The sequence below is a fragment of the Citrobacter sp. Cpo109 genome, assembly GCF_030332565.1.
In the GTDB taxonomy this organism is placed as follows: Bacteria; Pseudomonadota; Gammaproteobacteria; order Enterobacterales; family Enterobacteriaceae; genus Citrobacter; species Citrobacter portucalensis.
Genome location: NZ_JAOWHQ010000071.1, coordinates 230,685 through 287,658 on the forward strand (window position 1 = coordinate 230,685; position 56,974 = coordinate 287,658).

57 protein-coding genes, 3 tRNA genes and 1 other annotated feature (2 of these 61 only partly in view) are annotated in these 56,974 nt (G+C 52.8%); of the genes, 26 read left to right on the forward strand and 34 right to left on the reverse strand.

The window, feature by feature from the left end:
* The 4 genes from thrA to yjjY form a co-directional block, all read right to left on the reverse strand.
* On the reverse strand, positions 1–1,655 hold the 5' portion of the coding sequence (gene thrA, locus OGY71_RS21705) for a bifunctional aspartate kinase/homoserine dehydrogenase I (RefSeq protein WP_003829761.1). Its footprint begins 808 nt before the window's first position; 1,655 of the gene's 2,463 nt are visible here — the first part of the coding sequence; its start codon is at positions 1,653–1,655; its stop codon lies off the left edge, out of view.
* 23 nt (positions 1,656–1,678) lie between these two features.
* Positions 1,679–1,805 (reverse strand) — a sequence feature (Thr leader region).
* A complete protein-coding gene (thrL, locus tag OGY71_RS21710) occupies positions 1,735–1,800 on the reverse strand; it encodes a thr operon leader peptide (RefSeq protein WP_032337689.1) in 66 nt (21 codons plus the stop codon). (Overlaps the previous feature by 66 nt.)
* A 206-nt stretch (positions 1,806–2,011) precedes the next feature.
* Complete coding sequence (locus OGY71_RS21715) at positions 2,012–2,698, reverse strand: tRNA/rRNA methyltransferase (protein WP_003829762.1); 687 nt, start codon at positions 2,696–2,698, stop codon at positions 2,012–2,014.
* A gap of 399 nt (positions 2,699–3,097) precedes the next feature.
* Positions 3,098–3,238 carry a YjjY family protein gene (yjjY, locus tag OGY71_RS21720; protein WP_042998021.1) on the reverse strand — a complete coding sequence of 47 codons (141 nt, stop codon included), beginning with the start codon at positions 3,236–3,238 and terminating at the stop codon, positions 3,098–3,100.
* A 95-nt stretch (positions 3,239–3,333) separates the two neighbouring features.
* Between yjjY and arcA the strand changes: the two genes are divergently transcribed.
* Positions 3,334–4,050, forward strand: coding sequence for a two-component system response regulator ArcA (gene arcA / locus OGY71_RS21725; RefSeq protein ID WP_001194359.1), 717 nt, complete (start codon positions 3,334–3,336; stop codon positions 4,048–4,050).
* A 60-nt stretch (positions 4,051–4,110) separates the two neighbouring features.
* Here arcA and creD read toward each other — a convergent pair whose 3' ends face one another.
* Genes creD through creA form a run of 4 tightly spaced genes read right to left on the reverse strand, consistent with a single transcriptional unit; the run spans position 4,111 to position 8,129 of the window.
* Positions 4,111–5,472 (reverse strand): cell envelope integrity protein CreD, encoded by a 1,362-nt coding sequence (creD, locus tag OGY71_RS21730; RefSeq protein WP_286613714.1) that lies wholly within the window; start codon positions 5,470–5,472, stop codon positions 4,111–4,113.
* A gap of 57 nt (positions 5,473–5,529) precedes the next feature.
* Positions 5,530–6,954 (reverse strand): two-component system sensor histidine kinase CreC, encoded by a 1,425-nt coding sequence (creC, locus tag OGY71_RS21735; RefSeq protein WP_003829926.1) that lies wholly within the window; start codon positions 6,952–6,954, stop codon positions 5,530–5,532.
* The gene (gene creB, locus OGY71_RS21740; protein WP_003829928.1) at positions 6,954–7,643 is read right to left on the reverse strand and encodes a two-component system response regulator CreB; all 690 of its coding nucleotides are present in this window, start codon (positions 7,641–7,643) and stop codon (positions 6,954–6,956) included. The genes creC and creB overlap by 1 nt, the downstream gene beginning before the upstream one ends.
* 12 nt (positions 7,644–7,655) lie before the next feature.
* Positions 7,656–8,129 (reverse strand): protein CreA, encoded by a 474-nt coding sequence (gene creA / locus OGY71_RS21745; protein ID WP_003018998.1) that lies wholly within the window; start codon positions 8,127–8,129, stop codon positions 7,656–7,658.
* Positions 8,130–8,340: 211 nt separating this feature from the next.
* On the opposite strand from creA, the gene robA reads away from it, so the two are divergent.
* The gene (gene robA / locus OGY71_RS21750; protein WP_003829933.1) at positions 8,341–9,210 is read left to right on the forward strand and encodes an MDR efflux pump AcrAB transcriptional activator RobA; all 870 of its coding nucleotides are present in this window, start codon (positions 8,341–8,343) and stop codon (positions 9,208–9,210) included.
* Here the strand turns inward: robA and gpmB are convergent.
* Entirely contained in the window at positions 9,207–9,854 is a 648-nt protein-coding gene (gpmB, locus tag OGY71_RS21755) for a 2,3-diphosphoglycerate-dependent phosphoglycerate mutase GpmB (protein WP_003019006.1), read from the reverse strand. The two genes, robA and gpmB, sit on opposite strands and share 4 nt — an antisense overlap.
* Before the next feature lie 52 nt (positions 9,855–9,906).
* On the opposite strand from gpmB, the gene yjjX reads away from it, so the two are divergent.
* Entirely contained in the window at positions 9,907–10,422 is a 516-nt protein-coding gene (gene yjjX, locus OGY71_RS21760) for an inosine/xanthosine triphosphatase (protein ID WP_063941076.1), read from the forward strand.
* Between the two features lie 55 nt (positions 10,423–10,477).
* Here the strand turns inward: yjjX and trpR are convergent, their stop codons facing one another.
* Both trpR and sltY read right to left on the reverse strand, forming a co-directional pair.
* Positions 10,478–10,804 carry a trp operon repressor gene (trpR, locus tag OGY71_RS21765; protein ID WP_003837292.1) on the reverse strand — a complete coding sequence of 109 codons (327 nt, stop codon included), beginning with the start codon at positions 10,802–10,804 and terminating at the stop codon, positions 10,478–10,480.
* 89 nt (positions 10,805–10,893) lie between these two features.
* Complete coding sequence (gene sltY, locus OGY71_RS21770; protein ID WP_286613717.1) at positions 10,894–12,831, reverse strand: murein transglycosylase; 1,938 nt, start codon at positions 12,829–12,831, stop codon at positions 10,894–10,896.
* Between the two features lie 211 nt (positions 12,832–13,042).
* Here sltY and ettA point away from each other — a divergent pair, with 211 nt between their 5' ends.
* Positions 13,043–14,710: an energy-dependent translational throttle protein EttA gene (gene ettA / locus OGY71_RS21775; RefSeq protein WP_286613719.1), complete on the forward strand. Its 1,668-nt coding sequence runs from the start codon at positions 13,043–13,045 to the stop codon at positions 14,708–14,710.
* 212 nt (positions 14,711–14,922) lie between these two features.
* Here ettA and nadR read toward each other — a convergent pair whose 3' ends face one another.
* From nadR to serB, 3 genes are all read right to left on the reverse strand, one after another.
* Positions 14,923–16,152, reverse strand: a complete 1,230-nt coding sequence (gene nadR, locus OGY71_RS21780) for a multifunctional transcriptional regulator/nicotinamide-nucleotide adenylyltransferase/ribosylnicotinamide kinase NadR (protein WP_003829942.1) — start codon at positions 16,150–16,152, stop codon at positions 14,923–14,925.
* Positions 16,153–16,240: 88 nt separating this feature from the next.
* On the reverse strand, positions 16,241–17,623 hold the full coding sequence (gene radA, locus OGY71_RS21785; RefSeq protein ID WP_003829944.1) for a DNA repair protein RadA: 1,383 nt from the start codon (positions 17,621–17,623) through the stop codon (positions 16,241–16,243).
* An 83-nt stretch (positions 17,624–17,706) separates the two neighbouring features.
* Positions 17,707–18,675 carry a phosphoserine phosphatase gene (serB, locus tag OGY71_RS21790; protein ID WP_240389384.1) on the reverse strand — a complete coding sequence of 323 codons (969 nt, stop codon included), beginning with the start codon at positions 18,673–18,675 and terminating at the stop codon, positions 17,707–17,709.
* A 115-nt stretch (positions 18,676–18,790) separates the two neighbouring features.
* Here serB and OGY71_RS21795 point away from each other — a divergent pair, with 115 nt between their 5' ends.
* Both OGY71_RS21795 and lplA read left to right on the forward strand, forming a co-directional pair.
* Complete coding sequence (locus OGY71_RS21795; RefSeq protein WP_003829948.1) at positions 18,791–19,432, forward strand: YtjB family periplasmic protein; 642 nt, start codon at positions 18,791–18,793, stop codon at positions 19,430–19,432.
* A gap of 37 nt (positions 19,433–19,469) precedes the next feature.
* Complete coding sequence (lplA, locus tag OGY71_RS21800; protein ID WP_003829951.1) at positions 19,470–20,486, forward strand: lipoate--protein ligase; 1,017 nt, start codon at positions 19,470–19,472, stop codon at positions 20,484–20,486.
* A 150-nt stretch (positions 20,487–20,636) separates the two neighbouring features.
* Here lplA and deoD read toward each other — a convergent pair whose 3' ends face one another.
* From deoD to deoC, 4 genes are all read right to left on the reverse strand, one after another.
* A complete protein-coding gene (deoD, locus tag OGY71_RS21805) occupies positions 20,637–21,356 on the reverse strand; it encodes a purine-nucleoside phosphorylase (protein WP_000224864.1) in 720 nt (239 codons plus the stop codon).
* Positions 21,357–21,560: 204 nt separating this feature from the next.
* Entirely contained in the window at positions 21,561–22,784 is a 1,224-nt protein-coding gene (gene deoB, locus OGY71_RS21810) for a phosphopentomutase (RefSeq protein WP_003019037.1), read from the reverse strand.
* A 51-nt stretch (positions 22,785–22,835) separates the two neighbouring features.
* A complete protein-coding gene (gene deoA / locus OGY71_RS21815) occupies positions 22,836–24,158 on the reverse strand; it encodes a thymidine phosphorylase (RefSeq protein ID WP_016151609.1) in 1,323 nt (440 codons plus the stop codon).
* Between the two features lie 135 nt (positions 24,159–24,293).
* Positions 24,294–25,073, reverse strand: a complete 780-nt coding sequence (gene deoC / locus OGY71_RS21820) for a deoxyribose-phosphate aldolase (RefSeq protein ID WP_003019042.1) — start codon at positions 25,071–25,073, stop codon at positions 24,294–24,296.
* Positions 25,074–25,334: 261 nt separating this feature from the next.
* On the opposite strand from deoC, the gene OGY71_RS21825 reads away from it, so the two are divergent.
* The gene (locus tag OGY71_RS21825) at positions 25,335–26,885 is read left to right on the forward strand and encodes a YjjI family glycine radical enzyme (RefSeq protein ID WP_003829973.1); all 1,551 of its coding nucleotides are present in this window, start codon (positions 25,335–25,337) and stop codon (positions 26,883–26,885) included.
* On the forward strand, positions 26,857–27,720 hold the full coding sequence (locus OGY71_RS21830; protein ID WP_063941072.1) for a YjjW family glycine radical enzyme activase: 864 nt from the start codon (positions 26,857–26,859) through the stop codon (positions 27,718–27,720). The genes OGY71_RS21825 and OGY71_RS21830 overlap by 29 nt, the downstream gene beginning before the upstream one ends.
* A 130-nt stretch (positions 27,721–27,850) precedes the next feature.
* Here the strand turns inward: OGY71_RS21830 and OGY71_RS21835 are convergent, their stop codons facing one another.
* From OGY71_RS21835 to holD, 8 genes are all read right to left on the reverse strand, one after another.
* The gene (locus tag OGY71_RS21835) at positions 27,851–28,627 is read right to left on the reverse strand and encodes a metal-dependent hydrolase (protein WP_126319342.1); all 777 of its coding nucleotides are present in this window, start codon (positions 28,625–28,627) and stop codon (positions 27,851–27,853) included.
* The gene (locus OGY71_RS21840) at positions 28,624–29,697 is read right to left on the reverse strand and encodes a patatin-like phospholipase family protein (RefSeq protein WP_286613720.1); all 1,074 of its coding nucleotides are present in this window, start codon (positions 29,695–29,697) and stop codon (positions 28,624–28,626) included. Before OGY71_RS21840 ends, OGY71_RS21835 begins: the two co-directional genes overlap by 4 nt.
* A gap of 121 nt (positions 29,698–29,818) precedes the next feature.
* Positions 29,819–29,980: a DUF1328 domain-containing protein gene (locus OGY71_RS21845; RefSeq protein WP_003019081.1), complete on the reverse strand. Its 162-nt coding sequence runs from the start codon at positions 29,978–29,980 to the stop codon at positions 29,819–29,821.
* Between the two features lie 127 nt (positions 29,981–30,107).
* A complete protein-coding gene (gene osmY / locus OGY71_RS21850; protein ID WP_003829980.1) occupies positions 30,108–30,725 on the reverse strand; it encodes a molecular chaperone OsmY in 618 nt (205 codons plus the stop codon).
* A 308-nt stretch (positions 30,726–31,033) separates the two neighbouring features.
* Positions 31,034–32,623: a peptide chain release factor 3 gene (gene prfC, locus OGY71_RS21855; RefSeq protein WP_003829982.1), complete on the reverse strand. Its 1,590-nt coding sequence runs from the start codon at positions 32,621–32,623 to the stop codon at positions 31,034–31,036.
* A 92-nt stretch (positions 32,624–32,715) separates the two neighbouring features.
* Positions 32,716–33,396: a pyrimidine 5'-nucleotidase gene (gene yjjG / locus OGY71_RS21860; protein ID WP_008786125.1), complete on the reverse strand. Its 681-nt coding sequence runs from the start codon at positions 33,394–33,396 to the stop codon at positions 32,716–32,718.
* 14 nt (positions 33,397–33,410) lie between these two features.
* Entirely contained in the window at positions 33,411–33,857 is a 447-nt protein-coding gene (gene rimI, locus OGY71_RS21865; protein ID WP_003829985.1) for a ribosomal protein S18-alanine N-acetyltransferase, read from the reverse strand.
* The gene (holD, locus tag OGY71_RS21870) at positions 33,826–34,239 is read right to left on the reverse strand and encodes a DNA polymerase III subunit psi (RefSeq protein WP_003829988.1); all 414 of its coding nucleotides are present in this window, start codon (positions 34,237–34,239) and stop codon (positions 33,826–33,828) included. The genes rimI and holD overlap by 32 nt, the downstream gene beginning before the upstream one ends.
* A 103-nt stretch (positions 34,240–34,342) precedes the next feature.
* Here holD and rsmC point away from each other — a divergent pair, with 103 nt between their 5' ends.
* From rsmC to OGY71_RS21890, 4 genes are all read left to right on the forward strand, one after another.
* On the forward strand, positions 34,343–35,374 hold the full coding sequence (gene rsmC / locus OGY71_RS21875; RefSeq protein WP_003829990.1) for a 16S rRNA (guanine(1207)-N(2))-methyltransferase RsmC: 1,032 nt from the start codon (positions 34,343–34,345) through the stop codon (positions 35,372–35,374).
* A 221-nt stretch (positions 35,375–35,595) separates the two neighbouring features.
* Positions 35,596–35,682: transfer RNA gene (locus OGY71_RS21880), tRNA-Leu, on the forward strand.
* A 28-nt stretch (positions 35,683–35,710) separates the two neighbouring features.
* Positions 35,711–35,796: transfer RNA gene (locus OGY71_RS21885), tRNA-Leu, on the forward strand.
* A gap of 32 nt (positions 35,797–35,828) precedes the next feature.
* A tRNA-Leu gene (locus OGY71_RS21890) sits at positions 35,829–35,914 on the forward strand.
* Positions 35,915–35,953: 39 nt separating this feature from the next.
* On the opposite strand, the gene OGY71_RS21895 is transcribed toward OGY71_RS21890, so the two are convergent.
* Entirely contained in the window at positions 35,954–36,190 is a 237-nt protein-coding gene (locus tag OGY71_RS21895) for a DUF1435 domain-containing protein (RefSeq protein ID WP_003019100.1), read from the reverse strand.
* A gap of 255 nt (positions 36,191–36,445) precedes the next feature.
* On the opposite strand from OGY71_RS21895, the gene OGY71_RS21900 reads away from it, so the two are divergent.
* The gene (locus tag OGY71_RS21900) at positions 36,446–37,522 is read left to right on the forward strand and encodes a GGDEF domain-containing protein (RefSeq protein WP_003829994.1); all 1,077 of its coding nucleotides are present in this window, start codon (positions 36,446–36,448) and stop codon (positions 37,520–37,522) included.
* A gap of 108 nt (positions 37,523–37,630) precedes the next feature.
* A complete protein-coding gene (gene fhuF, locus OGY71_RS21905) occupies positions 37,631–38,419 on the forward strand; it encodes a siderophore-iron reductase FhuF (RefSeq protein ID WP_257662275.1) in 789 nt (262 codons plus the stop codon).
* Positions 38,420–38,448: 29 nt separating this feature from the next.
* On the opposite strand, the gene OGY71_RS21910 is transcribed toward fhuF, so the two are convergent.
* The gene (locus tag OGY71_RS21910) at positions 38,449–39,792 is read right to left on the reverse strand and encodes a PTS sugar transporter subunit IIC (RefSeq protein WP_063941069.1); all 1,344 of its coding nucleotides are present in this window, start codon (positions 39,790–39,792) and stop codon (positions 38,449–38,451) included.
* A complete protein-coding gene (locus OGY71_RS21915; RefSeq protein WP_003829999.1) occupies positions 39,782–39,925 on the reverse strand; it encodes a hypothetical protein in 144 nt (47 codons plus the stop codon). The genes OGY71_RS21910 and OGY71_RS21915 overlap by 11 nt, the downstream gene beginning before the upstream one ends.
* A gap of 235 nt (positions 39,926–40,160) precedes the next feature.
* Between OGY71_RS21915 and OGY71_RS21920 the strand changes: the two genes are divergently transcribed.
* A complete protein-coding gene (locus tag OGY71_RS21920; protein WP_003830001.1) occupies positions 40,161–40,619 on the forward strand; it encodes a YbaK/EbsC family protein in 459 nt (152 codons plus the stop codon).
* Positions 40,620–40,676: 57 nt separating this feature from the next.
* Here OGY71_RS21920 and bglJ read toward each other — a convergent pair whose 3' ends face one another.
* Together bglJ and OGY71_RS21930 are read right to left on the reverse strand one after the other, a co-directional pair.
* A complete protein-coding gene (gene bglJ, locus OGY71_RS21925) occupies positions 40,677–41,354 on the reverse strand; it encodes a DNA-binding transcriptional activator BglJ (protein ID WP_003830003.1) in 678 nt (225 codons plus the stop codon).
* The gene (locus OGY71_RS21930; protein WP_003830004.1) at positions 41,315–42,040 is read right to left on the reverse strand and encodes a helix-turn-helix transcriptional regulator; all 726 of its coding nucleotides are present in this window, start codon (positions 42,038–42,040) and stop codon (positions 41,315–41,317) included. Before OGY71_RS21930 ends, bglJ begins: the two co-directional genes overlap by 40 nt.
* 457 nt (positions 42,041–42,497) lie before the next feature.
* On the opposite strand from OGY71_RS21930, the gene OGY71_RS21935 reads away from it, so the two are divergent.
* The 6 genes from OGY71_RS21935 to opgB all read left to right on the forward strand — a co-directional run bounded on the left by OGY71_RS21935 (position 42,498) and on the right by opgB (position 48,227).
* Complete coding sequence (locus tag OGY71_RS21935; RefSeq protein ID WP_003830006.1) at positions 42,498–43,274, forward strand: threonine/serine exporter family protein; 777 nt, start codon at positions 42,498–42,500, stop codon at positions 43,272–43,274.
* A complete protein-coding gene (locus tag OGY71_RS21940; protein WP_003830008.1) occupies positions 43,265–43,738 on the forward strand; it encodes a threonine/serine exporter in 474 nt (157 codons plus the stop codon). The genes OGY71_RS21935 and OGY71_RS21940 overlap by 10 nt, the downstream gene beginning before the upstream one ends.
* A 125-nt stretch (positions 43,739–43,863) precedes the next feature.
* On the forward strand, positions 43,864–44,403 hold the full coding sequence (gene dnaT / locus OGY71_RS21945; RefSeq protein ID WP_003830011.1) for a primosomal protein DnaT: 540 nt from the start codon (positions 43,864–43,866) through the stop codon (positions 44,401–44,403).
* A gap of 2 nt (positions 44,404–44,405) precedes the next feature.
* On the forward strand, positions 44,406–45,143 hold the full coding sequence (dnaC, locus tag OGY71_RS21950) for a replicative helicase loader DnaC (protein WP_003019133.1): 738 nt from the start codon (positions 44,406–44,408) through the stop codon (positions 45,141–45,143).
* Between the two features lie 70 nt (positions 45,144–45,213).
* On the forward strand, positions 45,214–45,705 hold the full coding sequence (locus tag OGY71_RS21955) for a YjjA family protein (RefSeq protein ID WP_003830016.1): 492 nt from the start codon (positions 45,214–45,216) through the stop codon (positions 45,703–45,705).
* Positions 45,706–45,935: 230 nt separating this feature from the next.
* On the forward strand, positions 45,936–48,227 hold the full coding sequence (gene opgB, locus OGY71_RS21960; protein ID WP_286613721.1) for a phosphatidylglycerol--membrane-oligosaccharide glycerophosphotransferase: 2,292 nt from the start codon (positions 45,936–45,938) through the stop codon (positions 48,225–48,227).
* A gap of 105 nt (positions 48,228–48,332) precedes the next feature.
* Here opgB and OGY71_RS21965 read toward each other — a convergent pair whose 3' ends face one another.
* Both OGY71_RS21965 and OGY71_RS21970 read right to left on the reverse strand, forming a co-directional pair.
* On the reverse strand, positions 48,333–49,778 hold the full coding sequence (locus OGY71_RS21965; RefSeq protein WP_286613723.1) for a tagaturonate reductase: 1,446 nt from the start codon (positions 49,776–49,778) through the stop codon (positions 48,333–48,335).
* 13 nt (positions 49,779–49,791) lie between these two features.
* Entirely contained in the window at positions 49,792–50,814 is a 1,023-nt protein-coding gene (locus tag OGY71_RS21970; protein ID WP_032942306.1) for a zinc-binding alcohol dehydrogenase family protein, read from the reverse strand.
* A gap of 137 nt (positions 50,815–50,951) precedes the next feature.
* Here OGY71_RS21970 and OGY71_RS21975 point away from each other — a divergent pair, with 137 nt between their 5' ends.
* From OGY71_RS21975 to OGY71_RS21985, 3 genes are all read left to right on the forward strand, one after another.
* A complete protein-coding gene (locus OGY71_RS21975; protein WP_003830023.1) occupies positions 50,952–51,866 on the forward strand; it encodes a GntR family transcriptional regulator in 915 nt (304 codons plus the stop codon).
* Between the two features lie 213 nt (positions 51,867–52,079).
* Positions 52,080–53,441 (forward strand): MFS transporter, encoded by a 1,362-nt coding sequence (locus OGY71_RS21980; protein ID WP_003830025.1) that lies wholly within the window; start codon positions 52,080–52,082, stop codon positions 53,439–53,441.
* Between the two features lie 52 nt (positions 53,442–53,493).
* Positions 53,494–54,009 (forward strand): GNAT family N-acetyltransferase, encoded by a 516-nt coding sequence (locus tag OGY71_RS21985; protein ID WP_126319357.1) that lies wholly within the window; start codon positions 53,494–53,496, stop codon positions 54,007–54,009.
* 231 nt (positions 54,010–54,240) lie between these two features.
* On the opposite strand, the gene tsr is transcribed toward OGY71_RS21985, so the two are convergent.
* A complete protein-coding gene (tsr, locus tag OGY71_RS21990) occupies positions 54,241–55,902 on the reverse strand; it encodes a methyl-accepting chemotaxis protein (RefSeq protein WP_063941063.1) in 1,662 nt (553 codons plus the stop codon).
* A 191-nt stretch (positions 55,903–56,093) separates the two neighbouring features.
* Between tsr and OGY71_RS21995 the strand changes: the two genes are divergently transcribed.
* Both OGY71_RS21995 and btsT read left to right on the forward strand, forming a co-directional pair.
* Positions 56,094–56,636 (forward strand): hypothetical protein, encoded by a 543-nt coding sequence (locus OGY71_RS21995; RefSeq protein ID WP_003830032.1) that lies wholly within the window; start codon positions 56,094–56,096, stop codon positions 56,634–56,636.
* Between the two features lie 288 nt (positions 56,637–56,924).
* On the forward strand, positions 56,925–56,974 hold the 5' portion of the coding sequence (gene btsT / locus OGY71_RS22000; RefSeq protein WP_003830033.1) for a pyruvate/proton symporter BtsT. 2,101 nt of this gene lie beyond the right edge of the window; the window shows 50 of its 2,151 coding nt (coding positions 1–50); the start codon lies at positions 56,925–56,927; its stop codon lies off the right edge, out of view.

Here is a 56,974-nt window from a genome sequence, read left to right on the forward strand (position 1 = left end):
ACAATCACCGGATTGAGCAGATGGTATTCTTTCACCAGACGAATTAAGCGCCCAAGGTTGAAAGGCTCTTTCGCACTCTCCAGCTCCGACTGCCAGTTTTCCAGATTCAGACCGTGGACGTTGGTCAGCAGGGCCTTCGAGTTCGCCACGCCGCACACGCGCAGATCGATGTGTTTCTTTTTGAGCCAGGTTTGCTGACGTTTAAGCTGCTCCAGCAGCGCACCGCCCACGCCGCCTACGCCAATCACAAACACTTCAATCACCTGGTCGGTGTTGAACAGCATCTGATGGGTAACGCGTACGCCGGTGGTCGCGTCATCGTTATTCACCACCACCGAAATAGAACGCTCAGACGAGCCCTGGGCGATCGCTACAATATTGATGTTCGCCCGAGCCAGCGCGGCAAAGAACTTCGCCGAGATGCCGCGCAGGGTGCGCATACCATCGCCAACGACCGAGATGATGGCCAGACGCTCAGTCACCGCCAGCGGCTCCAGCAGGCCTTCTTTCAGTTCGAGATAGAATTCATCCTGCATGGCGCGTTGCGCACGCGCGCAGTCGCCCTGCGGGACGCAGAAGCTGATGCTGTATTCAGAAGAGGATTGGGTGATCAGCACTACCGAGATGCCCGCACGCGACATTGCGGCAAAAACGCGCGCCGCCATGCCCACCATACCTTTCATTCCAGGGCCGGAAACGCTAAACATCGCCATGTTATTGAGGTTAGAAATACCTTTTACCGGCAAATCATCGTCATCACTGCTGGCACCGATCAGCGTGCCGGGCGCTTGCGGATTGCCGGTATTTTTAATCAGGCACGGGATCTGGAACTGGGCAATAGGGGTAATGGTGCGCGGGTGCAGCACTTTAGCGCCGAAGTAAGAAAGCTCCATCGCTTCCTGATAAGACATTGACTTCAGCAGTCGGGCGTCGGGTACCTGACGCGGATCGCAAGTATATACGCCGTCGACATCGGTCCAGATTTCACAACAATCGGCACGCAAACAGGCGGCCAGTACGGCGGCAGAGTAGTCAGAGCCGTTACGCCCCAACACCACTAACTCACCTTTTTCATTTCCGGCAGTAAACCCTGCCATCAGAATCATGTGGTCCGCAGGAATACGGCTGGCGGCGATGCGGCGCGTAGATTCGGCGATATCAACGGTAGATTCGAGGTAATGGCCGACAGCCAGCAATTTCTCCACCGGGTCGATGACCGTTACGTTATGCCCGCGTGCTTCCAGCAGGCCGGCCATGATAGCAATCGACATTTTTTCACCACGGCAGATAAGCGCGGCATTGATGCTGTCCGGGCACTGTCCCAGCAGGCTGATGCCGTGCAGGACGTGCTTAATCTGAGCAAATTCTTGTTCAACAAAGGCTTTGAGCTGCGCCAGCGGAAAACCTGGTTGCTCGGCGGCAAGACCCACCAGCAGCTCGGAGAAAATGCGTTCGGCATCGCTGATATTGGCTAAAGCATCCTGACCACCGATGGTCTTCTCAATCATTGCCACCAGATGGTTGGTAATTTTTGCGGGGGCAGAGAGAACGGTCGCGACCTGCCCCTGTCTGGCATTGCTTTCCAGAATATCGGCAACCCGCAGAAAGCGCTCTGCATTTGCCACTGATGTACCGCCGAACTTCAACACTCGCATGGTTTACCTCATTGCCTTTGGTCGAAAAAAAAGCCCGCACTGTTTAGGTGCGGGCTTTTTCTTGTGTTTCCTGTACGCGTCAGCCCGCACCGTTACCTGTGGTAATGGTGATGGTTGTAGTAATGGTGATGCTGATGCGTTTCATGATGTTGTGTGCTCTGTAATTATTTATTATCTGTCCTGTATTCTTTTAGGGTTAAAGTATCTGCTGACCTAAGTCAATAAATTTTTAAATTGATCACATTCCGAAACTTGTTCATGAGCGACTGCTTGCCCTTTTACTTTCAACCAATACAGCATGTCGATCCCACTTGAACCAAGATCAAAACACTACAAAACAAAAATTATTCAACATTTTATTTTGTGATGTTTTTTTCAATATCATGTAAAAAACGGTGCAACATTGCCGTGTCTCGCTGCCCCAACAGACCCATTCGCTGTTGCAACCAGTCCGTCAGCTTGATGTCGTCAGAAACGTTCAGCGTGGCTAATAAACGCAAAACGCGCGCGCGCAATGCCTGCAGCTGAAGCTCATCCGTCACCTCAACGTTTTTGGCCGGTTGTTGTATTAAACCTGCTAATTGATAGCAATACACCATCACCGCCTGCCCCAAATTGAGTGAAGGATAGTCAGCGACCATCGGTACACCAGTGAGTACATCTGCCAGCGCTAATTCTTCATTGGTCAGCCCCGAATCTTCACGACCAAACACCAGCGCAGCATGTTCCATCCACGTGGATTTCTCCTGTAACAGGGGAACCAGTTCGACCGGGGTGGCGTAATAATGGAACTTCGCCCGGCTACGCGCGGTGGTCGCAACGGTAAAATCAACGTCGTGAAGCGCATCGGCTAACGTTGGAAAAACGTTAATATTATCAATAATGTCACCCGATCCATGCGCGACCCATCGCGTGGCGGGTTCCAGATGCGCCTCGCTGTCAACGATACGTAATTGAGTGAATCCCATGGTCTTCATCGCACGGGCAGCCGCGCCAATATTTTCCGCTCTGGCAGGGGCAACCAGAATAATTGTTAAACGCATTTCGATACTCTTTTTGGTCAGTCTGCAAGTAATAATGTGACGCACATCAACATATTACGCAGCGCAAATTTACATTTTTTTAACAGAAGTCACTGAAAAAGGATTTCGCATCCGGTAAAAAATGCTAAACTATTTCCAAACTGTACTATTGCTTTTTATGTTAACAGAAGTTGTATATCCCTCTGTTTATCCATGATAATTTATTTTAAAATGGATCGCATTGGTTGGATTCATTACATTTATTAATTAGCTCGTGCAACTAGTTGTAATATTGCAATTTTGTGATGAAAGCAAACATTTGGATACGTTGATTTCATCAAACTGTTAACGTGCTACAATTGAACTTGATATATGTCAACGAAGCGTAGTTTTATTGGGTGTCCGGCATGTCTTAGCCTGTTATGTTGCTGTTAAAATGGTTAGGATGACAGCCGTTTTTGACACTGTCGGGTCCAGAGGGAAACTACCCACGACCAAGCTAATGATGTTGTTGACGTTGATGGAAAGTGCATCAAGAACGCAATTACGTACTTTAGTCATGTTACGCCGATCATGTTAATTTACGGCATGCATCAGGCAGGTCAGGGACTTTTGTACTTCCTGTTTCGATTTAGTTGGCAATTTAGGTAGCAAACATGCAGACCCCGCACATTCTTATCGTTGAAGACGAGTTAGTAACACGCAACACGTTGAAAAGCATTTTCGAAGCAGAAGGCTATGATGTATTCGAAGCGACAGATGGCGCGGAAATGCATCAGATTCTCTCTGAATATGACATCAACCTTGTGATTATGGATATCAATCTGCCTGGGAAAAATGGCCTCCTGTTAGCGCGCGAACTTCGCGAACAAGCTAACGTTGCGTTGATGTTCCTGACGGGCCGTGATAACGAAGTCGATAAAATTCTCGGCCTCGAAATCGGCGCAGACGATTACATCACCAAGCCGTTTAACCCGCGCGAACTGACTATCCGTGCTCGTAACCTGCTGTCCCGTACCATGAACCTGGGTACTGTCAGCGAAGAACGCCGTAGCGTCGAAAGCTACAAGTTCAACGGCTGGGAGCTGGACATCAACAGCCGCTCTCTGATTGGTCCTGACGGCGAGCAGTATAAACTGCCACGCAGCGAATTCCGTGCAATGCTTCACTTCTGTGAGAATCCGGGCAAAATCCAGTCTCGCGCAGAACTGCTGAAAAAAATGACCGGTCGCGAACTGAAGCCGCATGACCGTACTGTTGACGTGACTATCCGCCGCATTCGTAAACATTTCGAATCTACGCCGGATACGCCAGAAATCATCGCCACCATTCACGGTGAAGGCTACCGTTTCTGCGGCGACCTGCAGGATTAATTCAATCCTTACAGGTAAAAAAACGGCGCATTATGCGCCGTTTTTCATTTCACCACAGCCCTATTTCCATAAGCGAAACTCGTCACTCTGCGCAGGCTGAGGCTCCGGAATTTCTGTCGGCTTTGGTTTTGGCTGTGCCAGCGAGTGCCAGTCAAGATGACGCGTCAGGAACATCACGCCACACAACGCCACCAACAGCACGCCGGTTCCCAGCAGTAAAGAGCTGTCCTGTGAACGTAGCAGCACCCACATCACCCCATCCAGCCCCAGTAGCGCCACGGTGAACAAAATACTGTTCCGCCAACTCTGTAATATCGCCTGCAGATACACCCCGTTCATCAACGCCCCCACCAGGCTTGCCGTAATCCACGCCGCCGTAAAACCAATGTGCTCAGACAATGCCAGTAGCAGCAGATAAAACATCACCAGCGATAGCCCCACCAGCAGATACTGCATCGGGTGCAGACGCAGGCTGGTCATACTTTCAAGCACGAAGAAAGACATAAAGGTCAGTACAATCAGCAGGATGGCATACTTGGTAGCCCTGTCCGTTAACTGATACTGATCCGCTGGCGTGGCGACGGCAACGCTAAATGCAGGCATTCCCTTCCAGCCAATCTTTTCGCCATCAAAGCGTTCGCCGAGGTTATTCGCGAACCAGCTGCTCTGCCACTGGGACTTAAATCCTGATTCGCTGATTTCGCGCTTCGCCGGGAGGAAATCCCCCAGAAAGTTGGGATGCGGCCAGTTGCTGGTTAAAGTCATTTCACTGTTACGGCCAACCGGAACAACGGAGAAATCTCCTGTTCCGCTCAAATTCAACGACAGCGCCATGCTCAGGTTTTGCTCCGCCCAGCTCGCGTCAGGTAGCGGAATGTGGATCCCTTGAGCCCCTCCATCCAGCCCCGTCCCTGGCTCAACAGCCAGTGATTCCCCATTGATCTGCGGCGCTTGCACCACACCGATCCCGCGCGCATCCCCCACGCCAACCACGATAAACGGTTTGCCGACGCTGACGTTGGGATGGTTTAAATCACGCAAACGTTCAGCGTTAAACTCGGCCTTCACCGAGAGTTCATTGTGCCAGACCTGGCCCTCATAAATGCCGATTTTACGCGCTTCAACGTTCTGATTCCCCTCAACCACCAACGAATCCGGCAGCCAGAAATGGATATAGCTGCGCTTACGCTGGATCTCTTTGCCATCCTCCAGCGAGGTGTAAAGCTCTGTCACCGGAATGGCTATCAACGGCCCGACCATCTTTTGCGGCCCGCTGGTGCTCTGGCGGATAGCATCTTCGACTTCATCACGATAATCCGATCGCTCAACGATTATCTGCCTGACCATCGTCAGTGGTATTAACAGCAGTATTATGGCGCCGCCTAAGGTGACGATTTTCCAAAACAGGGGTGATTTAAACATAGCGTTCTCCTTTGCAATATCAGCAAGGTAGAACAGCTATGTGCGGAGAATTTGAAGTTATGTGAAGTGACGGTGAAGCGTAAACGAGGCCTGTGCGCCGCCCTCTGGTCGGTTAGATAATGTCACCGTACCTTCATGCAGTCGTGCAACTTCACTGACAAACGCCAGCCCCAAACCGCTGCTCTTGTGTCCATTCTCGCGGGGCAGCGAGTAGAAGCGCTCAAAAATACGCGGCAATGCAAAATCAGGGATGCCGCTACCGCTGTCGGTAACCTGCAATGTGACCCGCTCCTCCTGCTGATGCGCGCTCAGCGTAATCGTCCCGTCCTGTGGCGTGAAGTCGATAGCATTGTCGAGTAAATTCCCCAACGCCTGCTCCAGTAACGCAGGATCGGCAGCGACGCTAAGCGATGAAGGCAAAATGGTCAGCGTGATGTTTTTTGCCGCCAGCTGCACGCTACGCGCCTCTTTGAGCTGAGCAAATAGCGTATCTACCTCCACCGCCGTCAACGTAACGTCCTGTCGATTCTCCAGTCGCGCCTGGCGCAGCAAAGTTTCGACCAGCGCCTGCATACGCGCATTTTGCGTCAGAATATTATCGGTAAAACGCGCTACCACGTTTGGCGGCGGGCCTTCTCGCAATATCTCTGCCGCGCCACGAATGGCCGCCAGCGGACTTTTCAGCTCATGCGTTAACGCGTAGACATACTGCTCAATGTAGTTCTTGCCTTCGAGCTTCAGACGCATACTTTCCAGCGCCTGCGCCAGTTTGCGTAACTCGCTGCTGCCTAAATCAGGCAGTGGGACGGGGCGATTCTCGGTAACGGAGTCGGCATAACGCGCCAGCCGGGCAATAGATCGGTTTATCCACCATACCATCCCGAAGCCAATCACCAGGGCAATGCCCAGCAATACGGCGCTGGCCCACAGCATTCGCCGTTCACTGCGTTTAATCACCGGTGCCATCGCCGCATTTGGTTTGCCGACACTGAGCACGCCGATAATACGCCCACCGTCTACGATCGGCGCTGCAACGTACATCACCGAGCTTTCCGGATCGTTCGGGTTTTGCGGCGTACTGCGGGCGCCATACTCACCACGCAGCGTTAACCACACGTCGTTCCAGCGGGAATAGTCCTGACCGACGGCCTGGTTGGCGGAATCAAACAACACCTTGCCCTGCGCGTCGGTCATGTAGACATGGTATTCGTTACGCACTTTGTTAATGCCACTGATGTTGGCGTTAAATGGGCGGTTATGCAGCTGCGCAAATGCCTGCGCCAGCTTGCCGTTAGCCGGTGAGTCAGAGAGCACGTCATCACGCGCCAGTGCAGCCAGCAGCGTGGCGGTATCAATTAAAGTACCTTCGGTCGCCCGACGGACGCCTGGCTTAATTTCCTGCACAAAGATAGACAGAACAAACCAGGCGGCGACCGCGACAATCAGAAAATAGCCGAGCAGCAAACGCATGCCAATGCGCATCAGCAATTCCTCAGGCTGTATCCCATACCGCGATGTGTATTGATGGGGGAAAGCTCCGGATTGATAGCCCGCAGCTTGGCGCGCAGCGTTTTGATGTGAGTATCAACCGTTCTGTCAAAGGTATCCTGCGCGTCTGCCCAGACTAAATCCATCAGTTGCTGGCGAGAGTAAATACGTCCCGGCGACATCAGCAATGTTTTCAGCAGCAGGAATTCATAACGCGTCAGGTTCAACGGCATGCTGAACCAGGTAATCTGCGCGGCCAGCTCATTAAGTTCAAAATCCCCACAGCGTGTCATCGATGAAGGCGTGGAGAATTTTTGCACCCGCCGCAGCAGCGTACGCACACGAGCGCACACCTCGCGCGGCGAGAAAGGCTTGGCAACATAGTCATCTGCGCCAATTTCCAGCCCCAACAGGCGATCCACTTCATCGCTGCGCGCGGTCAGAAAAAGGATCGGCAGCGCCGGGTGGCGTTCCAGTAAACGTCGGCACAGTTCAAAACCGCTGATATCCGGTAGCCCGACATCCAGAATGATGGCATCAGGGCATTGCTGGCGAGATTTCTCCAGCACGGGAAATCCGCGCTCAAACGCCTCTACGCTAAACCCTTCCTGTTGCAGCATGTAGATAAGCGTATCAGCGATTCCCTGCTCATCCTCAACCAACCAGATCAACGGCTGTTGCATTGTGCTTCCTTGTTATTGCCGCCACGGCATGATGGGTACCGCACTGATGGCATTTTTGGGCGATCCATCGACAACTTTATCTGAATAGGCCAGATAGGCCAGCGCATTACGTTTCGCATCGTAAAAACGCACGACCTGTAAAGATTTAAACACCAGCGAGGTACGTTTCTTAAATACCACTTCGCCCTGAGCTTTACCGTTCTTGATTCTGTCGCTCAGTTCTACCGGCCCAACCTGCTGGCAAGAGATGGCGGCATCGGAAGTATCTTCCGCCAGCCCCAGTCCACCTTTGATGCCGCCGGTCTTCGCACGACTCACGTAACAGGTCACATTGGTAACATCCGGATCGTCAAACGCTTCGACCACAATTTTATGATCCGGCCCAAACATTTTGAACACTGTATCGACAGATCCAATCTGCTCCGCATGGGCGACCTGCGCCAACATCAGCAGAATTGAGGAAATGACTAAGCTCTTATATTTCATATTGTTACCATTCTTAAAAGTTGTTCTGCGTGATTATTAAACATTTTAAGATAAAATGTATACAGATCACAGGATTACAATAATCACGCTTTCGTATGTCCGAAAAAAGCACTTATGAGCAAAAAAAACACTGAATGCTAAAACAGCAAAAAATGCTATTATCCTCATACCTGACGTCAGGTACTCGTTGTTGAAAGGATGAGGATATTTTATGGATCAGGCTGGCATTATTCGCGACCTATTAATCTGGCTGGAAGGTCATCTGGATCAGCCTTTGTCGCTTGACAATGTGGCGGCAAAAGCGGGCTATTCCAAGTGGCACCTGCAGAGAATGTTTAAGGACGTGACGGGCCATGCTATTGGCGCCTATATCCGCGCCCGTCGTTTATCGAAGTCAGCAGTGGCGCTGCGCCTGACTGCGCGTCCAATTTTGGATATTGCGCTGCAATATCGCTTCGACTCTCAACAAACTTTTACTCGCGCATTCAAGAAACAATTTTCGCAGACACCAGCGCTGTATCGCCGCTCCCCGGAATGGAGCGCATTCGGTATTCGCCCACCAATGCGACTGGGTGAATTTACGATGCCTGCGCACGAGTTTGTCACCCTGGAAGATACGCAACTGCTCGGCACCACGCAAAGCTATTCCTGCTCGCTGGAACAGATTTCAGATTTCCGTCATGAAATGCGTATTCAGTTCTGGCGCGACTTCCTTGCTCAGGCTCCGGCGATCCCGCCAGTGCTGTACGGGCTTAACGAAACGCGTCCGAGCATTGAAAAAGATGACGAACAGGAAGTGTTTTACACCACAGCACTGACGCCGGAACAGGCCAATGGCTATGTGCCGTCGGCGCAGCCTATCCTGTTACAGGGTGGCGAGTACGTGATGTTTACCTACGAAGGGCTGGGAACCGGTGTGCAAGAGTTTATCCTGACGGTTTACGGCACATGCATGCCAATGCTGAACCTGACGCGCCGTAAAGGACAGGATATCGAGCGATACTACCCGGCAGAAGATGCCAAAGCGGGAGATCGCCCGATCAACCTGCGCTGCGAATTCCTGATTCCGATTCGCCGCTAGCGCTGCAGTTCATCCAACGCAGGGGCGTCCAGATGTGAGATGTCCCCTGCCGTTTCAACGACCCATCCCGGCGCCAGCCATAAGCTTTCCTGGTAATCAACTCGAGAAATAGAACAGTTGCGCAGACGCAAGCGACGTTCAGCCCATGCCGGTAATCCCAGAATTGTACTCACCAGGCAACCCAGCGCGATACCGTGACTGACCAGCAGCGGACGACTTCCCGGCGGCAATTCCAGACAGGATGCCAGCGCCGCGTTGACGCGATCGCTCAATTCCTGCATCGATTCCCCTTCCGGGATACGACCATCCACCGTGCCATTCACCAACTGGCGACGCCAGCCCTCTTCCTCTGGCGTCAGCGTATCGATGTGACGTTTTTCCAGCACTCCCATATTTAGCTCGCGCAGACGGGAGTCATAGGTGATATCACAGCCACAGGCCTGGGCGATGATTTCTGCGGTGCGTCGTGTACGACCAAGATCGCTACTGATGACATGCGTAATACCAAACGAGCGGGCGCGTTCACCCACCTGCATGGCTTGTTGTTCACCTTTAGCGGTTAGTGGGCTGTCTGACTGGCCTTGAATACGTCGCTCGGCGTTCCACTGCGTTTCGCCATGGCGAACAAGGTATACCTGTAACATGCTTTTTTTCCGTTATACTGCGATGCGATGAATTTTCAAACTGAGCTTAATTATGCACAAGGTTATCTCTGCGACCACCAATCCTGCCAAAATTCAGGCAATTCTGCGGGCATTTGAAGAGATTTTCGGGGAAGGATCCTGCCATATTGAACCCGTCGCCGTCGAGAGTGGCGTGCCGGAACAACCTTTCGGAAACCAGGAAACGCGCACTGGCGCACGAAATCGCGTTGTTAACGCTCGCCGCCTGCACCCGCAGGCTGATTTCTGGGTCGCCATTGAAGCTGGAATTGACGATGACGCCACCTTCAGTTGGGTGGTGATTGATAACGGCATTCAGCGCGGTGAAGCCCGTTCAGCCACGCTGCCATTGCCGACTGTCATTCTCGACAGAGTCCGCAAAGGTGAAGCACTCGGCCCGGTGATGTCGGACTATACGGGTATTGATGAAATTGGCCGTAAAGAAGGCGCAATCGGCGTTTTTACCGCGGGCAAGCTGACGCGCTCAAGCGTCTATCACCAGGCGGTGATTCTTGCGCTCAGCCCGTTTCATAACGCGGTGTATTTATAGCATTGTGCCGGATGTTCAATCGTAGGCCGGATAAGGCAAAGCCGCATCCGGCGGATCAATTTTTCCCGAGCAACACCTGTTCCAGCCACTGACGCAAATCCACCGGTGCGGATTTGAGGCTGTTCGACCCCCGCGTAATAGTGGCAATTCCCGCCCCGAGCTCGTTTTTAAGCTCACGCTGGCTCATCTCGCCGCGCAGCAGCTCTTCAATGATACGCACACGCGTGCCCAACGCTTCACGCTCATCCGGCGTTAACATCAAATTGAGCAGTGGCAGGTGTAAATCTTGTTCGTAGGCGTGTTTAAGCAGATCGACAAAACGTAACCACTCCTGGTGACGTTGTTCTGCCATCTCTGCTGAATAGGGTGATTGCTGAGTCATAAGATATCGCCATCGTTGCGGGGGAAGCGTGCTTGCTTCCCCCTTTTGTACTCTTTAACGAGTACGATAGCATAACACAATCGACACGATCAGTAACGACGTTGCCATTCTGCCTCGCTCATCAACTCCGGTTTATCGCCGAGGAAATAGCGATAGTACGCATCATAAGCCAGCACATTCTTCACGTAACCACGCGTCTCTGAGAATGGAATACTTTCGACAAACGCCACAGCATCAATGCGTCCAGCGCTATTGCCAAGCCAGGTGCGAACGCGCCCCGGACCGGCGTTATAGGCTGCCGACGCAAAGATGCGGTTATTGCCGAATTGCTGATATACGTACTGCAAATAGCTGGTACCAATGTTGATGTTGGTATCAGGATCCAGTAGCTGGCTCGGACTGCTGTAACCTGGAATCGAGAACATTTTCACCGTATGCGTCGCCGTGCCCGGCATAATCTGCATCAGCCCGCTGGCGCCGACCGGTGATTTCACTTTCGGGTTCCAGGCGCTTTCCTGACGCGCTATCGCCATCGCATAGCTTGGCTGAATATCCTTGCCGCTGGTGTAACGGGTAAACAGATCTTTATAGGCCAACGGGAAACGCTCTTCCAGATGATCCCACAGCTTACCGGCGATCGTCGCCTGAACGCTAAGATCCCACCAGTGATTGTTGAACGCGTAACGCGCCAACTGAGCCTGCTCGGACTTGGTACGGCTGGTGACCAAATTTGCCCATTCACTGCGCGCGGTATTATCCATGTTCCAGTACATTAGCTCGCGTACGCGTGCCATTTCTGGCCCCTGAGTCAGCGCAGAATCAACTTTCGCTGGCGCTTTATCCACTTTCAGCTCGTACTCTTCGCCCAGGCGCTGTGCCGCCACCATCGGATAGAAACCGCGTTGCTGCATGAGCTGGTGCAGGATCTCTTTGGCTTCCGCATCACGTCCGCGCTCCAGCAGCAGATCCGCCTGCCAGTAGCGCCACTCGTCTTTTTCTTTTGCTTCCATTGGCAGACGCGCCAGCCAGGTATTCAGGCCACGACGATCGCCGGTTCCCAGCGCCATGCGCACCCGGCGCTCCACAAGCGAGGTGGAATTGGAGCGCATAATCGCATCATCACGCCATTTGGCCTGCTCGTCGGTGACATCATTGCCCATCAGACGCCAGGCAACAATATCGCGCAGCTCCTGGGTTTGCTCTTCATTAAGCTGTTGCGCCTGCACCAGGGACGGGATCATCAGGCGGGCGTTTTCCACATCCTGACGCGCCACGCTGGCAAAGGCGACCGCCGCCATCTGTCGGGTGAAATCCGTGGCGCCGGTGGTACGTGCAAAAGTCATCACCGAATTCGGATCGTTGGCCAGCGAGATGATCGCAGAGGCAATGGTTTGGTATTGCGCGGGCATCTGTCCGGCTAGCGCCGTCACCAGACCGGTATTCCCGGCTTTCATCGCCAGACGAATACGCTCCAGATACGCCAGCGGATCCTGAGTGCCTGAGGCGCGCCATACGCCAAATAATTTGTCACAGGCGTTCGGTTGACTTTTCCCGGTCAACCACAGCTCTTTCGCGCCCTGCCAGGCTTCTTCGGTTTGCCCGGTACTCCATTTCGCGAAGTAATAGTTACATTGAGCTTCCGTGGTACCCGGTTTTTCCGGGCTGAACGCCAGCAGTCCACGCCAGTCTTCGCGGCGCGCCAGTTCATTCACGAAACGCGATTGCAGCGTACGCGCAGGGGGCAGTGTCGGATTGGCACGCACAAAATTGGTAACGGTAATGGTGGGCTGATTCATCAGATCGTCAGTGATCTGACGATATTCCAGATACGGGTACAGAGGATAGTTCTTCAGGCCGGGCATCATCTGCTCTACGACATCCATCTGTCGGTTGTCCCAGGCTTGCTTGATTTGCGCATAACGATTGCGCTGCTCATCCAGAGAGTCGGCTCGCGCCACCTGACTGACCGTCAGCAGACATACGCTGGCTGCCAGCAGGCGCCAGGTAAATTGATTGGCTTTGTCCACAAGCTCTTCCTCTTCTCATGTTACGTCTGTGCAGCATCATGCCGCTTAATTAATTCATGCTAACCAGACATTGCAGAATGCGCCACGTCACGGACACTTTTTTACTTTTGTTGCGAGTGGGATCTGCTGGCTGGGATTGGGCAATGAAAAAGGCTACACTTCGCCTTTGATAACTATTCATCATCACGATAAACATAGAGGCGAGTCCAACGTGGCCCAATTCGTTTATACCATGCATCGTGTCGGCAAGGTCGTTCCGCCGAAACGTCATATTCTTAAAAACATCTCACTGAGCTTCTTCCCTGGCGCCAAAATCGGTGTTCTCGGTCTGAACGGTGCGGGTAAATCTACCCTGCTGCGTATCATGGCCGGTATTGATACCGATATCGAAGGTGAAGCTCGCCCACAGCCAGGCATTAAAATCGGTTACCTGCCGCAGGAACCAAAACTAAACCCAGAGCATACCGTTCGTGAATCCGTTGAAGAAGCGGTTGCCGAAGTGGTTAGTGCGCTGAAAGGTCTGGATGAAGTGTACGCCAAGTACGCCGAGCCGGACGCCGACTTCGATAAACTGGCCGCACAACAGGGCAAGTTTGAAGAAATTATCCAGGCGCACGACGGCCATAACCTGAACGTGCAGCTTGAGCGTGCCGCTGACGCCCTGCGTCTGCCGGACTGGGACGCTAAAATTGAGAATCTCTCCGGTGGTGAACGCCGCCGCGTTGCGCTGTGCCGCCTGCTGCTGGAAAAACCAGACATGCTGCTGCTCGACGAACCGACCAACCACCTGGATGCGGAATCCGTCGCGTGGCTGGAACGCTTCCTGCACGACTTCGAAGGCACCGTAGTGGCGATTACCCACGACCGTTACTTCCTCGACAACGTTGCGGGCTGGATCCTGGAGCTGGACCGTGGTGAAGGTATTCCGTGGGAAGGTAACTACTCTTCCTGGCTGGAGCAGAAAGATCAGCGTCTGGCCCAGGAAGCCTCTCAGGAAGCGGCTCGCCGTAAATCTATTGAGAAAGAGCTGGAGTGGGTACGTCAGGGCGCTAAAGGCCGTCAGTCTAAGGGTAAAGCCCGTCTGGCACGCTTTGAAGAGCTAAACAACACCGAATACCAGAAACGTAACGAAACCAACGAACTGTTTATTCCACCTGGAGCACGTCTGGGCGATAAAGTTGTTGAAGTCACCAATCTGCGTAAATCCTACGGCGATCGCGTTCTGATCGACGATCTGAGTTTCTCCGTACCGAAAGGTGCAATTGTCGGCATCATCGGTCCGAACGGCGCGGGTAAATCTACCCTGTTCCGTATGATGTCCGGTCAGGAACAGCCTGACAGCGGTACCATCACGCTGGGTGAAACCGTCAAACTGGCCTCCGTTGACCAGTTCCGTGACGCCATGGACAACAGCAAAACCGTGTGGGAAGAAGTGTCCGGCGGGCTGGATATCATGCGTATCGGCAACACCGAGATGCCAAGCCGTGCCTACGTGGGCCGCTTCAACTTCAAAGGTGTGGATCAGGGCAAACGCGTAGGCGAGCTGTCCGGCGGTGAGCGTGGTCGTCTGCACCTGGCGAAGCTGCTGCAGGTTGGCGGCAACATGCTGCTGCTCGATGAACCAACCAACGACCTGGATATCGAAACCCTGCGCGCGCTGGAAAACGCCCTGCTGGAATTCCCGGGTTGCGCGATGGTTATCTCGCACGACCGTTGGTTCCTTGACCGTATCGCGACCCACATTCTGGATTACCAGGACGAAGGTAAGGTTGAGTTCTTCGAAGGTAACTTTACCGAATACGAAGAGTACAAGAAACGCACGCTGGGCTCGGATGCGCTGGAGCCGAAGCGTATTAAGTACAAGCGTATTTCTAAGTAATTAGCGTTAAGCGCCGGATGGCGGCGTTACGCCTTATCCGGCCTACGAGGTTAGTGCGACTTGTAGGCCGGATATGCACCGCGCCATCCTGTCTACGAGGTTAGTGCGACTTGTAGGCCGAATATGCACAGCGCCATCCTGTCTATGAGGTTAGTGCGACTTGTAGGCCGGATAAGCGCAGCGCATCCGGCATTAAAACCTACCTCTAAAACCTACCTCTGCTCGCCCATCAACTCTTTCACCAGCTCCACGCAGCGCAGGAAGCGACCGTCGTAGTCAGGCTCCTGAACGTGCACAAAATTGATATTGTTTTCCTGCAGCATCTCGACCAGCAGCGTCTGAAATGCTTTTCTGTCAACCGAGCTACCGAGACTACGCAAGCCATCCGCTACCCACGGGGTATTATTCTCCAGCAGGATCACCAGATCGAAGCGATACTCGTCAATCAGGGCCTGCACAAACGGATGTTCACGCCCTTCATACTTTTTACAGAAGGCCTGAGTGGTCACGAAATCGGTGTCGATGAACGCCACTTTATTGGCATACTTAACAGCAAAATCAATGTATTGCGCTTGTCCCAGGGCGATTTTATCGTAGTCAGAATACTGTAACGCCATCTCATCGCCGCCCAAATGGGAGAAAACATAATCACGCCCGTATTCCCACGCACTGGTGGTGTTAAAGATATTGGCGAGCTTATTCACCAGCGTCGATTTGCCGCTCGACTCCCCGCCGAGAATCGCCACGGTGCGCACGAAAAACGGCTTCACTTCGGTCGGAATATACTCCCAGTAGCGAAACGGGTTTTCACGGATTTGCCCACCGCTGATGCTCATAAACGTTCGCTTGGGATCCACCAGCACGGTTTCAATCCCCAGATGTTCCAGATACTGCGGGGCATCTGATTCTTCAGAGGTGTAGATCCAGTTTGGCTGGATCCCTTTCTCCTGCATAAACGTTTTGATCCCGTTGCTCCACACGTCCCAGCCGTGCGGATACGGCTCCATGCCTTCTTCGTTGAAGGCATGAATACGGATATTTTTCTGATACTTAAAGGTTTGCAGCAGCCAGCGTAAACGATCGGGCACCGTAGGCTGTTGCGACATGGCACTGTCTTCAAACAGGCTGCGATCGCGCGTGTCGTCATAGCCCATGATGATATGCAGTTCATCGACCTGGCTACAGGCGCGCTGGATAAGATAGATATGGCCGGTGTGCAGCGGATAAAACTTGCCGAATACCACACCGATATTTTTCTGCTGGCGCGGAAACTCCAGCCCGAGAAAACGGTGCAACGCCTCCAGCTTCTGCGCGCTGGGGCTTTTGATTTTGGCATTCAGCAGTTGGCTTAGGTATCCCTTGGTCATGCCACTGGCATCCGCCACCTGTTGCAGGGTACAGCCCTTTTGCTTTATGGCGGTTTTCAGATATTCAAATGACACAAGAGCCTCCTGCTGGAAAAATCGCGTAACACTGCCTGATGGCGCTTCGCTTATCAGGCCTACAAAATCAGTACGTACGGGTATTTGATTATAGGTCGTCAAACACGCTTAACGCATCCGCAAGCTTCTTAACGCCAAAGACCTGCATCCCTTCCGGTACTTTTTTCGGTACGTTAGCGGCAGGGACAATCGCCCGGCGAAAGCCGTGCTTCGCCGCTTCCGAAATACGCTCCTGGCCGCTGGGTACCGGACGGATTTCGCCCGCCAGCCCCACTTCGCCAAAGACCACTAAATCCTGCGGCAGCGGCCTGTCGCGCAGACTGGAAACCATTGCCAGCAGCAACGCCAGGTCGGCGCTGGTTTCGGTGACTTTTACGCCGCCGACTACGTTAACGAACACGTCCTGATCCGCCATCTGCAAGCCACCGTGACGATGCAGCACCGCCAGCAGAATCGCCAGACGGTTCTGTTCCAGACCGACCGCCACGCGACGCGGGTTCGCCATCATCGAATGATCAACCAGCGCCTGAATCTCTACCAGCAGCGGGCGCGTGCCTTCCCAGACCACCATCACCGAACTGCCGGAGGTGACCTCATCGCCACGGCTTAAGAAGATAGCGGAAGGGTTGCTGACTTCACGCAGGCCCTGTTCGGTCATGGCAAAGACGCCCAGCTCATTCACCGCACCAAAGCGGTTTTTATGGCTACGCAGAGTACGGAAACGGGAATCGGCGTCACCGTCGAGCAGTACCGAACAGTCAATACAGTGCTCCAGCACCTTCGGCCCGGCCAGCGAGCCATCTTTGGTGACGTGGCCGACCATGACAATCGCCACGCCGCGCGTTTTGGCAAAGCGCGTCAGGTAAGCCGCCGTTTCGCGCACCTGCGCCACGCTGCCCGGCGAAGACTGAATATCCGCCATGTGCATTACCTGAATGGAGTCGATCACCATCAGTTTCGGCTGTTCTTCTTCGGCAATCAGGCAAATTTGTTCAATACTGGTTTCCGACAGCATGTTCAGATTCGCCGTCGGCAAGCCAAGCCGGTGCGCGCGCATCGCCACCTGTTGTAGCGACTCTTCGCCAGTAACGTACAGGGTTTTCATCTGCTCAGCGAGTTTACACAGCGTTTGTAGCAGCAGCGTTGATTTCCCCGCGCCGGGATTACCGCCAATCAGGATAGCGCTGCCGGGTACCACCCCGCCACCCAGCACGCGGTCAAACTCTTTAAATCCAGTGGAAAAACGCGGCAGTTCTTCAAGGCTGATGTCAGACAGCTTCTGCACTTTTGCCACGCCCGCATTCCCGGCATAGCCACTGAGCCGCTCGTTACGCGCCACCGTTGGCGATGCGGCAAGGCGCACCTCGGTAATGGTGTTCCAGGCCTGACAGGCGCTGCATTGCCCCTGCCAGCGCGGGTAATCGGCCCCGCATTCATTACAAACAAAGGCGCGTTTAGGAGCTTTTGCCACGTTTTACCTCTTTCGTTAACGCTTTTGCCGGATGGCGTGGGTGCTTATCCGGCCTACGGACAGCTTGCCACCGGGCAATTTAATCATTTCTGGTTCATGCTGCCGGAGAGAATGCAGAACACGCCCATCAGGTCAGCGTGGCGGATAGTAATCTCCGTCTTTTCATTCACTTTCGGTTTAGCATGATACGCAATACCCAGCCCGGCCGTTTTGATCATCGGCAGGTCGTTGGCACCGTCGCCGATCGCCACCGTCTGCGCCATCGGGATCTCATATTCTTGTGCCAGGCGGGTCAGGGTATTGGCTTTGTACTGGGCATCGACGATATCGCCGATCACGTTGCCGGTAAATTTACCGTCCATGATCTCCAGCTCGTTTGCTACAGCCGCCGTCAGACGCAGTTTATTACGCAGGTAATCGGCAAAGAAGGTAAAGCCGCCAGAGGCAATAGCCACTTTCCAGCCGAGCGTTTCCAGTTTTAACACCAGTTGAGTCAGGCCGGGCATCAGCGGTAGCGTTTCGCGCACCTGGTGCAGAATATTGGCATCAGCGCCCTTCAGCGTCGACACGCGGCTACGCAGGCTGGCGGTAAAGTCCAGTTCGCCACGCATCGCGCGTTCCGTGACTTCCGCAACCATCTCACCGGTTCCAGCCAGTTTAGCAATTTCATCAATGCATTCGATCTGGATTGCCGTTGAGTCCATGTCCATCACCAGCAAACCCGGCGTGCGCAGATGCGGAATTTTGCCTAACGGGGCAACATCCAGTTTGGCATCATGCGCCAGTTTTGCCGCGCGCGGCGTTAACGAACCCGCCAGGCGAATCACCTGATAATCCTCGACGCACCAGGCAGCAACAATCACCATCGCCGCGCCCAGTTTGCTCTGGTATTGCGTTAAACGTTGTTTATCCAGCCCACGACCGTACAGCAGCCAGCCACTGCGGCCCGCGTGGTAGTCCAGCGGCATGACTTCATCGCCACTTAAAGAGAGAGGCAGACCTGGCCACAGAGAAACATCTTCAGGTAGATCGCACCAGGTTATGTTAGGCATTAAAGCTCCTGTAAAATCGTTCGGGTCGGAATCATCAGGGGAAAATAACGCATGAGGCTACCCTGTAACCAGCGCTTCTGGCAACATTAAGTCTCAAATTTTCAGCAGGTGGAATATGGCTCGCGCAAAACTGAAATTCCGACTTCATCGTGCAGTGATTGTATTGTTCTGTCTTGCGCTGCTCGTCGCCCTGATGCAGGGCGCATCCTGGTTTAGTCAAAGTCACCAGCAGCAGCGTAATCCGCAGCTCGAAGAGCTGGCCCGTACGCTGGCCCGCCAGGTGGCGCTAAATGTTGCTCCGCTAATGCGTACCGAAACGCCGGATGAAAAACGCATCAAAGCGGTACTCACACAGCTGACGGAAAGTAGCCGTATTCTGGACGCTGGCGTGTACGATGAACAGGGAGACCTGATTACGCGTACCGGCGAGAGCGTCAACGTTCGTGACCGACTGGCGCTCGACGGCAAAAAAGCCGGGGGTTATTTTAACCAGCAGATTGTCGAACCCATTCAGGGGAAAAATGGTCCGCTGGGCTATTTGCGCCTGACGCTGGATACCCACACCCTCGCCACCGAGGCGAAGCAGGTAGATAACACCACCAATATCTTACGCCTGATGCTGCTGCTGGCGCTGGCGATTGGCGTCGTGCTCACCCGTACATTATTGCAAGGCAAGCGTACCCGCTGGCAGCAATCCCCTTTCCTGCTGACCGCCAACAAACCGGTGCAGGAAGAAGACAACGAGAAAAAAGAGTAAAAGCAGTAAAAACTGTAAAACAGAAGGGAAATCAACCATGACTACACTACGCCTGCTTATCTCAGACTCTTACGATCCGTGGTTTAATCTCGCGGTCGAAGAGTGCATTTTTCGCCAGATGCCCGCCACGCAGCGCGTCCTGTTCTTGTGGCGTAACGCCGATACGGTGGTGATTGGCCGGGCGCAAAACCCGTGGAAAGAGTGTAATACCCGCCGTATGGAGGAAGACAACGTGCGGCTCGCCCGCCGTAGCAGCGGCGGCGGCGCGGTGTTCCATGACTTAGGCAATACCTGCTTTACCTTTATGGCCGGTAAACCGGAGTACGACAAAACCATTTCCACCGCGATTGTCCTCAACGCATTGAATTCTCTGGGTGTGACGGCGGACGCCTCCGGGCGTAACGATCTGGTTGTGAAAACGCCAGACGGCGATCGCAAAGTTTCAGGCTCTGCTTACCGGGAAACGAAAGATCGCGGATTCCACCACGGCACGCTGCTGCTAAATGCCGATCTCAGCCGCCTGGCAAACTATCTCAATCCCGACAAAAAGAAACTCGCAGCAAAGGGGATTACCTCTGTCCGCTCACGGGTGGCGAATTTGACGGAGCTGTTACCGGGCATCACCCATGAACAGGTCTGTCAGGCCATCACGGAAGCCTTTTTTGCTCATTATGGCGAACGCGTTGAAGCGGAAGTGATCTCACCGGATAAAACGCCGGACCTGCCAAATTTTGCCGAAACCTTTGCCCGCCAGAGCAGTTGGGAATGGAATTTTGGTCAGGCACCTGCTTTCTCGCATCTGCTGGACGAGCGTTTCACCTGGGGCGGTGTTGAGCTGCATTTCGACGTCGAAAAAGGTCATATCACGCGCACACAGGTGTTTACCGACAGTCTCAATCCCGCGCCGTTAGAAGCGCTGGCAGAGCGACTACAGGGCTGCCAGTATCGCGCCGATGTTTTACAGCAGACTTGCGAAGCGCTGGTTACGGAATATCCGGATCAGGAAAGCGAGCTGCGTGAACTGGCGGCGTGGGTGGCGAAGGCCGTGCGTTAAGCGATTAGTGGCGAATTGCCGGATGGCGGCTGCGCCTTATCCGGCCTACAAGACCGCTCCTGTAGGCCTGATAAGCGAAGCGCCATCAGGCATTAATAGCGGCATTCCCGTAGGCCCGGCCAGCGCAACGCCACCGGGCCACAACAACCCTTACTCTTTATCGCCCAGCAGAACGGATTCCAGCGCGATTTTGATCATGTCGTTGAAGGTCGTCTGACGTTCAGCGGCGGTGGTCTGCTCGTGAGTACGGATATGGTCGGAAACGGTGCAGATGGTCAGCGCTTTTGCACCAAATTCCGCAGCAACACCGTAGATGCCCGCCGCTTCCATTTCCACGCCCAGCACGCCGTATTTTTCCATCACGTCGAACATTTCACCGTCCGGAGAGTAGAACAGGTCAGCGGAGAACAGGTTGCCCACGCGCGCGTCTACACCCAGTGCTTTTGCCGCATCAACCGCGTTACGCACCATGTCGAAGTCAGCGATAGCAGCGAAGTCATGATCTTTAAAACGGATACGGTTAACTTTGGAGTCGGTGCAAGCGCCCATACCGATAACCACGTCACGCAGTTTAACGTCCATACGCACAGCGCCGCAGGAGCCTACGCGAATGATTTTCTTCACGCCGAAATCGGTGATCAGCTCTTTGGTGTAGATGGAGCAGGACGGGATACCCATACCGTGACCCATAACGGAGATCTTACGGCCTTTGTAAGTACCGGTAAAACCTAACATGCCGCGAACGTTGTTCACTTCACGAACATCTTCGAGGAAAGTTTCAGCAATATGCTTTGCACGCAGCGGGTCGCCCGGCATCAATACGACGTCAGCGAAATCACCCATTTCTGCATTAATATGTGGAGTTGCCATTTTTTGTCCTTATTTCGTTGTTATTGCCTGATGGCGGCTACGCCTTATCAGGCCTACAAAACGTATGCAAAACAGTGAAATACCTTAAGGATTTCGCGTTGTAGGAAGGCGACGAATTCGTGAATCCCCGGGAGCATAGATTCACTATGTGACCGGGGGGAGCGAATGAAGTCAACGCATCTACAGCGCGAAAGACAACGGGTATTACAGCATGTTTTTACCGTAGTCCATCGGTGACGTACCAAAGTAGCTCGCCAGCGTCTGACCGATATCAGCGAAGGTTTCACGGTGACCTAATGAACCAGGTTTCACTTTCGGGCCGTAAACCAGTACCGGGATGTGTTCACGGGTGTGATCAGTGCCGGTCCAGCTTGGGTCGCAGCCGTGGTCAGCGGTCAGGATCAGAATGTCATCTTCACCCACCAGCTCCATCAGCTCAGGCAGACGGCGGTCGAACAGTTCCAGGCCCGCAGCATAACCGGCGATATCGCGACGATGTCCCCAGGAAGAGTCGAAATCAACGAAGTTGGTGAAGACGATGGTCTTATCACCTGCTTCTTTCATCTCTTTGATGGTGGCGTCGAACAGCGCATCCAGACCGGTGGCTTTCACTTTTTTGGTGATGCCGCAGTTAGCGTAGATATCCGCAATTTTACCGACGGAAACCACGTGACCGTCTTTTTCGTCGACCAGTTTCTGCAGCACGGTCGGTGCTGGCGGCTCAACGGCCAGGTCGTGACGGTTACCGGTACGCTGGAAGTTACCGGCTTTATCACCGATAAACGGACGTGCGATAACACGACCGATGTTGTAACCACCTTCGGTCAGCTCTTCACGTGCGATTTCGCACAGCTCGTAGAGTTTATCCAGGCCAAACGTCTCTTCGTGGCAGGCAATCTGGAACACGGAGTCAGCGGAGGTATAGAAAATCGGCTTGCCGGTTTTCATATGCTCTTCACCCAGCTGATCCAGGATCACGGTACCGGAAGAGTGGCAGTTGCCGAGGTAGCCTGGCAGGTTGGCACGTTTTACCAGTTTATCCAGCAGTTCCTGCGGGAAGCTGTTTTCATGATCGGAGAAATAACCCCAATCAAACAGAACCGGGACACCCGCGATTTCCCAGTGGCCAGACGGCGTGTCTTTCCCGGAAGAAAGTTCATGCGCCCATGCGTAGGCACCAATCACTTCCGCGTTACCGTCCATACCAGCAGCAATTTTACCGGTAGAACCTTCGTGAGCTTTCACCAGGCCCAGACGGGTCAGGTTAGGCAGATTCAGTGGACCTTTGCGACCATTGTCAGCCTCACCTTTCGCACAGGCTTCTGCAATGTGTCCCATAGTGTCTGAACCTACGTCGCCAAAGCGATCCGCATCTTCAGTCGCACCAATACCAAAGGAGTCCAGCACCATAATAAATGCACGTTTCATCTTGTTCTCCATACATCTGCGCCGCAAAAAAGCGATCAGATCAGTATACAGTTATTCGGTAATACGACGATAGACTGTCGGTGTAATTTCTGGCGCTTTATCGTCAAGGCTAATTGCCGCTTTGACCGCTTTCGCCGCTTCCTGCCAGCTGGCTTCGTCTTTCGCGTGGATCACCGCCAGCGGGCGTTGTCCGTCTACGCTGTCGCCCAGACGCGCCATATCGCTAAAGCCAACGCTGTAATCAATGGTGTCCGAAGCCTGACGACGACCGCCGCCCATGGAAACGACCGCCATCCCCAACGCACGGGTATCCATCGCGCTGACAAAGCCTTCGGTATCAGCATATACCGCTTTGCTGAGCATTGCCGTCGGCAGGTACTTCGCATAATTTTCGACGAAATCGGTCGGGCCTTTTTGCGCCGCAACCATGCGACCAAAAATCTCTGCCGCTTTACCGTTGTCCAGCACCGCCTGCAATTTCGCACGGGCTTCGGCGTCATCTTTCGCCAGATTGCCGGAGATCAGCATTTCCACGCACAGCGCCATGGTGACGTCTAACAGACGTGGATTACGGTATTCACCGGTCAGGAACTGCACCGCTTCGCGGACTTCGACCGCGTTACCTGCGCTGGAGGCCAGCACCTGGTTCATATCGGTTAACAGCGCGGTGGTACGTACACCCGCACCGTTTGCCACACCAACAATCGCTTCAGCGAGAGCTTCAGAAAGCTCGTAGGTCGGCATAAAGGCGCCGCTGCCCACTTTCACATCCATCACTAGCGCATCCAGCCCTTCCGCCAGTTTTTTCGCCAGAATGGAACCGGTAATCAGCGGGATGGAATCCACCGTCGCGGTAATATCGCGGGTGGCATAAAAACGTTTATCCGCCGGTGCGAGCGAGCTGGTTTGCCCAATAATCGCCACACCCACGTCTTTAATAATTTCACGGAAGCGCGCGTCGTCCGGGAAGATGTCAAATCCAGGAATCGCTTCCAGTTTATCGAGTGTACCGCCGGTATGCCCCAGGCCACGCCCGGAGATCATCGGAATATAGCCGCCGCACGCTGCGACCATCGGGCCTAACATCAGTGACGTTACGTCACCTACACCGCCGGTAGAGTGTTTATCCACAATCGGGCCGTTCAGCTGCAGGCTTTTCCAGTCCAGCACGGTTCCTGAATCACGCATTGCCATGGTCAGCGAAACTCGCTCAGGCATTGTCATATCGTGGAAGAAAATGGTCATCGCCAGGGCGGCGATTTGCCCTTCAGAGATGGTGTTGTCGCGAATACCATTGATAAAGAAACGAATTTCTTCATCGCTCAGCGCATGACCATCACGTTTTTTACGAATAATTTCTTGTGCGAGAAACACGGTAACCCCCAGGGGAAAAGAGTAGAAGGCCGTTGTAGGCCGGGTAAGCAACGCGCCACCCGGCAGTCGTCTTAATGCCGGATGGCGGCTACGCCTTATCCGGCCTACGTCGCTACAGCTCCGGCAATATAAGTCTTAGTAGCTGCTTGCGCTCTTGCCGTCGCCGTGACCCAGCGCTTTCAGCAGACTCGCCAGCAGGCTGGATGCGCCAAAACGGTAGTGACGAGAATCAGCCCAGTCAGCGCCAAACAGTTCATCGGCAATCGCCAGGAACTGCTGTGCATCTTCTGCAGTGCGTACGCCACCAGCCGGTTTGAAACCTACAGTTTTAGAAACACCCATGTCGCGGATCACTTCCATCATGATGCGTGCGCTTTCCGGCGTCGCATTGACCGGCACTTTACCGGTAGAAGTTTTGATGAAATCAGCACCGGCTTTGATGGAGATTTCAGACGCTTTGCGAATCAGTGCTTCTTCTTTCAGCTCACCGGTTTCGATGATGACTTTCAGCAGCACGTTTGCTGCCGCACACGCGTCTTTGCAGGCTTTAACCAGATCGAAACCAATCTGTTCGTTACCGGCGATCAGCGCACGGTACGGGAACACCACGTCAACTTCATCTGCGCCGTAAGCAATCGCCGCGCGAGTTTCAGCCAGCGCAATCTCGATGTCGTCGTTGCCATGCGGGAAGTTGGTTACGGTTGCAATGCGGATGTCCGGCGTGCCCTGCTCTTTCAGGGTCTTACGCGCAATAGGGATGAAACGCGGATAGATACAGATTGCGGCAGTGTTGCCAACCGGGGTCTTCGCCTGATGACACAGCGCGATCACTTTTTCATTGGTGTCGTCGTCATTCAGGGTGGTCAGGTCCATCAGTTTCAGTGCACGCAGGCTGCTTGCTGTTAAATCGGTCATAACATTCTCCAACGGCATCGCCGTATAAAATTTCACCTTGCGAGTTTGTTAGTATTCTAACATCCGCTCGCTATTACACTTCGATATACATCACAGTTAATGAAAACCACATACAGATTTGCATTACTCTAATGAGATCTACTTCAAATAAATCACCTTTTCTAAAGGGATGCGGTGGCATCAGGCGCATCCGGATCAAAGGTTGCGGCGGCGTTGCTTTCTACAATGGCGTTACACCTTCGGGATAAAAAGGAATCAACGATGCCCACTTCAAGCGAACTCGCGCTGCAACAGCGTTGCCAACAAATCGTGACCAGCCCAGTGCTCAGCCCTGAGCAGAAACGCCACTTTCTGGCGCTGGAAGCTGAAAACGCGCTGCCTTACCCGCAACTGCCTGCACAGGCACGTCAGGCGCTGGATGATGGGGTAATCTGCGATATGTACGAAGGTCATGCCCCGTTCAAACCACGCTATGTTTTACCCGATTACGCGCGTTTTCTGGCCAATGGCTCATCGTGGCTGGAGCTGGAAGGCGCCAGGGATCTTGATGACGCGTTATCCTTACTCACTATTCTTTACCACCATGTTCCGTCAGTGACGTCGATGCCGGTTTATCTCGGCCAGCTTGATGCCCTGCTGCAACCGTATGTTAGAATTCTAACACAAGACGAGATCGATATTCGAATAAAACGTTTCTGGCGTTATCTCGACAGAACCCTGCCAGACGCGTTTATGCATGCCAATATCGGCCCCGCCGATACACCAGTTACCCGTGCAATTTTACGCGCAGACGCAGAGTTAAAGCAGGTTTCACCTAATCTGACATTCATTTATGATCCGCAAATCACACCTGACGATCTGCTGCTCAACGTGGCGCAAAATATCTGCGAGTGCAGTAAGCCGCATATTTCCAATGGCCCTGAAAATGATAAAATTTTCACAAAAGGTCAGTATGGCGTCGTCAGTTGTTACAACTCTTTGCCGCTCGCCGGGGGTGGAAGCACGCTGGTCAGGCTTAATCTGAAAGCCATCGCAGAGCGCAGCACCTCTGTCGATGACTTCTTTACGCGCACCCTACCGCACTACTGCCAGCAGCAAATCGCCATCATTGATTCACGATGTGAATTCCTCTATGAGAAATCACATTTCTTTGAGAATAGCTTCCTCGTGCAGGAAGGGTTGATTGATCCCGAACGTTTTGTGCCTATGTTCGGGATGTACGGCCTGGCGGAGGCGGTGAACCTGCTGTGCGATAAGGCGGGACAGAATGCGCGCTATGGGAAAGATGAGTTCGCCAATCAGCTCGGCTATCGCATCAGCACCCAACTGGCGGAATTTGTCGAAAACACCCCGGTGAAATATGGCTGGAAGCAGCGCGCGATGCTGCATGCACAGTCGGGGATCAGTTCTGACATCGGCACCACGCCAGGTGCACGCCTGCCTTACGGCGATGAGCCGGACCCGATCACCCACCTGCAAACCGTCGCACCACATCACGCGTTTTATCACGCCGGGATCAGCGACATTCTCACGCTGGATGAAACTATCAAGCGTAATCCTCAGGCGCTGGTGCAGTTGTGCCTCGGGGCGTTTAAAGCTGGAATGCGCGAGTTTACCGCCAACGTGAGCGGCAACGATCTGGTTCGCGTTACGGGTTACATGGTGCGCCTGTCGGATCTGGAAAAGTATCGCGCCGAAGGGTCACGAACCAACACCACCTGGCTTGGCGAAGAAGCCGCGCGCAATACGCGCATTCTGGAACGACAACCTCGCGTGATTAGCCATGAACAGCAGATGCGCTTTAGTCAGTAGGCTGATTCCTTTCTCCTGCGTCGATGGGCCGGGTAGTCGCCTGGCTCTGTTTCTGCAAGGATGTAATCTGCGCTGTAAAAATTGCCACAATCCGTGGACGATGGGACGCTGCAACGACTGCGGGGAGTGTGTGCTGCATTGCCCGCATGAGGCGCTGAACCTGAGCGCGGGGAAAGTGTGGTGGCAGTCCGATATGTGTCAGCAGTGTGATACCTGCCTGCATATGTGCCCCCGGCAGGCCACGCCGATGGCGCAGAGTATGAGCGTTGATGAAGTGCTGCAACATATTCGTAAAGCGTCACTGTTTATCGAAGGGATAACCGTTAGTGGCGGTGAAGCGACTACTCAACTCCCCTTTATTGTGGCGCTATTTACCGCGATAAAAACCGATCCGCAGTTGCAACACCTGACCTGCATGGTCGACAGCAACGGCATGCTGAGCGAAACCGGCTGGCAGAAGCTGCTGCCGGTGTGCGACGGCGTAATGCTGGATTTAAAAGCCTGGGACAGCACGTGTCATCGGCAGCTTACCGGCCGCGATAACACGCTGATTAAACAAAGTATTACCTTTTTGTCCGGGCAGAGAAAACTGGCGGAACTGCGCCTGCTGGTTATTCCTGGTCAGGTGGATTATCTACAGCATATTGATGCGCTGGCGGCGTTTATCATACGCACCGGTGACGTACCTGTGCGGCTGAATGCCTTTCATGCGCACGGGGTGTATGGCGAAGCGAAGGACTGGCCGAGCGCCACGCCGGAGGATGTGGAACAGCTGGCGCAAAGATTGCGCGAACGCGGGGTGGATAATTTGATTTTCCCGGCGCTGTACCTGTGATTGCCGGATGCGACGACATCATCTGTAGGCCGGAAAAAACACAGCTGCCATCCGACGAAGTTATGCCTGATGCGCTTCGCTTATCAGGCCTACGGAGCGCACACATTTGTCGGCCGGATACGCCATCCAATCACACATTAAACAACGCCGTGGTATTACGATACAGCGCGTCAGCGATCACGTCCGCAGGTTCCGGGCGCAGTTCGCATAAGACGTCGAAGACTCTGACTACCTGCTCCGGCCGGTTAGGCTGCCCCTGAAAGCCATTGAGCGGCATATCCGGCGCGTCGGTTTCCAGCAACAGCGATTCCAGCGGTAATTGCGCCATTACCTCGCGGGTTTTACTGGCGCGCGGATAGGTAATGGTGCCTCCCACGCCAATTTTGTATCCCAGTTGCACAAAGCGCTCTGCCTGCTGCACGCTCCCGGAAAAACCATGCACAACGCCAGTTCGCGGCAAAGCATGACGTTTCAGGTGCATTGCCAGCTTGTCATGGGTGCGCCGCGAATGCAGGATCACCGGCAATTCGTACCGCTTCGCCAGCTTTAGTTGCGCTTCCAGCACCCACTCTTGCTTATCGAATTGCGGATCGTCCCGATACAGATCCAATCCAATCTCGCCTAGCGCCACCAGTTTTCGTGGGCGCTTATCCAGCTCCTGTTGCAACTGGTCCAGGCAGTCATCGCTATGTTGTTCAATAACAATGGGATGCAGACCAAGCGCGGCAAACAATGGAGGATAATTTTCCGCTAACGCCAGTACGCGGGGAAAATTCGCCGCCTGTGTGGCCGGAACGATAATGCTCTGTACACCAACCTCCACCGCGCGCTGAATGCTGGCAGATTCATCGCCGGTAAACGGCGGGAAATCAAAGTGACAATGCGTATCGATAAAACGATAACTCACGCCAAATCCTCATTATCAAACGTCGTGTCGTTCGCCTGAGGCGCATTGGTCACCACTGGCACATGGGCATCGTTGGCCACCGGCGCAGGAGGAACTACCACCGGCCCCGGCACCACAATCTTCGGCGTCTGACGAGGCAGCGGCGCATTTTTCGCCAACAGTTTGCCGACTGTCGCCAGAAAGTAACGACCGCACAGGCGTCCGGTTTTGTAATCTTCCCGCAGTGCCGGAATACGGCTGCCCAACGCCATGCTATGGAGTGGTTTTGGCGGATAGATCTCAAAAATACGCAGCTTGCCCGGCGGCTTCTCAATAAAACTCTGGATAGCACGATAGCTGGTCTCATGATGCTGCACCAGATTCAGAAACGGTTGCAGGCTACTTTCACCCAACCAGCGCTCCATACGTTTGAACCACTGCGGGGTGTAGTACATTTGCGAAGGCACAGTGCGAATCACTACCAACGTTTTTGCCCCCTGCTTCACTGCCTCCTGCACAGGTATGGCATCACTAACTCCTCCATCCAGATAGTTCACGCCGTCCAATACAACCCCTGTGCGGTAGAACCCGGGAATCGCGCTGGAGGCTCGAATGAGGTCGAGCCAGTTTTGCCGGTTCGGCGAAAAATAGCCGGGCGTGTAATCATCGCCCCGACAGGCGCACATATAAAATGCTTTCCCTGCGGCAAACAGGCGCTCGGCGTTGTCCATCGCCAGCGGCATATGCGTTGCAGTCGAATCCACCAGCCAGTCGAGATCGATCAGATTTCCCCCACGCACAAAACGCACCGGGTCAAAAAATTCGCGTCGGGTGGTGTAACGCATAATAACTTTGCGGCCGTAACCGGGCTGGTTACAGAGATAGGCTGAAAGGTTTTGCGCGCCAGCCGACGTCCCATAGTAGAGATCAAAGGGATTGAACTGCGCGCGCATGAACTCATCCAGTACGCCGGCGGTGAAGATGCCTCTTTGTCCCCCGCCCTCGCACACCAGCGCCACACTGCCTGGTTGAAATGGACGTAACGATAACGGCGCAATATTACCGAGCGTGACGGGTATTCTCTGCCCCACCTCTGCCTTCCTGTTGTTTTTGTAATAGAGCAACAAAGTAACGCAAATTGCCTGACGCTAAAACCGTAAAAGCCAGTCCAATGGACTGGCTTAGTAGCAATTTTTCTTTACGGTTTACGTACTAGGGTCGTTTACGCCCGGTAAACAGGCTGACCAGGAACAAAATGATCCCCACCACAAACACAATTTTCGCTGCGCCGGCTGCAGTACCCGCCAGTCCACCAAAACCGAGTGCGGCGGCAATTAACGCGATAACCAGAAATATGATGCCCCATCGAAACATATGCTTCTCCTTTACCATAGTTAATTTCACCGCTTGATATGAGCGCTCAGGCTGCCCATCGGCGATATTTTCAGTGTGGTGCACAACACGCCTCCCGACAAACGTCAGGAGGACGAATTAAGTCTAATTACTGAGTTTTGAGATCGTTTTTGACGCTTTTCACGCCATCAATCGCTTTGGCGATGCTCTCAGCACGATCGCTTTGAGCCTGTGAATCGACGGTGCCTGAAAGTTGCACAACGCCATCGGTGGTCTCAACTTTCACCTTGCGGGAAGGGACGATATCATCGGCCAGCAGCTTGGCTTTTACCTCACTGGTGATTGCCGTATCGCCCGCATAGCCTTTAACGGAGGTTTCTTTACTATCACGCACATGCAGTTTGTCGCTAACGGAGGTCACGCCCTCAACGCCTTTCGCCACTTTCACCGCTTCTTCGGCCTGTGCCTGGCTTTCAACAAACCCGCTTAGTGTCACCACCTTTTGATCTGTTTTGACGGAAATATCGGTGCTCTTAATGCTTTCGTGGTCCACCAGCGCGGCTTTTACTTTCGCGGTGATGGTGCTGTCATCCATGAAATTACCGACTTTGTTCATAGAGCTATCGACTTTCTGCCCCGCACTTTCGACGCCGGATTGCGCTTTATCCATCGTAGCGTTTTCTGCATAAGCAGAACCCGTTGCAACAGCGGAGGTCAGCATCACGGCCAGCAGCGTTTTAGAAATCTTAAGTCCTGTCATTGTCATCGATGTATTCCTGTATGTTTTGCTAAAAGCTATGCTCTGCCGTTACACGGCCTGAACCAGCAACTAATCTTGTAAGTGGAATAAATATCAGCAATAGACGCTGCAACAGGCAGCCTAAAAAGCATTAAACGCCGATATTTATGTCATCACATTGTTAAATATAGTTCACGATTTCGTGATCGCAGTCAGAATTGATTAAAAAACAGGCAAACAAAAGAAAAACGCGAGGTTTTAAGAACATTCCGCAAGGGATTTAAAAGACAGGAAAAGTTGCAGGACACGGCGGATACCGTGCCCTGGAAGGTCGATTAGTGTTCGCGTGTTTTACGGAACTGAACGTCCGGGTAACGTTCCTGGGTGAGATTCAGGTTAACCATGGTTGGTGCGATATAGGTGAGGTTATCGCCGCCATCAAGAGCTAGCTGAATTTCGTTCTTACGCTTAAATTCTTCGAATTTCTTCACGTCAGAACATTCTACCCAGCGCGCAGTCGCTACGTTGACAGATTCATAAATCGCTTCAACGTTGTACTCGCTCTTCAGACGTGAAACCACCACGTCAAACTGCAGCACACCCACCGCGCCCACGATCAGATCGTTATTGGCGATCGGACGGAATACCTGTACTGCGCCCTCTTCTGACAGCTGAACCAGCCCTTTCAGCAGCTGTTTCTGCTTCAATGGATCCTTCAGGCGAATACGACGGAACAGCTCCGGTGCGAAGTTCGGAATACCGGTGAACTTCATCATTTCGCCCTGGGTAAAGGTATCGCCGATCTGGATAGTGCCGTGGTTATGCAGACCGAGAATATCGCCCGGATACGCTTCTTCCACATGAGAACGGTCACCGGCCATAAAGGTGAGTGCGTCGGAGATCACCACGTCTTTACCAATGCGCACCTGGCGCATTTTCATGCCTTTCTCATACTTGCCGGATACCACACGCATGAACGCCACGCGGTCACGGTGTTTCGGGTCCATGTTGGCCTGAATTTTAAACACGAAACCGGTGAACTTCTCTTCTGAGGCTTCGACGACGCGGGTGTCGGTTTTACGCGGCATCGGCGCAGGCGCCCACTCCACCAGGCCGTCCAGCATATGGTCAACGCCGAAGTTACCCAGCGCGGTACCGAAGAAGACCGGGGTGATTTCGCCCGCGAGGAACAGCTCATGGTCGAACTCGTTGGACGCGCCCTGCACCAGCTCCAGCTCGTCACGCAGCTGCTGCGCCAGGTCTTCACCCACGGCAGCATCAAGTTCCGGGTTGTTCAGACCTTTAACAACACGCACTTCCTGAATGGTGTGGCCTTTACCGGTCTGATACAGGTAAGTTTCATCTTTATAAAGGTGATAGACACCTTTGAACAACTTACCACAGCCAATCGGCCAGGTGATTGGCGCACAGCCGATTTTCAGTTCGTTCTCGACTTCATCCAGCAGCTCCATCGGATCGCGGATGTCACGGTCGAGTTTGTTCATAAAGGTCAGGATCGGCGTATCGCGCAGACGGGTAACTTCCATCAGCTTACGGGTACGATCCTCGACGCCTTTTGCGGCATCGATAACCATCAGGCAGCAGTCCACCGCCGTCAGAGTACGATAGGTATCTTCGGAGAAGTCTTCGTGCCCCGGGGTGTCCAGCAGGTTCACCAGGCAGTCATGATACGGAAACTGCATCACAGAGGTGGTAATGGAGATACCACGCTGCTTTTCCATTTCCATCCAGTCAGATTTTGCATGCTGGCTGGAGCCACGGCCTTTTACCGTACCGGCGGTCTGAATGGCCTGTCCGAATAACAGTACCTTTTCAGTAATTGTCGTTTTACCGGCATCCGGGTGAGAAATAATGGCAAAAGTGCGGCGTTTGGCCACCTCTTGCAAATAAGGAGACAACGTCATAGTCAAATCTTCTTAGGTAAGCACGGCAACGGGCCGGGCAAGTTGAATACGAAAAATTGCGGCTATTTTACCCATCAACGGGGGGGAGGCAATCAGTGTTTACACAGGAGCTGCTCCAGTTCGCTTAATGACGCTACGGTCCAGGTCGGCTGAATGCCCGCTGGCTGCTCGCGGTGGTGCGTATTTAGCCAGCAGGTGGATAGCCCGGCGTTAATGCCGCCAAGAATATCGGACTCTGCGGTGTCACCCACCATCAGCACGCGAGAACGGTCAGGATTACCCGCCTGCTCCAGCGCATGGTCGAAAATACGGGGGTCGGGTTTTGCCACCCCAACCTGCTCAGAAATCACCAGCAGGTCGAAATAGTCGCGCAGCCCCGTCCGCTCAAGGCGGATTTGCTGCAACGCGGTAAAGCCGTTAGTAATGATGCCGATTTTCGTTTTATCACGAATCGCATTGAGCAGAGAAACCGCCCCCGGCAACGGTGAGCAGATCTCCGCCATCGCATTGATGAATGCGTCATTAAGCTGGCCCGGTTCAACCTTCAGGCGTTCGGCCCAGCTCTGAAAACGGGCATGCTGCAGTTGTAATGAGGTAATCGCGCCGTTTTGGTAATCCACCCACAGCGGTTTATTCACGGCCTGGTAGTCCTGAAAATCTTCAGCGGTAAAGGTAATGCTATAGTCGAGAAACATCCGCTGTAAGCCGGTAAACGAGTCAAACGTAAACAGCGTTTCGTCGGCATCAAAGAAAATCCAGTCCCACTTCTTCATCATTACACCTTATCTTACATGCTGATTGGCAACGCCATGATGATGGCGTCTTCATGACCATCGGCCGTTGGATAGTAGTTGCGACGGATCGTCGCCTCGTTAAAGCCTAAGCTTTCGTACAGCGCGATAGCGGCCGCATTCGAGGCGCGCACTTCAAGCCACAGGGTCAAAATGCCACGCTTTTCCAGCTCATCGATCAGATGCTCCAGCAGCTCACGCCCCAGGCCCCGGCGCTGAAAGTCAGGATCGACGGCGATATTGAACAACGTCGCTTCATCCAGTACGACCTGCGTAATTGCAAAGGCGGCCATCACGTCGTCAACCCTCAACTGAAAATTGAGGTAGCGATCGCCCTGGTTGCTGGCAAATGTTTTTTCACTCCACGGAAAAGCGTGGGCGCGTTTTTCAATCTGAAATGCTGCGGGTAAATCAGTCGGCTCGAGGGAAGAAATCGTGTTCATATGCGCAGATTTGTTGCCATAACGCGGCGCGTGCCGCTGGGTTTTCCCGTAATTCATTAAACGCAGGACTCTCGACCTGAGCGCCCTCCAGCAGCAGCGGCTCTTCGGTTCCCAGCCGCCAGCTATTACAGCGACTGCCTTGCGGCAGCATGGCGACACGGTCAGGCGTCAGTTGTAAAACCTGATCCGGGCTAACGGTTAATGCGCGTAAAATATCGCTGATCAACGGTTCGGTTAGCGCGGGTAACTGTGCAGCAACCATCACCAAACGGACATGCGCAGGAATGGAAATCGCGATCTCGCCCTGCAGTGCGCCAGGACGACGCAACGACCACTGCGTAATGCCCAGTTGCTGTAACTGCCAGTCTCGTCGGGATGTCATAGCGAAACACTCCTGTCTATCAGGGGCGCAAATATAGCAAATTTGTCGAATCCGTGCCATCAAACAACTATAATCCCCCGCTGTACAATTTAAGGAGCATTCCATGTCTGCTTTTACCCCGGCAAGTGAAGTCTTGCTGCGCCACAGTGATGATTTCGAACAAAGCCGTATTCTGTTTGCCGGTGATTTGCAGGATGACCTGCCTGCCCATTTTGAAAGCGCCGCCAGCCGTGCGCACACCCAGCAACTTCACCACTGGCAGGTGCTTAACCGCCAGATGGGCGACAACGTCCGCTTCAGCCTCGTCGCGCAGGCCGATGACGTTGCCGATAGCGATACGCTGATCTACTACTGGCCGAAGAATAAGCCGGAAGCCCAGTTCCAGTTGATGAACATTCTGTCGCTGTTACCGGTGGGCACCGATATTTTTGTTGTCGGTGAGAATCGCAGCGGTGTACGTAGCGCAGAGCAGATGCTGGCCGAATACGCACCGTTAAACAAAGTCGACAGCGCACGTCGCTGTGGCCTGTACCACGGTCGTCTGGAAAAACAGCCGGTCTTTGATGCAGAAAAATACTGGGATGAATACCAGACAGAAAATCTGACCATCAAAACGCTGCCGGGCGTCTTCAGCCGTGACGGCCTGGATGTTGGCAGCCAACTGCTGCTCTCCACGCTGACGCCGCACACCAAAGGCAAAGTGCTGGATGTCGGCTGTGGCGCAGGCGTTCTCTCCGTCGCCTTAGCCAGCCACTCGCCGAAAGTGCGCTTAACCCTGTGCGATGTTAGCGCCGCCGCCGTTGAAGCCAGCCGCGCAACGCTTGCAGCCAACGGCATTGAAGGTGACGTCATCGCCAGTAACGTCTTTTCTGACGTGACGGGTCGATTTGATATGATCATCTCCAACCCGCCGTTCCACGACGGTATGCAGACCAGCCTTGATGCAGCACAAACGCTGATTCGCGGAGCCGTGCGTCATCTGAACAGCGGTGGTGAACTGCGTATTGTGGCGAACGCCTTCCTGCCTTATCCGAAGGTACTGGATGAAGTGTTTGGCTTCCACGAAGTTATCGCGCAGACCGGGCGCTTCAAGGTCTATCGCACCATCATGACGCGTCAGGCGAAAAAAGCCTAACTGCTCCAGGCCAGATAAGGCGTTTACGCCGCCATCCGGCGTGACACCGAGCAACGCCGGATGGCGCTATCGCTTATCCGGCCTGCATAAAACACCAAAGCCGAAGAAACGCCTTTTTTTTCGGCAATCACGTTAAGTTCGATAATTAACAGTTGACGCCCTGCATAAAATCTCTAAAATCCGCCCCCGTGGTAACGATACTTTTTGAGTGTCGATGGTATGCGAAGGTGGCGGAATTGGTAGACGCGCTAGCTTCAGGTGTTAGTGTCCTTTCGGACGTGGGGGTTCAAGTCCCCCCCCTCGCACCATAATCCACGTTGATATTGCTCGCACTGGGCGAAGGTGGCGGAATTGGTAGACGCGCTAGCTTCAGGTGTTAGTGTCCTTAGGATGTGGGGGTTCGAGTCCCCCCCCTCGCACCAACGAGGCGATATCAAAAAAATAAGATGACTGTGCGAAGGTGGCGGAATTGGTAGACGCGCTAGCTTCAGGTGTTAGTGTCCTTAGGATGTGGGGGTTCGAGTCCCCCCCCTCGCACCAATTATCTTATTTCCCTCTCGATTTCCTTCTCTGTTTTGTTCATCCTTGATTCCAGTTCATCATTACCAAAACAATGCCACCAATCAGTGCCGCGCATGAAGGTAACAAAACAAAGTGCCGTAAACGTTTGTGGTACAGCATGAGCGAAGTCAGCAGTAATCCTAATACAATCATCACCTTCCATACGTAGACCGACAGGTCGCTATATGCCATCCCGGCAATCAGCATTCCCGGCAGCAGAACACCCCATCCACTGCCCAGCGTACGTTGCAACATGATTTCACCTATGACATTGATAATGATAACCAATATCATATGATAAAGTTTCTCATTTGTCAGCCGTGAAGCACTATCAATTATATGAGTTTTACTTAACGATTGATGACATGAATAATCCAAGGTGATAAATTGCTCACCGGTTAGCTCTTCAACTAAAAACAATAAAAACCTCTGCGAATGATACCCCGTTCGTTATTTGTTTTATTTACCAACACACCTTCGTACATTGCAGATAACTAACAATATTTACCTATGACAGTACAATCCTGGCGAACTCTGCGCACAAAAAAATACCAACTCTCTTTACGACTGTTTCTACTGCTCAACGCAGTCTCCGCGCTGTTTACGCTTTTTTTCCCTCTGTTTGCGGTCAAAGCCTTATCAGTACCGGCGTTGCTGATGCTGGTGATGAGTACACTGCTGCTGGTATGGCATGGGAAATACGCGGATAAAAGAATTAATCTCCCTTTTATTTCAATCGTTTTTGGCTTGTTATGGGCGTTACATATATTCTTGAAATATAACGCTCTAGGTCAGAATGATTATTATTTCCTGTTAATAGCGCTGCTCAGCGTACTGTTTATTGGCTCTATCGCTTTTGCCAATAATATCATCGCGTTTACGCTCCACTCACTCCCCTCCGTCGCCGTTTGTTTATGGCTTAACGGCAGCGAACATGGTTTGCGGATTTTCTATTTTATGGCGCTGCCTATGGCCGGTATCGCCATCCAGCATGTGATACAAAAGCGCTACGATGGATTCGCTCAGCAACTGATGTACAAACTGCTGGAGGAGAGGGAAACCCTGAACGGGCTCAGCATGCTCGACCCGCTAACCGGTTTGTATAATCGCCGGGGGCTGCAACACCGGCTCGATACGCTGTTGGCTCTGAGTAATTCGAGGCACTTCGTTCTGCTGTTGGATATCGACCATTTCAAATCCTATAACGATCATTACGGACATATGATGGGCGACCAGGCGTTGATCCGTGTTTCTGCCGCCATCCGAGACTCCGTACGCTCCCGGGATGTGGTGGCGCGTTTTGGCGGTGAAGAATTTATGATTTTGCTGACCGCGGTCGATCCACAGCAGGCCCAGGCTGCCGCCGAACGTATCCGCCAGAAAGTGTACGACCTTAAAATCCCTCACATGTTTAATGAGAGCGTGGCAACCAACGTAACCGTCAGTATCGGCATTGCACCTCTGGTAGAACAGGATATTGATGCTGCTATCGCCAAAGCGGATAAAGCCCTTTACGAGGCCAAGAATCTTGGGCGTAACAATACCCTGGTCAGCGATGAGCTGCGGGTAAACTGCCCCTCTACCTGAGCTTTCTGTGCGCTGCCGCTCGGGATGGCGACAAAGATCTTGCCATCTCTCAATGTCAATTATAGGATTAGCAATCATTATCATTAAGATTAACATCCTTATATCGACATGGCTTATCGTTCCGCACCGATCGTTGAAGATGTCATCTGGCGTAGCCATCTCCCCTCAGAGATGCCCTCGCTGGCTGCTGCCGTACGCGCAACGATAGCCAAAACTCGCGAGCACCTGCTGGACTTCATTCGTCTTGACGAAACGCCTGTGCCAGGTGCAATGACGCTGCATGAATGGACACAACCGGCGATGCTTAGCTCGTTGCTGGCCGTTTATTCAGACCATATCTATCGCAACCAGCCCACGCTACCCCGCGAAAATAAGCCCCTGATTTCTCTTTGGGCGCAATGGTATATCGGCCTGATGATGCCTCCGTTAATGGTGGCTCTGCTGACGCAAAAAGAGGCTATCGACGTCTCTCCTGAACATATGCGCATAGAGTTTCACGAAACGGGCCGTGCGGCCTGCTTCTGGATCGACGTCCATCAGGATCACCAGGCAACAGCTCTGTCCCCTCAACAACGCATGGAAACGCTGATTCTCTCAGCGCTGACGCCGGTTGTGCAGGCGCTGGAAGCGACGGGCGAGATCAACGCGAAGCTTATCTGGAGCAACACCGGATATTTAATTCACTGGTATTTAACGGAAATGAAGCCGTTGCTAGGTGAGGAACTGCTGACCACGCTGCGCCAGACCTGCTTTTTTGAGAAACAACTCTCCTGCGGTCAGGATAACCCTCTGTGGCGAACCGTTGTTCCGCGCGAGGGGCTGTTAGTACGCAGAACCTGCTGCCAACGCTATCGCCTGCCTGACGTTCAGCAATGCGGAGACTGCACGCTGAAGTAAGCGAGGAGCCGTAGCCCCTCGCCAGATATTTATGCAACCTGCTGGTTTTCCTCTTCCATACGCTGCGCTTCTTCTTTTTCCTGCGCCAATAGCTGCTTTTCGTAGACCTTAAAGAATGGGAAGTAGATAACGGCCGACACCAGCGCCAACAGCACCACCAGGATAGCCGCACGATAATCCCAGCCTAATGCCCATGCCGCGCCAACCGGTGCCGGTGCGGTCCAGGGAACCACTGAAATGACCCGCCCAATTAAATCCAGTTTCATCGCCGCCCAGGCCAGTACCGCATTCACCATTGGGGCCAGCAGGAAAGGGATAAAAAACACCGGGTTCATGACAATCGGCGTACCAAAAATCACCGGTTCGTTAATATTAAAAATGCTGGGGACTACGCTCAGACGCCCAATCGAGCGTAGATGAGCCGAACGACTACGCAGATAGCAAATCACCAACCCCATCGTTGCGCCTGACCCACCGACCACAATAAAGAACGTCCAGAACGCTTCCATAAAGATATGCGGTAACGGCGCGCCCTGCGCCAGCGCCGACTGGTTCATTCCAAGATTAGTTAGCCAGAACATTTGCAGCATTCCCGACACAATTGCCGCGCCGTGAATACCCGCAAACCACAATAGGTGGCCAATCAATACCGCCAGAAGTATCGCCGGCAGAGAATCTGCAGCCGACACCAGTGGTTTAAAGATGGCCATAATGGCCTGCGGGATCAGCATGTCAAACTGCGACTGTATCACCAGACTCAGCGGGTAAAGCGTCAGTACTACCACCAGCACCGGGATCAGCAGATCGAAAGAGTTTTTGATCATCGGCGGCACCTGATCGGGTAAACGGATGCCGATGTTGTGCGCCTTCAGGAAGCGCATCATTTCAACACAGTAAATGGCCACCAGGATGGCGGTGAAAATCCCCGTTCCTCCCAGGCTATCAACCGGCATTGTGCCTTTGGTTTTTGGCGCGGCAATCAGCAAAAAAGCCATGATTGATAGCATCGCACACATAAACGGATCTAACTGATGCGACTTCACATAGTGCTTACCCAGGTTATAAGCAATAGCCGCACATATGTAGACCGACATAATCCCCATCGTCATATCAAACGGTGTGAGGATTTGGCCTTCAAACTGTTTTGCCAGATCCAGCCACACGCGGGCGAATCCCCAGGTGGTATCCGGAGAAAAAGGCGGGTAGGCAAAAACCAGCAGAAAAGAGCCTACAATCATAAAAGGCATCGCCGAAATAAAACCGTCGCGAATGGCCATTACATGTCGTTGCGAAGAGATGCGCCCGGCGACAGGACTAACGTAATTTTCAACAAAACGGAAAATTACGTTAAACACAGCATGGTTAGTAGACATAGCCGTTCTCCCGTTGTGCAAAACCCTGCAACGGTGCTGGCATCAACACCGCCACCACGTAAAGCCCATTACCACTTTTCGCAACCGTGCCGGGAGGAACACCAGCGCTACCGCTTTTCGAGTTAAGTTTCATAGATGGCTCTTATTATGTGATACAGAGGAAGTGACAACTTCAGTATTAATCGTCATTTCAGCATTCTGCAACCGGTTACTGTAACCGGTTTCTTTGATTGTGAAGAAGATCGAAAAACTGCTAATGTTGCTATGTTGTTACAATAAAATATTTACAGTGTGGTTGCCCCTATGACAAATTACATCCTGCAATTTTCTGCTGTGCAGGGCTATCTGTAAGCGTTAGGGAGAGAAGAATGAGTTTGCAATCAGTACGCCAATTCCTGGCGCAACATGCACCAGATATCGAGATCATCGAATTAAACCAGAGCACAGCAACCGTTGATCTGGCAGCAAAAGCCCATAACGTTGAACCTGGCCAAATAGCGAAAACACTTTCGCTAAAGGTGAAGAACGATATCATCCTGGTCGTGGCAAAAGGCGATGCCAGACTGGATAATAAAAAGCTAAAGAGTACGTTCGGTGCTAAAGCCCGAATGTTAAGTAGTGATGAGGTCGTGAACGCGACGGGGCACCCCGTTGGCGGCGTTTGCCCCTTCGGATTAGAAACACCGATATCAGTGTACTGTGATGTTTCTCTGAAACACTACGCTGAAGTGCTGCCTGCCGCAGGTGCCATCCACAGCGCGGTTCGCATCACGCCTGAAAGGATGGCTGAACTGACTTCTGCCACCTGGGTTGACGTGTGTCAGTAATGTTTCACACGCTAAACCGGCGGCCAAACCCGGCAAGAAACACGTCAACGTTGCCCGTCACGAAACCGCCTGCATAAAAGGCGCTGGCTCTCCAGCACGCAGATACAGCAGGATATCGGCCGCATCCAGTAACCCGGCATCCGAGCTGACCCCCAGTTTGGACATCACATTAAATTTGTGTGCCCGAATGGTTTTGATGTTCCGTTCAAGCTGAACAGCAATCTGTGGCATCGAATAACCATTCGACATAAAGCGCAGTATTTCTCGTTCTGTCGGACTGAGCATACGGCTTTGATTAATATACCAATGGTTTTTCGTGCCTTCGGTTCCCCGGCCAGGGCTGCTTAACGCCGTAAATAACGCGTCCTGCAACACCGTTAACGAAGAAGCTTTACTCACAACGCCATCTAACGGCAAGGGGGACAGGGAACCAATTAAACGCGCTTCAGCGTCATCATCGGCAATCACCACACGGCGAATCCGCGGATAATTTATCGCCAGCTCCGTTAAATAGGCCAACCCTGCTCTACGATCGGTTCTGATTGCAGAGAGGGAAAAAATAACTGCCGAAAACGACATCTTTAACATTGCCTGGCTAAAAGCGGGCTGGTTTGAAAAGAGATGAAGTTTATATTGGTCATCCGGTATGGTATTAAATAAACTCTTAATACCCACGCTGCTCATCGTGCACTTTTCTACCAGTGCAACGTTTCTTTTGATGATTCTGCTTTCCATTCCGTGGTTTCTCCATAAACTGAAGGTAAATTAAGTTCTCGCGATCCTTGAGAACTATTTATCCAGGCATACATTTCTGCATTGCTATTTATCGACAAGCGACGCATAGCGCTATTCTTTTGGGCACTTATTGTTTTATTGCTTTTTTTCAGCAACGCCGCAATCTGGTTAATCCCCCAGCCTTTCCCAAGGAGGCGCAATACTTTTCTTTCAGAGAGAGTGAGAACAATAGATCGTGCGCTATGGTCTAACAATTGCGGCATAGCAGGCGGAGAGAGCAGTGCCTTGCTTATTCTCTCTGCTCGTGTATTTCCCGCGTGAATGACATTCACTAAACTTTCAATCGGCTCGGCGTCAGAAAGCAGCGAACTGACAGGACACATCAGTAGTTCAACCGCCAGAGGATAAAAGATACGAGATACGAGAAATACCCAGTGAATATCACGATATTGAGATAATAAAGAATAATATTGCTCGCAGACTGAACGAGGATAATTGCAGTCTCCGGTTAAATCAGCAATCACCAAATCAGCACACCGTAGCTGTAATAACGTCAGTTCTTCAACAGAACGACAGTAGGTAAGTTCGTAATCGGAGAACTTTCCCTGCATTATACCTTTAAGACCAGTTTGTATAATCGGTGATTTACTAATAATAATTGCGTTTTTGCAGCGTCCTGGCAACATATCCCCTCCACACTCACCAGTCCGCAATCGTACTTAATTAAATCTTCCCAGGTGGATTAATAATCTTAACTCACAGGAAAATACTCCGAACAATAAGCGGGGTGAATTGTTATCCTTGGTATTTATTTCAAAAAGTATTGACGGCACCATCCAAATAGCGCCAAATTCTAAGCTATTATTGCACAATTACGTATAAATACATTATCTGTACAATTATAATAACTACAATAGATCGTTAGCATGGCTTACGTATTTGCCATCCGGGAAAATAACACTACATTTCAATCAGTCTCCCCCTCGTACCTTAGCGAACGGGGGCGTTAAGATACCGCAACCGTATCACCTGTGTCTTTTTTCGACACAAAGATTGATCTTAGCCAGAGCCAGCGGGCTCATGCTTCATGATAAAAAGAAGACATTCGTCACTCAAAGAGATCCTTTTCAGTCAGAGCGAGCCATGCAAACAGAGCAGTCGTCACAGCGAACGGTTACACGGTTATGTATTCAATGCGGACTTTTTTTACTTCAGCATGGGGCAGAAAGCGCTCTGGTTGACGAGTTATCCACCCGACTCGGGCTGGCACTTGGCATGGATAGCGTAGAAAGCGCCATCTCCTCTAACGCTATCGTCCTGACCACCATTAAAGACGGGCAATGCCTGACATCAACGCGAAAAAATCAGGATCGCGGCATTAATATGCACGTCGTGACGGAAGTGCAGCACATTGTCATTTTGGCGGAACATAAACTGCTGGATATTAAAGGGGTAGAGAAACGCTTTAGCCAGATTAAGCCGCTACGCTATCCAAGATGGCTGGTCGCCTTCATGGTCGGCTTGTCCTGCGCCTGCTTTTGTAAGCTCAATAACGGCGGATGGGATGGTGCGGTGATCACTTTTTTCGCCAGCATGGTGGCAATGTATATCCGTCAGATTCTGGCATCCCGGCATTTGCACCCACAAATTAACTTTTGCATCACCGCGTTTGTGGCGACAACGATTTCTGGTCTGCTGCTGACGCTACCGACGTTTAACCACACCCCGACCATCGCCATGGCTGCCAGCGTGCTGCTGCTGGTTCCAGGCTTTCCGCTGATCAACTCCGTCGCGGATATGTTTAAGGGACACATTAATACCGGGCTCGCCCGCTGGGCAATTGCCAGTTTGCTTACACTGGCGACCTGCATTGGCGTGGTCATGTCGATGACCTTATGGGGGCTGCGCGGATGGGCGTGATCGATTTCATGTTGGCGTTAATGCAGGACATGATCCTGTCGGCGATCCCGGCAGTAGGATTTGCCATGGTATTTAATGTCCCTCATCGGGCGCTCCCCTGGTGTGCGTTACTCGGCGCGCTCGGTCACGGTTCGCGAATGGCAATGATGAGCGCAGGGTTTAATATCGAATGGTCAACCTTTATGGCATCGCTGCTGGTCGGCTGCATTGGGATCCAGTGGTCGCGTTGGTATCTGGCGCATCCGAAAGTCTTTACCGTTGCGGCAGTGATCCCGATGTTTCCTGGGATCTCCGCCTACACCGCCATGATCTCGGCGGTAAAAATCGGCCATTTTGGCTACAGCGAAGCGCTGATGATCACCCTGCTGACCAATTTCCTGAAAGCCTCATCAATTGTCGGCGCGCTCTCCATCGGACTATCCGTGCCAGGGTTATGGCTGTATCGCAAACGCCCACGCGTTTGACGGTGCACTTTCTTTAATGCCATGCAGAGAGGGGAATCTCCCCCCTCATCTGCTGCTCTCCTTCTTCACTGTGTTACTATAAAAGCAGTCCCCTTCTCGGTTGTTGTTCAGTATTGAGAAACATTATGCCCTGCAAAATTTTGACGCCAGACGTCACTAGCATTGACGCCTTACTACACGATCACCACGCCGTGCTGGCCAGGTCTGCGGGTGGCGCCGTAGCCGTATTCGCTAACAATGCGCCAGCGTTTTACGCGGTGACGCCTGCGAGACTGGCTGAGCTGTTGGCGCTTGAGGAGAAACTGTCACGCCCGGGAAGCGATGTGACATTAGATGATCAATTTTATGAAGAGCCGCAAGCTGCTCCCGTTGCCGTACCAATGGGGAAATTTGCGATGTACGCTGCCTGGCAGCCTGATGCCGACTTTCAGCGTCAGGCCGCTTTATGGGGCGTAGCGTTGAGAGAGCCGGTTACTGCTGAAGAACTGGCCTCATTTGTTGCCTACTGGCAGGCTGAAGGAAAAGTCTTTCACCATATTCAGTGGCAGCAAAAACTGGCGCGCAGCATTCAGATTGGACGGGCCAGCAATGGCGGAATGCCAAAGCGCGATGTGAACAGCGTCAGTGAACCTGACAGCCACATTCCACCGGGTTTTAGAGGATAACGATGAAAAACGTTGGCGACCTGATGAAACGTCTGCAAAAAATGATGCCACCTAATGTCGAGCCCGCCTTTAAAACGGGCGAAGAGCTGCTGGCATGGCAAAAAGAGCAAGGTGAAATTCGTGCCGCAGCGCTGGCCCGCGAAAACCGGGCTATGAAAATGCAGCGCACATTCAACCGTTCCGGTATCCGCCCGCTGCATCAGAACTGTTCGTTCGAAAACTATCGGGTAGAGTGCGAAGGTCAGATGAACGCCCTGAGCAAAGCCCGCCAGTATGTTGAAGAGTTTGACGGCAACATCGCCAGCTTTATCTTCTCCGGCAAACCCGGCACCGGCAAAAACCATTTAGCCGCTGCCATCTGCAACGAACTGCTGCTGCGTGGTAAGTCAGTGTTGATCATTACCGTGGCCGATATAATGTCGGCGATGAAAGAAACGTTCAGTAATCGTGAAACCAGCGAAGAACAGCTGCTCAACGATCTGAGCAATGTGGATCTGCTGGTGATCGACGAGATCGGCATGCAGACCGAATCCCGCTATGAAAAAGTGATCATTAATCAGATTGTCGATCGCCGTTCGTCCTCAAAACGTCCGACCGGTATGTTAACTAACAGCAATATGGATGAAATGAACAAGCTGCTCGGCGAGCGCGTGATGGATCGTATGCGCCTTGGCAACAGCCTGTGGGTCATTTTTAACTGGGAAAGCTACCGTAGTCGGGTCACCGGTAAAGAGTATTAACGTATTAGGACCACTCCTAAGACTGCCAGCGCTATACTGCGCTGAAAAGGCATAACACGAGTTGCATATAATGATGAAAACTACCAAACGTCTGCTGTGCTGTGCGCTTGCCGCCAGCACGCTCATCTCTACCAGCGTTTTCGCCGCCTCCTGGCAGGATTCGCTCTCCAGCGCGGCCAGTGAGCTGAGCAAACAAAGCTCCGGCTCGCAAAGCAGCTCGTCGCTCTCTTCCCTGACCAGCCTGCTGAATGGCAGCAATCAGTCGTTGACCTCCAGCAGCATGAATAACGCCGCCGGGATCCTGGAATATTGCGCGAAACAGAAGCTGGCCTCGGTCACCGACACGCAAAACGTCAAAAACCAGGTGCTGGATAAACTAGGGCTCAGTGCTCCTGAGCAGAAGCAAGACACCAACTATATGGACGGGATTCAGGGTCTGCTCAACGCCAAAGATGGTCAACAGCTGGACCTGAACACGATTGGCAACAGCTCGCTGGCGAAGCAGGTAAAAACCAAGGCCTGCGATCTGGTGTTAAAACAGGGCATGAACTTCATTTCCTGACGCACGACATGCCGCGTATAACCTGCGCGGCATCTATTTATTTTCGACAATACATTCACATTCCAAATAAACAGTATTTCCCCACAAAAACGCGCATAACTAAACCAATTCTGAATAACAACGTAATTTAATGTCACTACAATTGCAGCAATGTAACAACGCTATTACATTGTTCTCTCACCAAATGATTAGCCTGCCAGGCAATTGCCCGGTTTACTGAGGATCGACCGTTGTCAGAATTAATCTCCATCACTCTGTTTCTCGCTTCAGTGCTGATTTATGCCTGGAAAGCGGGTCGCAACACCTGGTGGTTTGCCGCCACGTTAACGGTGCTGGGGATTTTTATTGTCTTGAATATCACGCTGTACGCCAGTGACTATTTCACCGGCGACGGGATCAATGACGCGGTTCTGTACACGCTGACCAACAGCCTGACCGGTGCAGGTATCGGCAAATATATCCTGCCGGGCGTTGGGATCGCGCTGGCGCTGACGACCGTTTTTGTCGCTCTCGGCTGGGTTCTGCGCCGCCGTCGCCATCACCCGCATCACGTGGGTTACAGTCTGCTGGCCCTGCTGCTGGCGCTGGCCTCCGTTGACGCCAGCCCGGCGTTTCACCAGATAACCGAACTGGTGAAGTCGCAGTCACGCGATGGCGACCCGGATTTCCCGACGTATTATAAAGAGCCATCAAAAACCATTCCCAACCCGAAGCTGAACCTGGTTTATATCTACGGCGAAAGCCTCGAACGCACCTATTTTAATAACGACGCATTCCCGGATCTGACCCCGGAACTCGGCGCGTTGAAAAACGAAGGTCTGGATTTCAGCAACACCATGCAGCTGCCGGGTACGGATTACACCATCGCGGGCATGGTCGCCTCCCAGTGCGGTATTCCGCTGTTTGCGCCGTTTGAAGGCAACGCCTCTGCGTCTGTTTCAAGTTTCTTCCCTAACAATATTTGTCTGGGCGATATCCTGAAAAACTCCGGCTATCAGAACTACTTTGTGCAGGGTGCCAACCTGCGCTTTGCTGGCAAAGACGTGTTCCTGAAATCTCACGGCTTTGACCATCTGTATGGTGCGGAAGAGTTAAAAAGCGTGGTGGCGGACCCGACCTATCGTAACGACTGGGGCTTCTACGACGATACCGTGCTGGACGAAGCGTGGAAAAAATTCGAAGAGCTTTCGCGCTCGGGCCAGCGTTTTTCACTGTTTACCCTGACCGTGGATACCCATCATCCGGATGGTTTTATCTCCCGTAGCTGCAACCGTAAACGTTATGACATCGACGGGAAGGCCAACCAATCGTTCAGCGCGGTCAGCTGCAGCCAGGAAAACATTGCCGAATTTATCAATAAAATCAAAGCATCGCCGTGGTTTAAAGATACCGTTATCGTGGTGTCTTCCGATCATCTGGCGATGAACAACACCGCATGGAAGTATCTGAACAAGCAGGACCGCAACAACCTGTTCTTCGTGCTGCGCGGCGATCAACCGCAACAGGACACGCTGGCGGTGAAACGTAACACGATGGATAACGGCGCAACGGTACTGGATATTCTCGGCGGCGATAACTTTATCGGCCTTGGCCGCAGCAGCTTGTCGAGCGAATCCGTGTCGGAAGTGTTCCTGAACATCAAAGAAAAAATGCTGGCGTGGAAGCCCGATATCATTCGCCTGTGGAATTTCCCGAAAGAGATGAAAGAGTTCACCGTCGACCAGGACAAAAATATGATCTCTTTCTCCGGCAGTCATTTCCGCCTGCCGCTGCTGCTGCGCGTATCGGACAAACGCGTCGAGCCGCTGCCGGAAAGCGAATACTCGGCCCCGCTGCGCTTCCAACTGGCAGATTTCGCCCCACGCGATAACTTCGTCTGGGTCGATCGCTGCTACAAAATGGCGCAACTGTGGGCGCCGGAGCTGGCGCTTTCTACCGACTGGTGCGTATCACAGGGGCAGTTGGGCGGGCAGCAAATCGTACAGCACGTCGATAAAGCTAAGTGGAAAAGTAAAACCGTATTTAAAGACACGGTGATCGACATGGAGCGCTATAAAGGTAACGTCGATACGCTGAAAATTGTCGATAATGACATTCGCTACAAAGCAGATAGCTTCGTTTTCAACGTGGCGGGCGCGCCGGAAGAGGTCAAACAGTTTAGCGGCATTTCACGCCCCGAATCCTGGGGACGCTGGTCCAATGCGCAGCTCGGCGAAGAAATAACGATTGAGTACAAAGCCCCGCTACCGAAGAAATTCGATCTGGTCATTACCGCGAAAGCCTTCGGCGACAATGCTAATCGCCCTATTCCCGTGCGCGTTGGCAACGAGGAACAGACGCTGGTGTTAGGCCATGACGTCACCACCACCATCTTACATTTTGATAACCCGGCTGATGCCGATACGCTGGTAATTGTTCCACCCGATCCGGTCGCCACCAACGAGGGCAATATTCTCGGTCACTCACCGCGTAAGTTGGGGATCGGGATGGTTGAAATCAAAGTCGTGGCTCAGGGTTCGTAACATGATAGGTCTGATAGCGCTTTGCTTATCAGACCTATCGTTAACCGAATGTATTGTCTGAAAAAAAACAGCGCCCAACACCACACCGGGCGCTGCATGGCAACCTTATTCCAGACCTTTCACCGCCTGGCGCATACCCTGCACCAGAATCATCTCCAGATTGGCCGTGACCTGCCCGGCAAGGCCAGGTAACAACGTCAAATCCTCTCCCCAGTGCGCCGAATCGCCAAGCACGGCATCCACCAGTTCACGCAGCGTTAAATCATTGCCAACTCGCGGCCACAGGCTGGCATAGAGGCTTACCCACTGCTCATCATCCTGTATCGGATAGCGTTCCCCGTCGCGTTTTGCACGATAAAACGCCAGCAGCGCAGCGAGGGCAAACGTTAACCGCACGGGCCAGCGCCCATTGTGCTGACCCGCCAGCAGCTGCGGCAAAATTCGGGTGCGGAATTTGGTCATCCCATTAAGCGCAATGGAAAGCAACTGGTGGCGAATGTAGGGGTTCTGAAAACGCCCGCTCACCGCGTCGGCAAATTCACGCAATTCGTCCGCCGGGAGATCCAACACCGGAATAATCTCCTCACTAATCGCCCGTTCGACAAAGCGGCGGACATCAGCATCCTGCATCGCCTCACCAACGGTCTCCAGCCCGCACAGCCACGCGACCGGCACCAGAGCCGTATGCGCACCATTGAGGATAGCGACCTTGCGCTCTTTGTACGGTTTGATATCGCTCACCACCCGGATATTCAGCGGACACTGCGCCAGCTTCAGCTCCTCTGCCAGCCACTGCGGCCCCTGGATCACAAACAGGTAAAAATGCTCCGCGGTATCGAGAAACGCATCGTGATAGCCTAGCGTAGCCTCCAGCGCAGCGGCTTCTTCACGCGGATAGCCGGTGACAATACGGTCGACCAGCGTGGAACAGAACGTGTTTGCCGTCTCCACCCAGTCGGCAAATGCCGGAGGAAGTTGCCACTCCTGCGCATACCGCAGCACCAGCGTTTTGAGCGCCTCACCGTTATAGTCGATAAGCTCGCACGGGATAATTACCCAGCCCTTATCCACCGCGCCCGCAAAGTGGTTAAAGCGCTCCAACAGCAGGCGTGTCAGCTTGGCCGGAAAACTCACCGGCGGCGCATCATCCACACGGTCCGCTGCATGATAGCTAATTCCGGCTTCGGTGGTATTCGAAAACACAAAACGGATTTCCGCATTGTGCGCCAGCGCCAGATACGCCGCGAAATCCTGATACGGATTGATTTCGTTATTCACCGAACGGATAAGCCGCGCCTCACTCACCGCCTCGCCCTGCTCGTTTAGCCCGCGAATAAGCGTGGTATACAGCCCGTCCTGGGTATTCAGCGACGGCGGAAAATCGGTATTGATCGGGCGAACGATGGTCACGCCAGCGTTCAGATCGGTTTGCTCGTTGAGGATATCCAGTTGCCAGTCAACAAACGCCCGCAGGAAGTTTCCTTCACCAAACTGGATCACGCGCGTTGGGTAGCTGGCCCCCGGAAAATCACGTCGATTCAATGTCTTCATCGCATTTCCCCTCTCAGAACGTGATCACGCCTTTAATCAGCTCACGGTTGTTAATCACATCCCGTTCGTAGATTTCTGCCAGTGTGGCAAACGCGTAACGGTGCGTAAGCATCATGTCAGCGGTCAGTTTGCCTTCCGACATCAAACGGCCCACTTTGGCGAAATCTTCCGGCGTGGCGTTGCGACTGCCCATCATGGTGGTCTCTTTCTTGTGGAACTCAGGGTCAGAGAACTGCAAATCGCCTTTGAACAGCCCAACGAAAACGATGCTGCCGCCATGACGAATCAAATTCACCGTGTTGTTCATCGCATGCTGATTCCCCGTGGCATCAATAACCTTTTGCGCCAACGAACCGCCAAACTGAGCGCGCAGCTGCGCATCAAAATCTTCAGCGGATGGGTCGATAACCGGGAGTCCCAACCGGGAAGACACGTGCTCCCGGCGTGCTGGACTGGTATCGGCGACCACCACCTGTGCGCCATCGGCTTTGGCAATCGCTGCCGCCCCCAGACCAATCGGACCCGCACCGACCACCAGTACCTGCTCACCCGGAGCCACCGCCGCCCGGCGTACCGCATGGGCGCTGATGGCATAAGGCTCAATCAGCGCCGCCGCCTGCGGGTCAATCCCCTGCGCATCCAGCAGGTTGGTAACCGGAACGGACAGATATTCACTGAAACCGCCATCCTGGTGCACGCCAATCACTGAAATCTTCTCGCAGCAGTTGGTGCGCCCGCTCAGGCATGCCGGACACTGCTGGCAGGCCACGTAAGGAATAACCGCCACCTGCTGACCATTTTTCAGATTCTGTATATTCTTACCCAGACCGACAATTTCCCCACATATTTCATGCCCTAATACACGCGGGTAGCTGAAAAAAGGTTGATTGCCACCCCAGGCATGAATATCGGTACCACAAATTCCTACCGACTTAATTTTAATTAATGCTTCACCCTCACCCGGAATAGGTATTTCGCGCTCTTTCCAGACTAATTTTTTAGGTTCCTGGCAAATCAACGTATTCATCGTAGACATGATTCTGCTCTCCTGTTTTTTTGTTGCCTCAGATATCAACGAAAATAAAAAAGACGGAGAAAGCAGAAACACAATCTGTGAATCCCAGCGCATAAAAATGTTTTAAATCGGGTTTTAATAGATAAAAAGGAGAAGCCATGAGCCGTTCGCAGAACTTACGCCACAATGTGATTAACCAGATAATCGATGATATGGCGCGTGGTCATATCCCTTCCCCACTCCCCTCACAAAGCGCACTGGCGGAGATGTACAACATCAGCCGCACCACCGTGCGCCATATGCTGAGCCACTTAGGCGAGTGCGGCGTTCTGACCCAGGTCGGCAGCCACTACGTCATCGTGCGAAAACCCGACCATGACGATGGTTTTGCCTGCACCACCGCCTCCATGACCGAGCAAAACCGGATTTTTGAACAGGCGTTTTTCACCATGATCAACCAGCGACAGCTGCGTGCAGGCGAGAGCTTCTCCGAACTGCAGCTTGCCAGAGCTGCAGGCGTCAGCCCGGTGGTAGTGCGGGAATACCTTTTAAAATTCGAACGTTACAACCTGATTAAAAACGAAAAACGCGGTCAGTGGAGCATGAAGCAGTTCGATCAGGCCTATGCGGAACAGCTGTTTGAACTCAGAGAGATGCTGGAAACGCATTCTCTGCAGCATTTCCTCAATCTGCCGGACGATGACCCGCGCTGGTTGCAGGCTAAAACGCTGCTGGAGCGCCATCGGATCCTGCGCGACAGCATTGGCAGCAGCTTTCGCATGTTCTCGCAGTTAGATCGTGAGTTCCATGCTTTGCTACTCTCTGCTGCCGATAATGTATTTTTTAATCAATCACTTGAAATCATCTCCGTGATTTTCCACTTCCACTATCAGTGGGATGAGAGCGACCTCAAACAGCGTAACATCATTGCCATTGATGAGCATATGACCATCCTCAGCGCGCTGATATGCCGCAGCGACCTGGATGCCACCCTCGCGCTCTGTAACCATTTGAATTCAGCCAAACAATCGATGATTCGCTCCATCAACCAGGGTTGTAACGTCGCTCATTAAGTACCGATAAAAAACAGCAAATCATTACCGGGAGCACGATTTTATAAAAATAAAAACGCCTGAAAAATACCTCTTGCCTATGCTCACGCTAAGTCGACTGCATTAAAAACTTTTGTGAGCAGTGATGAGCAAATTGATTCATCACTGGTATTTTTTCAATACTGCACAGTCCTGCTGTGTGAAAAATAAATTATTGAGGTTCAGGAGTCCGGCGTGGAAAAAAATAATATTACCCTCGACCCAAGTTCTTCGTTTGGCACGTCGTCATCTGCGGATATTAATGTTCCGCCTGAGGGCATGGTGCAACGCAGTAGCCGAATTAAACGTATCCAGACCACAGCAATGATTTTATTATTTTTTGCTGCGGTGATTAATTACCTCGACCGCAGTTCACTGTCTGTCGCCAACTTAACGATTCGTGAAGAACTGGGGCTGAGCGCCACGCAAATCGGCGTGCTGCTGTCGGTATTCTCTCTCGCTTACGGTATTGCGCAACTGCCCTGCGGTCCGCTGCTGGACCGCAAAGGTCCGCGCATTATGCTGGGACTGGGCATGTTCTTCTGGTCGCTGTTTCAGGCACTATCCGGCATGGTGCACAGCTTCACCCAGTTTGTGTTGGTGCGTATCGGGATGGGGATCGGCGAAGCGCCAATGAACCCGTGCGGCGTAAAGGTCATCAACGACTGGTTTAACATCAAAGAGCGCGGCCGCCCGATGGGATTATTCAACGCCGCCTCCACCATCGGGGTTGCCATTAGCCCGCCGATTCTGGCTGCCATGATGCTGGTAATGGGCTGGCGCTGGATGTTCATCACCATTGGCGTGCTGGGTATTTTCCTCGCCATCGGCTGGTACATGCTGTATCGCAACCGCGAGCAAATTGAGCTGAGCGCCACGGAACAAGCGTACCTGAACGCCGGTAGCGTCAATGCCCGCCGCGATCCGCTGAGCTTTGCCGAATGGCGCAGCCTGTTCCGCAACCGTACCATGTGGGGCATGATGCTGGGCTTTAGCGGCATCAACTATACCGCATGGCTATACCTGGCCTGGCTGCCGGGCTACCTGCAAACCTCCTACAACCTGGATTTAAAAAGCACCGGATTAATGGCGGCGATCCCGTTCCTGTTTGGCGCAGCCGGCATGCTGATTAACGGTTTTGTCACCGACTGGCTGGTGAAAGGCGGTATGGCGCCGATTAAGAGCCGTAAGATTTGTATTATCGCCGGGATGTTCTGCTCCGCAGCCTTCACCTTCGTCGTGCCGCAGGCCACAACGTCAATGGCCGCCGTGTTACTGATCGGTATGGCGCTGTTCTGTATCCACTTCGCAGGTACCTCGTGCTGGGGTCTGATCCACGTCGCCGTCGCCTCACGTATGACCGCTTCCGTGGGCAGTATCCAGAACTTTGCCAGCTTTATCTGCGCGTCGTTCGCACCGATCGTCACCGGTTTTATTGTTGATACCACCAACTCTTTCCGCCTGGCGCTTATCATCTGCGGCTGCGTCACCATGGTGGGTGCCCTCGCCTACATCTTCCTGGTTCGCCAACCCATCAGCGATCCGCGTAAAGATTAATCCTCCAGATGCCCGATAACACCACGTTTATCGGGCATGTTATGCTCCTCGTATGAACATCACCTTGCGCGCCACTACCCTGGCAGATACTGCCGCTCTTCCCGCCATCGAACGATCTGCGGGGCAACGTTTTTTACTCATCCCCGAACTGGCGTGGATTGCTGAAGACCAGATTTTATCGGCTGCTCAGCATCAGGCTTTTGCCGCCGCAGGCATGAGCTGGCTGGCGCAGGTCGATGCACTTCCGGTCGGTTTTTTGGTTGCCGAAACGCTGGGGTCATCGCTGTTTATTGCTGAACTGTCGCTGCATCTGGAGTGGCAGGGAAAAGGAATTGGCCGCAGATTGATTGAGTATGTTGCCGAACAGGCGCGCAAGAAAGGTTACACGTCGCTCACGCTGACCACCTTCCGCGATGTGACGTGGAATGCGCCATGGTACGCGCGACTGGGATTTGAAATACTGGCTGACGAGACGCTGCCTGCAAAGTTGCGCCAGAAAAGAGAAGAGGAAGCAGCGCATGGACTGGCATTTGAATCGCGCTGTGCCATGCACCTGATGTTGCGCTAATTGCCCGATGGCGGCTACGCCTTATCGGGCCTACGTAACATTTCCGGTAAGCCCGATAAGCGGCAGCACCATCCGGCAACCACGTATCTTTCCCCGTAGGCCGGATAAACGACAGCGCCATCCGGCAACCACGTAACTTTCCCGTAGGCCGGATAAGCGACAGCGCCATCCGGCAACCACGTAACTTTCCCGTAGGCCGGATAAGCGACAGCGCCATCCGGCATCACAGGCTTAGAACGTTTCCCAGTTATCCCCGGCATCCGTTACCGCGGCTTTGCGCGGCTGGACCGTTGAAACCGGTTTTGCTGTCGCAACATCGCGAGCACGCTGTTGGTCATGCTGAATACGGAACACGGCAACGGCCTGAGTCAGGCGGCTGGCCTGCTCTTCCAGCGCCGCAGCGGCGGCGGCGGATTCTTCCACCAGCGAGGCGTTCTGCTGCGTCACGCGATCCATCTCGGCAACGGCCAGACCAACCTGGTCAATACCGCGGCTCTGTTCATCAGAAGCAGAGGCGATTTCACCCATGATATCGGTCACGCGGGTTACCGCATTAACGATCTCATCCATGGTTTCACCGGCGCTTTCTACCAGCGTTGAACCAACATCCACGCGGCTGACCGAGTCTTCAATCAGGCTCTTAATCTCGCGCGCGGCCTGCGCACTACGCTGGGCCAGGTTACGTACTTCACCCGCAACCACCGCAAATCCACGGCCCTGCTCGCCTGCACGTGCTGCTTCTACCGCGGCGTTGAGTGCCAGAATGTTAGTCTGGAAGGCAATGCCGTCGATGACGCTGATAATGTCGGCGATTTTCTGCGAACTGGACGCGATGTCACGCATGGTTTGCACCACGTTATCCACCACTTTGCCGCCTTTCTGCGCGGTTTCAGAAGCACTCAGCGCCAGATGGCTGGCCTGACGCGCGTTTTCGGCGTTCTGCTTCACGGTCGCCGTCAGCTGTTCCATGCTGGCTGCGGTTTCTTCCAGAGATGCCGCCTGCTGCTCGGTACGGGAGGAGAGATCGTTGTTGCCCATCGCAATCTCGCTGGCACCGCTGTAAATCGCGTTGGCACCGTTACGCACGTCACCCACGGTATTCATCAGCTCACCCTGCATGTGACGCAGGCTTTCCGCCAGTTGCCCAATCTCGTTGGACCCTTCCACTTCAATACGTTTCACCAGGTCACCGCTGGCGATATGACGAATGCTGTCGATCAGACGGTTCATTGGGGAGATAAGGGTCAGCTTGATACCAAACCACACCGCAATAATCGCCGCCAGTACGGTAATCAGCACGCAGATCAGCACCCACATCGCCTGGCTGTAAGAGCTGTTGTTATCTTCCACCGCGATGTCATACAGGCGATCATTCTGCTGCATGTAACTCATGTACTGCTTCTCAAAGCCATCCTGATAGCTCTGCGTCGGTTGATCAAAGAATGCGTTGATCTTCCCGTCACCCAGTAACTGGATCAGCTCCGCCAGCGCACCATGATAGATGTCATAGGTGCGGTTGATCTCCTGGAAAGCGGCTTCGCTTTGGCGCGGATCGCGCGGGAGCGACTCGTAAATCGCCCAGTTTTTTTCCGTCAGCTTCAGCGCCGTACTCGCCACCTGCATCAGCTCGGCAACGGTCGCGCCGCTACCGATATTGCTCTGATCCATCATGTAGCGAATGCCTGCCCGGTTCAGGGTGTTACGCGTTTGCAGCAGCTCAACCCAGGTGGCGTTCAGCGCAGACTGTTGCTGGCGAATGGTTTGCAGAACGGTAAAGTTCTCTTTGTCATTCTTAAGTGAGTTAAAAAACAAGCCGCCCGAGGCGAGCTGTAAAAGGCCAAATAGCGCCAATACCAGCAGTAAGCTGGTAACAATCTTCATTCGTTTTAACATGTTTTCTCTTTCCGCTAGACAGATACTCTGGTTTTCGGCCTGGAAAGAGAAAACTTTATGGTGCCAGCAATTGCCACAGAATTATCGTTTTCACATTAAATACCGTTCCCTATGACAAATTACTCAAAAAATTAGTCGTTCCATTACGTCTTAGGTGTAGGATTCCGGTTTTTGAAGGAAAGGATGCTTCTATGTTAAATCGCGATTTTGATCACCTATCCACCCTCGCACACCACTTTTTTGAACGTGAAGATATTCGCCAAAAGCTCAATATCATCGATCAGTACAACATCTCCGGTTGGGAAGTCTGGATGCAGATAGAATTTGCCAATCTGCTGGCTTCGACGGGTCATGAATGGTGGCGTGAACAAACTCTTGCTTGCGATCTCCGGAAAAATCCACAGCGTTTGTCAGTGCGTGCAGATTTCTTGTTGCGGAAAAAAGGCTGGACGCAAGATAGCTACATTGCGCTTGAACTCAAACAGAACCAGGATCCGACAAGCTGCGTCAGAAATATGATTGCTGATTTGGTTAAAAGCGCAAAAATCAAACGTTCGGAATTAGAGCTGCGTAGCTTCTGGACGCTGGGGGTAACGCCCCGCATAGATAAAGAGCGTCTCGATGAACTCATTGACTACTATCTGGATGAAAAATATTACCTGACTAAATCACGTAAGAAACATGTGTTGCTCAGAGACATCGAACATACGCCTTACTGTTATATCGTAATCTGAGTCTCTCAGTGAGGTGCTTTGTCAGTGGGAAAACACGGCATGTAGGCAGGCAAACGCTATAATGCCGTGATCTCAATCACATAAATTTCCCCGTTCTCCCCGCAGTTTACCGCTCACTGACACTTGGGACCGCTTAAGCTGACATACAACCGCTCACTTATTTACCTTACTTTACGCGCGTAATTCTCTGGCAAGATCCCCCCAACATAGCAGTCAAATAACCTCCTCAAACACAAGATCAAACCCACGCGGCTTCGGCCAATTATTAATTAGATACCAGGTTTTACTATGGATACGAAAAAGATATTCAAGCACATACCCTGGGTGATTCTCGGAAT

Excerpts from the sequence above, each read along its gene's own strand:
- serB (WP_240389384.1), bottom strand. The coding sequence starts at position 18,675 with ATGCCTAACATAACCTGGTGCGATCTACCTGAAGATGTTTCTCTGTGG.
- OGY71_RS21985 (WP_126319357.1), top strand. The coding sequence starts at position 53,494 with ATGAACATCACCTTGCGCGCCACTACCCTGGCAGATACTGCCGCTCTT.
- dnaC (WP_003019133.1), top strand. The coding sequence starts at position 44,406 with ATGAAAAACGTTGGCGACCTGATGAAACGTCTGCAAAAAATGATGCCA.
- arcA (WP_001194359.1), top strand. The coding sequence starts at position 3,334 with ATGCAGACCCCGCACATTCTTATCGTTGAAGACGAGTTAGTAACACGC.
- creD (WP_286613714.1), bottom strand. The coding sequence starts at position 5,472 with ATGTTTAAATCACCCCTGTTTTGGAAAATCGTCACCTTAGGCGGCGCC.
- creC (WP_003829926.1), bottom strand. The coding sequence starts at position 6,954 with ATGCGCATTGGCATGCGTTTGCTGCTCGGCTATTTTCTGATTGTCGCG.
- OGY71_RS21900 (WP_003829994.1), top strand. The coding sequence starts at position 36,446 with ATGACAGTACAATCCTGGCGAACTCTGCGCACAAAAAAATACCAACTC.
- OGY71_RS21940 (WP_003830008.1), top strand. The coding sequence starts at position 43,265 with ATGGGCGTGATCGATTTCATGTTGGCGTTAATGCAGGACATGATCCTG.
- osmY (WP_003829980.1), bottom strand. The coding sequence starts at position 30,725 with ATGACAATGACAGGACTTAAGATTTCTAAAACGCTGCTGGCCGTGATG.
- dnaT (WP_003830011.1), top strand. The coding sequence starts at position 43,864 with ATGCCCTGCAAAATTTTGACGCCAGACGTCACTAGCATTGACGCCTTA.
- trpR (WP_003837292.1), bottom strand. The coding sequence starts at position 10,804 with ATGACTCAGCAATCACCCTATTCAGCAGAGATGGCAGAACAACGTCAC.
- lplA (WP_003829951.1), top strand. The coding sequence starts at position 19,470 with ATGACTACACTACGCCTGCTTATCTCAGACTCTTACGATCCGTGGTTT.
- bglJ (WP_003830003.1), bottom strand. The coding sequence starts at position 41,354 with ATGGAAAGCAGAATCATCAAAAGAAACGTTGCACTGGTAGAAAAGTGC.
- OGY71_RS21920 (WP_003830001.1), top strand. The coding sequence starts at position 40,161 with ATGAGTTTGCAATCAGTACGCCAATTCCTGGCGCAACATGCACCAGAT.
- OGY71_RS21845 (WP_003019081.1), bottom strand. The coding sequence starts at position 29,980 with ATGTTTCGATGGGGCATCATATTTCTGGTTATCGCGTTAATTGCCGCC.
- OGY71_RS21830 (WP_063941072.1), top strand. The coding sequence starts at position 26,857 with ATGAACAGCAGATGCGCTTTAGTCAGTAGGCTGATTCCTTTCTCCTGC.
- OGY71_RS21935 (WP_003830006.1), top strand. The coding sequence starts at position 42,498 with ATGCAAACAGAGCAGTCGTCACAGCGAACGGTTACACGGTTATGTATT.
- OGY71_RS21965 (WP_286613723.1), bottom strand. The coding sequence starts at position 49,778 with ATGAAGACATTGAATCGACGTGATTTTCCGGGGGCCAGCTACCCAACG.
- OGY71_RS21825 (WP_003829973.1), top strand. The coding sequence starts at position 25,335 with ATGCCCACTTCAAGCGAACTCGCGCTGCAACAGCGTTGCCAACAAATC.
- creA (WP_003018998.1), bottom strand. The coding sequence starts at position 8,129 with ATGAAATATAAGAGCTTAGTCATTTCCTCAATTCTGCTGATGTTGGCG.
- prfC (WP_003829982.1), bottom strand. The coding sequence starts at position 32,623 with ATGACGTTGTCTCCTTATTTGCAAGAGGTGGCCAAACGCCGCACTTTT.
- OGY71_RS21975 (WP_003830023.1), top strand. The coding sequence starts at position 50,952 with ATGAGCCGTTCGCAGAACTTACGCCACAATGTGATTAACCAGATAATC.
- deoB (WP_003019037.1), bottom strand. The coding sequence starts at position 22,784 with ATGAAACGTGCATTTATTATGGTGCTGGACTCCTTTGGTATTGGTGCG.
- holD (WP_003829988.1), bottom strand. The coding sequence starts at position 34,239 with ATGACATCCCGACGAGACTGGCAGTTACAGCAACTGGGCATTACGCAG.
- OGY71_RS21930 (WP_003830004.1), bottom strand. The coding sequence starts at position 42,040 with ATGTTGCCAGGACGCTGCAAAAACGCAATTATTATTAGTAAATCACCG.
- OGY71_RS21995 (WP_003830032.1), top strand. The coding sequence starts at position 56,094 with ATGTTAAATCGCGATTTTGATCACCTATCCACCCTCGCACACCACTTT.
- rsmC (WP_003829990.1), top strand. The coding sequence starts at position 34,343 with ATGTCTGCTTTTACCCCGGCAAGTGAAGTCTTGCTGCGCCACAGTGAT.
- OGY71_RS21955 (WP_003830016.1), top strand. The coding sequence starts at position 45,214 with ATGATGAAAACTACCAAACGTCTGCTGTGCTGTGCGCTTGCCGCCAGC.
- rimI (WP_003829985.1), bottom strand. The coding sequence starts at position 33,857 with ATGAACACGATTTCTTCCCTCGAGCCGACTGATTTACCCGCAGCATTT.
- tsr (WP_063941063.1), bottom strand. The coding sequence starts at position 55,902 with ATGTTAAAACGAATGAAGATTGTTACCAGCTTACTGCTGGTATTGGCG.
- yjjX (WP_063941076.1), top strand. The coding sequence starts at position 9,907 with ATGCACAAGGTTATCTCTGCGACCACCAATCCTGCCAAAATTCAGGCA.
- robA (WP_003829933.1), top strand. The coding sequence starts at position 8,341 with ATGGATCAGGCTGGCATTATTCGCGACCTATTAATCTGGCTGGAAGGT.
- creB (WP_003829928.1), bottom strand. The coding sequence starts at position 7,643 with ATGCAACAGCCGTTGATCTGGTTGGTTGAGGATGAGCAGGGAATCGCT.
- gpmB (WP_003019006.1), bottom strand. The coding sequence starts at position 9,854 with ATGTTACAGGTATACCTTGTTCGCCATGGCGAAACGCAGTGGAACGCC.
- yjjG (WP_008786125.1), bottom strand. The coding sequence starts at position 33,396 with ATGAAGAAGTGGGACTGGATTTTCTTTGATGCCGACGAAACGCTGTTT.
- deoD (WP_000224864.1), bottom strand. The coding sequence starts at position 21,356 with ATGGCAACTCCACATATTAATGCAGAAATGGGTGATTTCGCTGACGTC.
- OGY71_RS21910 (WP_063941069.1), bottom strand. The coding sequence starts at position 39,792 with ATGTCTACTAACCATGCTGTGTTTAACGTAATTTTCCGTTTTGTTGAA.
- fhuF (WP_257662275.1), top strand. The coding sequence starts at position 37,631 with ATGGCTTATCGTTCCGCACCGATCGTTGAAGATGTCATCTGGCGTAGC.
- deoC (WP_003019042.1), bottom strand. The coding sequence starts at position 25,073 with ATGACCGATTTAACAGCAAGCAGCCTGCGTGCACTGAAACTGATGGAC.
- OGY71_RS21895 (WP_003019100.1), bottom strand. The coding sequence starts at position 36,190 with ATGTTGCAACGTACGCTGGGCAGTGGATGGGGTGTTCTGCTGCCGGGA.
- OGY71_RS21915 (WP_003829999.1), bottom strand. The coding sequence starts at position 39,925 with ATGAAACTTAACTCGAAAAGCGGTAGCGCTGGTGTTCCTCCCGGCACG.
- OGY71_RS21715 (WP_003829762.1), bottom strand. The coding sequence starts at position 2,698 with ATGCGTTTAACAATTATTCTGGTTGCCCCTGCCAGAGCGGAAAATATT.
- OGY71_RS21795 (WP_003829948.1), top strand. The coding sequence starts at position 18,791 with ATGGCTCGCGCAAAACTGAAATTCCGACTTCATCGTGCAGTGATTGTA.
- OGY71_RS21970 (WP_032942306.1), bottom strand. The coding sequence starts at position 50,814 with ATGTCTACGATGAATACGTTGATTTGCCAGGAACCTAAAAAATTAGTC.
- yjjY (WP_042998021.1), bottom strand. The coding sequence starts at position 3,238 with ATGACTAAAGTACGTAATTGCGTTCTTGATGCACTTTCCATCAACGTC.